Genomic DNA, 57,671 nt, shown 5'->3' with positions numbered 1-57,671 from the left:
CCGCCGGGTGGCGAGCGACGTCGGCCAGGCTGACTTGGGTGTTGCTGGCCAGCGGGTGCTCCGGGGCGGCGACGAAGTCCAGCGCGTCATCCCATACCGGGAACGCTTTGATCAGGTGATGAGGCTCGGGTGCCAGGGTGATAACGGCAATTTCGGCACGGCCATGGAGTATTTCGTCGTAGGCCGCTTCTGAGTCGAGGAACTGAATATCCAACGCCACCGCCGGGTACTGACGGGTGAATGCCCGCAACAGCGGGGGCAGGCGGTGCAGGCCGATGTGGTGGCTGGTGGCGAGGGTCAGGCGACCACTCACCTCACCGGTCAAATTGGTCAACGCACGTCGGGTATCATCGAGCACATTGAGTATCTGGTAGGCACGCGGTAGCAGGGCCCGTCCGGCTTCAGTCAAGGTCACCTCGCGCCCCAGGCGGTCGAACAGGCGCACATCCAGTTGCTGTTCGAGCCCGGCAATACGCTTGCTGATGGCCGGTTGGGTCAGGTGCAGGCGTTCGCCGGCCCCGGAAAAGCTGCCGGTCTCGGCAATGGCAATGAAGGCGCTAAGGTTGGCCATGTCCATTGTTCGAATTCCTGATGGTTATGCAAAGCATGAAAATTATGAATTTGAGTTATTCAATCTATCGCCATAGCATCGTCCATACAAGCCAAGGGGTTTTTGGCATAGAAAGACGCTGATGAGGAACAGTCTGATGGCTGGTAAAACGCTCTACGACAAACTCTGGGAAGCCCATGAGGTCAAGCGCCGTGATGACGGCTCGTCCTTGATCTACATCGACCGCCATATCATTCATGAAGTGACGTCGCCCCAGGCCTTCGAAGGCCTGCGCCTGGCCAGCCGCAAGCCATGGCGCATCGATGCCAACATCGCCACCCCCGACCACAACGTGCCGACCACGCCAGAGCGCAAGGGCGGTATCGAAGCCATCGTCGACCAGGTGTCGCGCCTTCAGGTGCAGACCCTCGATGAGAACTGTGACGAATATGGCATCGTCGAATTCAAGATGAATGACGTGCGCCAGGGCATCGTCCACGTCATCAGCCCGGAGCAGGGTGCCACCTTGCCGGGCATGACTGTGGTCTGCGGCGACTCGCACACCTCCACCCACGGCGCATTCGGGGCCCTGGCCCATGGCATCGGCACCTCCGAGGTCGAGCACGTGCTCGCCACCCAGTGCCTGGTCGCCAAGAAGATGAAGAACATGCTGGTGCGCGTCGAAGGCACATTGCCTGCTGGCGTCACTGCCAAGGACATCGTACTGGCGGTGATCGGCAAGATCGGTACCGCAGGTGGCAACGGCCATGCCATGGAATTCGCCGGCAGCGCCATCCGCGAGCTTTCCATGGAAGGCCGCATGACCATCTGCAACATGTCCATCGAAGCAGGCGCGCGGGTTGGCCTGGTCGCCACCGATGCCACTACGGTCGCTTATGTCGAAGGCCGCCCTTACGCGCCGAAAGGCGAGCAGTGGGAGCGTGCGGTCGAGTCCTGGAAAGACCTGGTTTCCGATGACGATGCGGTGTTCGACACCGTGGTCGAGCTCGACGCGGCCGACATCAAGCCGCAGGTCAGTTGGGGCACTTCGCCCGAGATGGTGCTGGCCGTCGATCAGCGCGTGCCGGACCCGGCAGCAGAAACCGACCTGGTCAAGCGCGGCTCCATCGAGCGCGCGTTGAAGTACATGGGTTTGAGCGCCAACCAGGCGATCACCGATATCCACCTGGACCGCGTGTTCATCGGTTCCTGCACCAACTCGCGCATCGAAGACTTGCGCGCCGCGGCAGAAATCGCCAAGGGCCGCAAGGTGGCCGCTACCGTCAAGCAGGCGATCGTCGTGCCGGGCTCCGGCCTGGTCAAGGCGCAGGCCGAGCGTGAAGGCCTGGACAAGATCTTCCTCGAGGCGGGTTTCGAATGGCGTGAGCCGGGCTGCTCGATGTGCCTGGCGATGAACCCGGACCGCCTGGAAAGCGGCGAGCACTGCGCGTCCACGTCCAACCGCAACTTCGAAGGCCGTCAGGGCGCCGGTGGCCGTACCCACCTGGTCAGCCCGGCCATGGCCGCCGCTGCCGCGGTGACCGGCCACTTCATCGATGTCCGCGAGTTGATCCAAGGGAGCGCAGCATGAAAGCCTTTACCCAGCACACTGGCCTCGTCGCACCGTTGGACCGTGCCAACGTCGACACCGACCAGATCATCCCCAAGCAGTTTCTCAAGTCGATCAAGCGCACCGGCTTCGGCCCTAACCTGTTTGACGAGTGGCGTTACCTGGACGTCGGCCAGCCCTATCAGGACAACAGCAAGCGCCCGTTGAACCAGGAATTCGTGCTCAACCATGAACGCTACCAGGGTGCCAGCGTGTTGCTGGCGCGGGAGAACTTCGGTTGCGGCTCGAGCCGTGAGCACGCCCCGTGGGCGTTGGACGAGTACGGCTTTCGCAGCGTGATCGCGCCAAGCTTCGCCGACATCTTCTTCAACAACAGCTTCAAGAACGGCCTGCTGCCGATCATCTTGAGCGACGAGGAAGTCGATGAGTTGTTCAAGCAGGTTGAAGCCAACCCGGGCTACCAGTTGACCATCGACCTGCAGGCACAGGCGGTGACCCGGCCGGACGGCAAGGTGCTGCACTTCGAAATCGATGCCTTCCGCAAGCATTGCCTGCTCAACGGCCTCGACGACATCGGCCTGACGCTGCAGGACGCCGATGCGATCAAAGCATTCGAGGGCAAGCACCGCGCGTCGCAGCCTTGGCTGTTCCGTGATGCCTGAATGATGTAACCGGGTTTGCTGGCCTCATCGCCGGCTTCCACAAGTACTGAACAGGTCTTGGCACTTGTGGGGTCTCTGTAGGAGCCGGCTTGCCGGCGATAGCGGCCGTAGAGACAACCCAAAATCAAAAGGAATGCGCCCATGACCAGCACCACCCACACCGATGTGGTCCAACGCCAGTTCGGCGAACAGGCCAGCGCCTACCTCAGCAGCGCCGTGCACGCCCAGGGCAGTGAGTTCGCCCTGCTGCAGGCCGAGCTGGCGGGGCAGGGGGCCGCTCGGGTGCTGGACCTGGGGTGCGGAGCCGGCCATGTCAGCTTTCACGTCGCGCCGCTGGTGGCAGAAGTGGTGGCCTACGACCTGTCGCAGTCGATGCTCGACGTGGTCGCCAGCGCCGCTGCCGAGCGTGGCATGGGCAACATCACCACCGCGCGCGGTGCCGCCGAGCGCTTGCCGTTCGCTGACGCTTCGTTCGACTTCGTCTTCAGCCGTTATTCGGCGCACCACTGGAGCGACCTGGGCGTGGCCCTGCGCGAAGTGCGTCGGGTGCTGAAGCCGGGTGGGGTGGCGGCGTTCATCGACGTGATGTCGCCGGGCAGCCCGCTGCTCGATACTTATCTGCAAACGGTAGAAGTGCTGCGCGACACCAGCCACGTGCGCGATTATTCTGCTGCCGAGTGGCAGCGCCAGGTCAGCGAAGCAGGCCTGCATACCCGCAGCCATACCCGTCAGCGCTTGCGCCTGGAGTGGCACTCGTGGGTCGAGCGCATGCGCACGCCTGAGCCGCTGTGCGTAGCCATACGCCAGTTGCAGCAAGCCATGGGTGAAGAAGTGCGGCAGTATTACCAGATTGAAGCCGATGGCTCGTTCAGCACCGATGTCATCGTGCTGTGGGCTGAGCGCTGAGTTTTTTACGGTGCGGCCGAGCTGGCCGCACCGCTTGAATGGATAGAGGAAAGCATGAGCAAGCAGATTCTGATTCTCCCAGGTGATGGCATCGGTCCGGAAATCATGGCCGAAGCGGTCAAGGTGCTGGAGCTGGCCAACGACAAGTTTCAGCTCGGCTTCAGCCTTGAGCACGACGTGATCGGCGGCGCTGCCATAGACAAGCACGGCGTGCCACTGGCCGACGAAACCCTGGAGCGCGCGCGCCAGGCCGATGCCGTGCTGCTGGGCGCCGTAGGCGGCCCGAAGTGGGACAAGATCGAGCGTGACATCCGCCCTGAGCGCGGCCTGCTTAAAATCCGTTCGCAATTGGGCCTGTTCGCCAACCTGCGCCCGGCCATCCTCTACCCGCAGCTGGCCGATGCTTCGTCGCTCAAGCCGGAAATCGTCTCGGGCCTGGATATTCTCATCGTCCGTGAGCTGACGGGGGGCATCTACTTCGGCGCGCCGCGTGGCCAGCGCGAGCTGGAAGGCGGCGAGCGCCAGGCTTACGACACCCTGCCGTACAGCGAAAGCGAAGTGCGCCGCATTGCCCGCGTCGGCTTCGACATGGCCCGCGTGCGTGGCAAGAAACTGTGCTCGGTCGACAAAGCCAACGTCTTGGCCTCCAGCCAGCTGTGGCGTGAAGTGGTCGAAGAGGTCGCCAAGGACTACCCGGACGTCGAACTGAGCCACATGTACGTCGACAACGCGGCTATGCAGCTGGTACGCGCGCCGAAGCAGTTCGACGTGGTGGTCACCGATAACATGTTCGGTGACATCCTGTCGGATGAAGCTTCCATGCTGACCGGTTCCATCGGCATGCTGCCCTCGGCATCGCTGGATGCTGACAACAAGGGCATGTACGAGCCTTGCCACGGCTCGGCGCCGGACATCGCAGGGCAGGGCATTGCCAACCCGCTGGCGACCATCCTGTCGGTGTCGATGATGCTGCGTTACAGCTTCAACCAGCAGGCTGCAGCCGCGGCCATCGAGCAAGCGGTCAGCCAGGTGCTGGACCAGGGCCTGCGTACCGGGGACATCTGGTCGGCCGGTTGCACCAAGGTAGGCACGCAGGAAATGGGCGACGCAGTAGTCGCAGCGCTGCGGAATCTGTAATCTCTCTGGCCCGCCACCGTTTTTGGTCGGTGGCGGCCCACTTTTAGCAAAGGTGTAGTTGCGATGAAACGTGTAGGTCTGATCGGTTGGCGCGGCATGGTCGGTTCCGTGCTCATGCAGCGGATGCTGGAGGAGCAGGATTTCGACCTTATCGAGCCGGTGTTCTTCACCACCTCGAATGTCGGTGGCCAGGGGCCGAGTGTGGGCAAGGATATTGCTCCGCTCAAGGACGCTTATTCGATTGAAGAACTCAAGACCCTCGACGTGATCCTGACCTGTCAGGGCGGCGACTACACCAACGAGGTCTTCCCCAAGCTGCGCGAAGCCGGCTGGCAGGGTTACTGGATCGATGCCGCCTCGTCGCTGCGTATGCAGGACGATGCAGTGATCGTGCTCGACCCGGTCAACCGCAAGGTGATCGACCAGCAGCTCGATGCCGGTACCAAGAACTACATCGGCGGCAACTGCACCGTCAGTCTGATGCTGATGGGCCTGGGTGGCCTGTTCGAAGCCGGCCTGGTCGAGTGGATGAGCGCCATGACCTACCAGGCAGCCTCCGGTGCCGGCGCGCAGAACATGCGCGAGCTGATCAAGCAGATGGGTGCCACCCACGCGGCCGTCGCCGATGACCTGGCCAACCCGGCTGCCGCCATCCTCGACATCGACCGCAAGGTCGCCGAGGCCATGCGCAGCGAAGCCTACCCGACCGAGAACTTCGGCGTGCCGCTGGCCGGCAGCCTGATCCCGTGGATCGACAAGGAACTGCCGAACGGGCAGAGCCGTGAAGAGTGGAAGGCCCAGGCCGAAACCAACAAGATCCTCGGCCGCTTCAAGAGCCCGATCCCGGTCGATGGCATCTGCGTGCGCATCGGCGCCATGCGCTGCCACAGCCAGGCGCTGACCATCAAGCTGAACAAGGATGTGCCGCTGGCCGACATCGAAGGCATGATCAGCCAACACAACCCGTGGGTGAAGCTGGTGCCGAACCAGCGCGAAATCAGCATGCAGGAGCTGAGCCCGACCAATGTCACCGGCACCCTGAACATTCCGGTCGGCCGCCTGCGCAAGCTGAACATGGGTTCCCAGTACCTGGGCGCGTTCACCGTCGGCGACCAGCTGCTGTGGGGCGCTGCTGAACCGCTGCGTCGCATGCTGCGGATTCTGCTGGAGCGTTGAGCCGGGGTTGACCGCTCGAAGCCCTGCAAGGTGTTGGCCTTGCAGGGCTTTTTAGTTCGCACAGCGTTGGCGATGAGCAGAGTGTCCTGGATCAGGCGGTTTGTCATCTGCAATCATTCTATCGTAAGTACGTAGTCAAAGACCTGAGCGTCACCTGCCAACGGTTTAAGTGAAACCGTACCGTCCTGCCCTACCTCAAGAAATTGACCGGTCTTCTTGTTCTGAAGTCGAGTCTTGAAGGGCGTCCCGGTCAAGTCCTTTCGAGTCAACCAGGTGAGTTTGTCCGCACGCGGTTGCGCGCACACCTGAAGCTGCAACTCGTCGTTCAAGCATTGGCCAGCGTCGTTCATTAGCGTGAACTCGGTACTTCCATCTGGCAGCGGATTGGCAGGCGTGTTGATCATGTACCATCTATCCACGTGTCTGCCCCCGCCGCTCGAAAATGCGACCGTTCCGCCCGAAGTTATCAGGTATCGATGGTTATGCATCACGAAAAGCTTCGGTAGCCCCCATTTCTGGAAACGTTGCTCTTCGCCGGGGCTCAGCGGGGCAAGCGCAGGCGTATCGCTGCCGTGGGTTGTGGTGATGAAGCGTCCGGTGAACAGCTCCTGTAGATAGATCTCAGAAGGGGTCTGGGTCAGGTCTTGGCGTGTCCACCAGGCGGTATCTTTGCGCGGGAAATGGCACTCGCCGGTTGCTAAGCTGGCGTTGATGCACCGGCCCGAGATGTCGAGTGGTTCGTAAGCGTCGAGCAGATGGGGGTGCACCTTCTTGTAGGGGAGGCGCCAAATTGCGTCCGCATTGCAGGCCGCCAGTTTCAAACCTTGATCGGTGGCTGTGAGGCAGGCGTCCTGTTCTTTTGAGTAGAGCCATTGCGGCTCCCAGGCCCGGTTTATTTGCTCTCCGTGCTCAGCCCCCATGCTGATGGCCGGGGGGAGTCGGTTAGCTTCAAGCTGTCGCTCATGGGTCACGGCGTCATCCACTTTGAGCACTGCCTTGACAGGTCTACGCGCGGAGCTGACATTGAAAACGGCTGTTTTCAACGTGTCTATGGCGATGGGGCCGGCATAGACTAGGTGTGTTTCGATGGCTCCGCTGGCGTAATGGATATCGACCTGATAAGTATGCGTGCTGCGATCGTCGCCTGGCTTGAAATCACTCAATTCGTTATCGCTGCTATTGGCAAGCAAGGCAAGATCGCGGTTGCCAATGGGGGTGATGAACTTGCCTGTTCTGCTTTCCTGCAGCTTCAGCAGGCGAGAATTATTCGTTAGGTCTATGCGGCCACGCCAGCGAACTTGTGGTTCGGCGTTGACACAACTGCGAAAGTTAAAATCGAAATCCAGGCACTTGCCGGCACTGTCACGCACGATGACAATCGGCGCGAGTGGCGCTTCCGCTGCGTTTTCGGGGGGTACGGTTTGAATTTCTAGTTGAGCCGATTGGTCATCGCAAGCTTTCGATACCAGTTTGTCGTTTTCCGAGGCGAGGCATTGCAAGGTCAATGTCATCAATGCGTGGTACCGCGCGCTGCGCTGTGGGCTGGTTGCAGAGCGGGCGGATAACTGTGCAGGGCTGAAAACATTCCCATAATTGCTCAAGATGGCGGGATAGATTTGGTTGATGCCGTCTTTGTTGTGGGAGGGGTCTGAGAAGGTCACCACCAAGGTATGTACCGGTACTCCAGTTTCAACTGGGACTTGATTTGCTTCAGGGGAAAGCAGCGGCAGCAGGGGCGCAGGTTGCTGGATGCCTGAGTCAAGGAAGCCAGATGAGGCCTCCTCCTCAAAGCCTTTGCCTTCCTCGGCGGCCACCGCCGTCACGGCAATGGCCGGCGGGCGGTGGTCGTCACCCGGTTCGGCGTACTTTGCGCCGTCGGGCAGCCGTCCGAAGCGCTGCTGTACTAGTAGCGTCTGCTGGTGGGTATAGGGCGCAATGTAATGTTTCCAGCTGGCACGTTCTGTTGATATCAGGCCGAGCTTTTCGAACTCGTCGATCAAGGGCGCGGAAGCGGTGCTGGGGTGCCAAGGAAGGGCGGAAAGTGATCCAACAACATGACCGAAGTAGTGCAAACCCAAATAGTCCACTGGCAATCCGTAACGGCCTGGGTCAGGGTGTGTGTTGGGCAGGAAGACATTATCATACGCCCGATACGACCAGTCTTCGTAGCGAGCGGGTGTATCGTGGGCAAGGCCAAATGCGTGGCCTGTTTCATGCCAGAAGCCATTCGGCTCATAAGGGTAATTGCAGCTGTTACCTCCACAGCTGGCGCCTACGCCTGGCGGCAATGGAGGCATGCTTTCGGGCGTGTCAAGCAATTGCCCGGTAATGGCTACGGGGTAGCCAGATTTCTTGTCGCCCAGTTTCGAGGCTGCGCGCCAGTAATCGCCCATGCCCACTTTGGCCGGTAACGTTTTGTCGCCGAACTCAGCCCATTCCATGCCATTGGTCTGGTCGTAAACATGCGGCTTTTGATCCGGTCCCATGGCAATGATGCGTGGCCAGTAAGCTTTGCCGGTGCCAAGGTGAAGGCGTTGGGTGGGCAGTTCGGAGAGCATTTCCCGTGCTGCAATGCGCGCGGCAGTGGGGTTGGACTCACCGTCGAACTGATCGACGGTGTCCCTGCACGTCAACTCATCCTTAAAGATGCAGCCCTTGATGTTCATCAGTACCAGCCCCTCGCTTTCAGGGGTCATGAATACGAATTTGTCAGCGGGTAGCGAGCCTTGATTGCTCGGATTGCCAGCTTGCTGAAAGCTGATGCGTGCATCGGCGCTGAACAGGTTCCAGGGGACCTGATAGCTGAACGTGTTTTCCCTGAACTTCGGGTAGCTGCCTTCAATGATCTTTCCGGAGAAGGTGTTCTCCTGGTCATATACCGCGGTGCCGGGCAGTGCTTCCGGGCGCTCCATGCGTACAGTGGTGGTGCGGCCATTCAACGTTATGGTCATGTCCACGTCGGTGACTGGCTTGATCGGCCTGAAAAGGACCAGGGCCGCTTTGTCCGGCACCAGAAAAGGGTCGAAGACTCTCCGAGTCGCCGCTACTACATGCGTCTGGGCAAAATCGACCTGCCCCTCCAGAGCGCCCTGCAGATCATTTCTCGGTGCATCCGCGGCGTTAGTCTGGGGTACCCAGGCGGTGGTGGCCAGGCATGACAGAAGCGTTGTTATCAGTAGCGGGCGCATAACGAGTGCCTTGATCAAGAGTCGTCATGCAAGATTGAGGGCGATTGAGAAAGCCCGATACTGGCAAAAATGTCAGGTAGCGCCTGTCGTTCCAACCGGCCTGATGTTCGACTGTCGGTCGCAGAGGGGCTGGCGCATTGAGGGTGTTCGTTGATCCATAATCCGAGTAAAGTGCCGCCCCCCGCCGTTTCAGCAAAAGGATCCCCTCCATGACCCAACCCCTGGACATCGCCGTCGTCGGCGCCACCGGTAGCGTCGGTGAAACCCTCGTACAGATCCTCGAAGAGCTGGATTTTCCGGTTGCGACCCTGCACCTGCTGGCCAGCATGGAGTCGGCGGGCAGCAGCGTGATGTTCGCTGGCAAGAAGATCAAGGTGCATGAAGTCGACAGTTTCGATTTCGCCCAGGTCAAACTGGCCTTCTTCGCCGCCAGCCCTGCCGTCAGCCGCAGCTTCGCCAGCAAGGCCCAGCAGGCAGGCTGCACGGTCATCGACCTGTCCGGCGGCCTCGATGACGCCATTGCCGTGGTGCCCGAAGCCAATGCCGAGCGTATCGCCAGCCTGGAGCTGCCTGCACGCCTTGCCAGCCCTGGCTCTGCAGCCGTCGCCCTGGCGGTCGCGCTGGCACCGCTGAAGGGGCTGCTGGACATCGAGCGGGTGCAGGTCATGGCCGCCCTGGCGGTGTCTGCTCAGGGCCGCGAAGCGGTCAGCGAACTGGCACGGCAAACTGCCGAGCTGCTCAATGCCCGTCCGTTGGAGCCGCGCTTCTTCGACCGCCAGGTGGCGTTCAACCTGCTGGCTCAGGTCGGTGCGGTGGACGAGCAGGGGCATGCCGGGCTTGAGCGGCGCCTGGTCAGCGAGCTGCGCGAGCTGCTGGGGCAGCCCGAACTGAAGATTTCCGTGACCTGCATTCAAGTCCCGGTGTTTTTCGGCGATAGCTTCAGTGTGGCGGTGCAAAGCCGTAAACCGGTAGATCTGGCGGCCGTCAATGCTGCGCTGGAGAGCGCCGGCAGCATCGAACTGGTGGCGCGCGACGATTATCCGACGCCGGTAGGTGACGCAGTAGGGCAAGACGTGGTCTATGTTGGTCGTGTACGCCATGGTGTTGATGAAGACCAGCAACTCAACCTGTGGCTGACCACCGACAACCTGCGCAAGGGCGCCGCACTCAACGCCGTGCAGGTGGCGCAATTGTTGATTAAACACATGGCGTAAAAGATACTGCCAGGCACTTTTTGTCCTACACCGCATGCGGGTTTTCAGGACGATTCATACAAGGGAAGAGGTCATGCTTCGAATTCGCAAACTGGTTCTGGCCATGGCGGCAGCGTCGGCGCTGTCGTCTGGCATGGCGAATGCCCTGGGGTTGGGTGAGCTGACGCTCAAGTCGGCGCAGAACCAGCCGCTGGACGCCGAAATCGAATTGCTCGATGTGCGCGACCTCACCGCTGCCGAAGTGGCGCCAAGCCTGGCGCCGCCGGAAGAGTTCAGCAAGGCCGGGGTGGATTATCCAACCTACCTCGAGGACCTCACCTTTACACCTGTGATCAACCCCAACGGCAAGAGCGTGTTGCGGGTTACCTCCAGCCAGCCGCTGCCTGGTTCGGTGGTCAAATTTCTGGTCCAGGTGATGTGGCCCCAGGGCCGCCTGCTGCGCGATTACAACGTCCTGCTCGACCAGGCCAAGGCCCAGGGCGAGCAGCCTGCCGCAGCCAATGTAAACCCTGCGACCAGCAGTGCTGGCAGTTACACCACCAAACGCCGCGATACCTTGTGGCAGATTGCTGCGCGCAACACCCAGGGTGGCGGCTCGGTGCAGCAGACCATGATCGCCATCCAGGCGCTGAACCCTGATGCCTTCATCGGCAACAACATCAACCAGTTGAAGGTTGGCCAGGTGCTGCGCTTGCCCGATCAGCAGCAGGTACAGAACATTCCCCAGGGCGAGGCGAATCGCGAAGTGGCCGAGCAGTACGCGGCCTGGCGTGAAGGTCGGCGCCTGGGCCCGCGTGCCCGTCAGCTCGATGCTACCCGCCGCGGCGCTGCCGATGCGGCGCCCGAGCGTATCGCCCAGGGCGACAACCTGCGCCTGGTCAGCCCGGGCAACCAGGCCGGTGCGGATGCCAAGGCGATCAACGACAAGCTGGCGGTGGCCCAGGAAAGCCTCGACACCAGCCGTCGTGACAATGATGAACTCAAAAGCCGGATGACCGACCTGCAGAGCCAGCTGGACAAGCTGCAGAAGTTGATCCAGCTGAAGAATGACCAGCTGGCTCGCCTGCAAGCACAGGGTGCCACTGACCCCGTAGCGCCTGCCGCAACTGCCCCGGATGCCCAGCCCACCGCCGCCGAACCCGTGGTGCAGCCAGCCCCCGCGGCCGTGGATACGGCGCCTGCTCCTGCGCCCGCCACCGAGCCTGCACCTGCCGCCGAGCAGCAGGGTGCTTTCGACGAGATGCTGGGCAACCCGGTGGTGCTTGGCCTGATCGCAGGCTCCGCATTCCTCGTGCTGTTGCTGCTGCTGTTGCTGCTGGCACGCAAGCGCAAGGCCCAGCAGGAAGCCGAAAAGCACCTGCGCATGGCGCGAGCGCTGGCCGAGGAGGAGCGCAACCCCGACCTTGACCTGCCTGCAGGCAGCTTCGACGAACTGGATACGCCGGCGCCTGGCGACACGTTGTCGCCGGCCGTGGTAGCCGCTTCGGCTGCAGCAGCGGTTGCCGCCGAAAAATCGGCCACGCCAGACGCCGCGGAGGCAGTGCCAGTCGTTGCCCAAGACCCGAACGCCGAGCTGCTGGCTGAAGTCGATCACTGCCTGGCCAATGGCCGGCTGAACCACGCCGCCGACCTGCTGGAAACCGCAGTCGCGGCGCAGCCTGAGCAGGACAGCCTGCGCCTGAAACTGATGGAAGTTTATGCGCGCCAGGGTGATCACAGCGCTTTCGTGGAGCAGGAGCGCAAGCTCCCCGGCAACGAAGCGAACACCGCGCAGGTCGACGGGCTCAAGGCGCGTTACCCAGCCATGCTTGGCGTCGCTGCGGCGGGCCTTGGGGCTGCTGCGCTGGCCGCCGAACTGGACGAGCAGTACGTACAGGATTTGCTGGACGATCAGCCTGAAGCGTCGGCGCAGTTCGCAGCTGAGTCCGAGCCCGAGGCTGAGCCACAGCCAGAGGAGGCCGTCACCGGGGCCGAGCCTGTCATGGCACCTGAGCTTGACGAAGTGCCTGCCGAGGCCGTCGTGGAAACGCCGGCCCTCGACGACAGCGACCTGGACAGTGCCTTCGACCTGAGCCTTGGCGACGAGGAGCCGATGAGCGCTACCGAGCCGCCTGTGCTGGATGACGCCGATCTGATGGAGCTGCAGGCGGGTATCGAGCCGGTTGCCCCGGCAAGCGCCGTGGAGTCCGACGCCGATGCCGATTTCGAGGCCTTGCTGGCGCAGGCTCAGGCCGAGCCGCAGAGCGTGGGCGACCTGGCAGACTTCGATCTGGACATCGGCGAGCCCAGCGTCACCGAGGCTGTTGACGAAACGCCAGTAGACGTTGCCGCCGAATTGGCAGCATTCGATTCCATTCCGGAGTTCGATCCGATTTCCGAACTGGAAATGCCGGAAGACTTCGACCTGTCGTTGTCGCTGGATGACCAGTCGCCGGCCGCCCAGAACTTTGCTTCGGAACTGAACGACGTCAACGCCGAGCTGGACAAGCTGTCGCAGAGCCTGGAGTCGCCGTCGCTGGAGCCGCACTTCAGCGCCGAAGACGCAGCGCAGGAGCCAGAACCTCTGGACGACCTGGACTTCGACTTTTTCTCCGGTAGCGATGAAGTGGCCACCAAGCTCGACCTGGCGCGTGCCTACATCGACATGGGTGACCACCAGGGTGCGCGCGATATCCTCGACGAAGTGGTCAAGGATGGCGACGACACCCAGCGCCAGGAAGCCGAGGACATGCTCTCGCGGCTGGTCTGAGGCTGACAGCGCAATAACCAACGGCAGCCCAACAAGGCTGCCGTTGTCGTTATAATCCCCGCCAATCCGTATTCCCCACAGGTTTCATGCTCTTGGACATCATCGACACCGCTGCCTCCGAATCGGCCGCCGCAGGCTTCACTCGCATTGCCCTGGGGGTGGAATACAAAGGCTCGCGCTATCGCGGCTGGCAACGCCAGGCCAGTGGCGTGCCGAGTGTCCAGCAGGCGCTGGAGCAGGCCCTGTCGAAAGTCGCCAACGAGCCCATCTCCGTACTCTGCGCGGGGCGTACCGATGCGGGTGTGCACGGCTGCGGGCAGGTGGTGCATTTCGATACCCGCGCCGTTCGCGACGAGCGTGCCTGGACCCTCGGTACCAACTTCAACCTGCCCCACGACATCAGTGTGGTCTGGTCGCGGCCGATGCCGGCGGACTTCCATGCCCGCTTCAAGGCCACCGCCCGGCGCTACCGCTATGTCATCTACAACGACCCGATCCGCCCGGCGCACCTGGCCGAGGAGGTGACCTGGAACCACCGCCCGCTGGATGTCGAGCGCATGGCGCAGGCTGCGCAGTACCTGCTCGGTACCCATGACTTCAGTGCCTTCCGCGCCAGCCAGTGCCAGGCCAAGTCGCCGGTCAAGCATATCCATCACCTGCGCGTTACCCGCCACGGCCAGATGATCGTACTGGACGTGCGCGCCACGGCGTTCCTGCACCATATGGTGCGCAACATTGCCGGGGTGCTGATGACCATCGGTGCCGGCGAACGCCCGGCGTCCTGGGCCCGTGAGGTGCTGGAAGGGCGCAACCGCCGCGAAGGCGGTGTGACGGCGCACCCGTACGGCCTGTACCTGGTGCAGGTGGAATACCCGGAGGAGTTCCAACTGCCCCGGCGTTATATTGGGCCACACTTTCTGACCGGCTATGAGGCGTTGGCCGACTGACGGGCCAAAAGGCTTTTGCTACCATCGGGCACTTTCACGGTCTCTCAAGGTTTGCAGTCCATGAGCAACGTTCGCAGCAAGATCTGCGGGATTACCCGCATCGAAGACGCACTGGCCGCCGCCGAGGCGGGTGCCGATGCCATCGGCTTCGTTTTCTATGCCAAGAGCCCGCGTGCCGTTGACGTGCGCCAGGCGCGGGCGATCATCGCCGAGCTGCCACCGTTCGTGACCACTGTAGGCCTGTTCGTCAACGCCTCGCGTTGCGAGCTCAACGAGATCCTCGAGGTGGTGCCGCTGGACCTGCTACAGTTCCACGGCGATGAAACCCCGGCCGATTGCGAGGGCTATCACCGGCCCTGGATCAAAGCGCTGCGGGTGCGCCCGGGCGACGACCTCGAGGCCGCTTGCCAGCTTTATTCCGGTGCCCGGGGCATCCTGCTCGACACCTATGTCGCCGGCGTGCCTGGTGGTACCGGCGAGGCGTTCGACTGGTCGTTGGTGCCGGCACGGCTGAGCAAGCCGATCATTCTTGCCGGCGGGTTGTCGGCTGACAACGTCGGCCAGGCCATCGCCCAGGTGCGGCCGTACGCGGTGGATGTCAGTGGTGGTGTCGAGCAGGCAAAAGGCATCAAGAGCGCAGCGAAGATCGAAGCGTTCATGCAAGCGGTAAAACAGGCGTGATGCCAGATGTGACGGCTGGCTGCGCGCCATCGTCCATAGCTATCGCAGCCCTGCGGGGTGGCTGCCGGCATGCCGGGCAGCCGACGCACACATTGAAGGCCGCGCGGTACACAGGCAGCCCCTGTGGCCGAGCCGTCATCGTTTCATAGAAGAATTTGAGCTCAAAGGGCAGGGCATGGCCGGCCAGACCGGTCCCCGCCCGTCAATACTGGAGAAATAGAGCATGAGCAACTGGTTAGTCGACAAACTGATCCCTTCGATCATGCGTTCCGAGGTGAAGAAGAGCTCGGTGCCAGAAGGCCTGTGGCACAAGTGCCCAGCCTGCGAGGCCGTGCTGTATCGTCCGGAGCTGGAAAAGACCCTGGATGTCTGCCCCAAGTGCAACCACCACATGCGCATTGGCGCACGTGCGCGTATCGACATCTTCCTCGACGCCGAAGGCCGTGCCGAACTGGGCGCCGAGCTGGAGCCGGTCGACCGCTTGAAGTTCCGTGACGGCAAGAAGTACAAGGACCGCCTGACCGGCGCCCAGAAGCAGACCGGCGAAAAAGACGCCCTGATCTCCATGAGCGGCACCCTGATGGGCATGCCGATCGTGGTCAGCGCCTTCGAATTCTCGTTCATGGGTGGCTCGATGGGCGCCATCGTCGGTGAGCGTTTCGTTCGCGCCGCCAACTACGCCCTGGAAAACCGCTGCCCGATGATCTGCTTCTCGGCTTCCGGTGGTGCGCGTATGCAGGAAGCACTGATTTCGCTGATGCAGATGGCCAAGACTTCGGCGGTGCTGGCGCGCCTGCGTGAAGAAGGCATCCCGTTCATCTCCGTGCTGACCGACCCGGTCTACGGTGGTGTTTCTGCCAGCCTGGCAATGCTCGGCGACGTGATCGTGGGTGAGCCGAAGGCGCTGATCGGCTTTGCCGGCCCGCGTGTGATCGAGCAAACCGTTCGCGAAAAACTGCCGGAAGGTTTCCAGCGCAGCGAATTCCTGCTGGAGCACGGTGCCATCGACCTGATCATCTCGCGTGGTGAACTGCGTCCGCGTCTGGCCCGCCTGCTGGCGCAGATGACTGGCCAGGAAACGCCAGAGCAGGCACGTGAGGCCGCTGCGGTCGCGTGATGAAAGGAAGAACCTTGGGCGAATGGCTCGCCTACCTCGAACAACTGCACCCGTCGGCCATCGACATGGGGCTGGAACGTTCGCAAAAGGTGCTTGCCCAGCTGGCGCTGGGCAAGCTGGCGCCGCGCGTGGTCACGGTTACTGGCACCAACGGCAAAGGTTCGACCTGCGCCTTCGTGGCGTCGATGCTGCGCGCCCAGGGCCTGAAGGTTGGCGTGTACAGCTCGCCACACCTGCTGCGCTATAACGAACGGGTGCTGATCGACGGCCAAGAGGCTAGCGATGCGCAGCTGTGCGAAGCCTTCGCCGCGGTCGAGGCGGCGCGGGGCGACATTTCCCTGACCTACTTCGAAATGGGCACCCTGGCGGCCTTCTGGCTGTTCCATCGCTCCGGGCTCGATGCCGTGGTGCTTGAAGTGGGCCTCGGTGGTCGTCTGGATACCGTGAACGTAGTCGATGCCGACCTGGCGCTGGTCACCAGCATCGGCGTCGACCATGTCGATTACCTGGGTGATACCCGTGAGTTGGTGGCTTTCGAGAAGGCTGGCATCTTCCGCCAGGGCAAGCCGGCGCTGTGCGGTGACCTGGATCCGCCGCAACCGCTGCTGGACAAGGCGCTCGAGCTGGCGGCGCCGCTGTTTTTGCGGGGTCGCGATTTCGACCTGACCAACGCCGAAAGCGTCTGGCACTGGCGTGGAACCACCGCCGAGGGTGTGCAGGTAGAGCTTCGCGATCTGCCGTTGCTCGACCTGCCGATGGAAAACGCCACCCTGGCCCTGCAGGCTTACCTGTTGATGGGCCTGCCTTGGGATGCCGGGCAAATTCGCCAGGCGTTGCTCGATACCCGCATCACCGGGCGTCTGGACCGCCGTATGGTCAACTGGCAAGGCAAGCGTGTAGAACTGCTGCTGGATGTGGGGCATAACCCACACGCCGCAGAATACCTTGCCCGTCGCCTGTCGGCGCGGCCGCTCAAGGGTCGCCGCCTGGCGGTGTTCGGCCTGCTCGCCGACAAGGACCTGAGTGGCGTTCTTGAGCCCCTGCAGGGGCTGGTGGATGAGTGGGCGGTAGCGCCTCTGCAAACACCTCGCAGCCGTCCGGCCGCCGAGCTTGCCGGCGCCTTGACGAACCTCGGCGTTGCGGTGAAGTCTTATGCCAGTGTCGACGCAGCCCTTGAGGGGCAATGCGCGCAGGCAACGGCAGGTGACCAGATCTTGCTGTTCGGTTCGTTTTTCTGTGTCGCCGAGGCCCTGGAATGGCTGGGGCGGCAGGCCCTGGAGGGGTGAGTAGATGGCAGTGCTGGACAAAGGGATGAAACAGCGCATGGTGGGTGCGTTGGTGCTGGTGGCGCTGGCGGTGATCTTCCTGCCCATGCTGTTCACCCGCGAGGACGAGATGCGCCAGGTGCGCGTCGAAGCCCCGCAGGCGCCGGCAATGCCGACGCTGCCTGAGGTCAAGGTGGACCCGGTTGCCGTGCCCGAGCCGCAAACACTGCCGCAAGAGCCGCAGCAGCCCGAACAACCGCCCGTGGTAGTCAACGAGTCCACCGCGCCGGTCACCACGCCAAGCCAGCCAATCGCGCCTTCCCCGCAGACCCAGGCGCAGGTTCAGCCCAAGCCGCAAACGCCTGTGGCAACCCCGGCGCCGAGGGTCGAAACCCAGCCCGCTGCGAAGCCCGCGGCTACCGCAGGTACGCCGTCGAAGATCGACGCCAACGGCTTGCCGGTCAGCTGGTCGATCCAGCTGGCCAGCCTGTCCAATCGTGCCGGTGCCGAAAGTCTGCAGAATACGCTGCGTAGCCAGGGCTACAACGCTTACATCCGTTCGGCCGGTGGCATGAACCGGGTCTATGTCGGGCCGTTGATCGAGCGCGCCGAGGCCGAGCGCGTGCGCGATGCGATCAACCGCAAGCAGAACCTCAAGGGGTTCGTGGTGCGCTTTCAGCCGGAGCGCGGCTGAGGCTTGAGGCGAGTCGCCGCTGCGTTGCTGCCACGGGTTTTCCTGACTTCAGAGTCCACGAAAAGCCCGTGGGAGTGGGCTTGCGGCGCAAACAAGGCACTGCCAAACGACCTGACATTCTGCTTACCCACAGCCTTGCGCTCTGGTAAAATGCGCCGCCTCAAACGTCTGCAGGCAGCACCGTGGCATTTACCTGGGTTGATTGGGCGATCATCGCGATCATCGCCGTTTCCACACTGATCAGTCTCAAGCGCGGCTTCGTCAAGGAAGCCTTGTCTCTGCTCATCTGGATCATTGCCGGCGCAGTCGCCTGGATGTTCGGCGGGTCGCTCTCGGTGTACCTTGAAAGCTATATCCAGACCCCGTCGATGCGCATCATCGCCGGCTGCACCATTCTTTTCGTCGCCACCCTGCTGGTGGGGGCAATGGTCAACTTCCTCGTCGGCGAGCTGATCCGTGTGACCGGGCTGTCTGGCACCGACCGTTTTCTCGGCATGGCCTTCGGCGCTGCGCGCGGGGCCATGCTGGTGGTGGTGGCCATCGGCTTGCTCAGCCTGGGGCCGGTGCAACAGGATACCTGGTGGCAGGAATCTCGCCTGATACCACAATTTCTATTGGTCGCTGACTGGTCCAAAAACCTGATTCTGGGTTTCTCCAGCCAGTGGATGTCCAGTGGGATGATCAGCACTCCGGCTGATCTTCCGTTCAAGGAACAGTTGCTTGGGCCTGCAAAGCCTTGAGCGCTATTCACTCAAGTTTCATCAAAGTAGGGGTTGCGTCGCATGTGTGGCATCGTCGGTATCGTCGGTAAGTCGAACGTCAATCAGGCGCTGTATGACGCGCTTACGGTCCTCCAGCACCGCGGCCAGGACGCTGCCGGTATCGTGACCAGCCACGACGGCCGGTTGTTCCTGCGCAAGGATAATGGCCTGGTGCGCGATGTCTTCCAGCAGCGCCACATGCAGCGCCTGGTAGGCCACATGGGTATCGGCCACGTCCGCTACCCGACTGCAGGCAGCTCGACCTCGGCCGAAGCCCAGCCGTTCTACGTCAACTCGCCATATGGCATCACCCTGGCGCACAACGGCAACCTGACCAACGTCGAGCAGCTGGCCAAGGAGATCTACGAGTCCGACCTGCGTCACGTCAACACCAATTCCGACTCGGAAGTGCTGCTGAACGTGTTCGCCCATGAACTGGCGGTGCGCGGCAAACTGCAGCCGACCGAAGAAGACGTGTTCGCCGCGGTTTCCCACGTGCACAGCCGCTGCGTCGGCGGCTACGCGGTGGTCGCGATGGTCACCGGCTACGGTATCGTCGGTTTCCGCGACCCCAACGGCATTCGCCCGGTGGTGTTCGGCCAGCGTCACACCGACGAAGGCGTCGAGTACATGATCGCCTCGGAAAGCGTTGCCCTGGACGTGCTCGGTTTCACCCTGATTCGCGACCTGGCGCCGGGCGAAGCGGTGTACATCACCGAAGAAGGCCAGCTGTACACCAAGCAGTGTGCGCAGAGCCCGAAACTGCAGCCGTGCATCTTCGAACATGTCTACCTGGCGCGCCCGGACTCGATCATCGACGGTATCTCGGTGTACAAGGCACGTCTGCGCATGGGTGAGAAGCTCGCCGACAAGATCATGCGCGAGCGCCCGGAGCACGACATCGACGTGGTCATCCCGATCCCGGATACTAGCCGTACCGCTGCGCTGGAGCTGGCCAACCGCCTGGGCGTCAAGTTCCGCGAAGGTTTCGTCAAGAACCGCTACATCGGCCGTACCTTCATCATGCCGGGCCAGGCTGCACGCAAGAAATCGGTCCGCCAGAAGCTCAACGCCATCGAGCTGGAATTCCGCGGCAAGAACGTGATGCTGGTGGACGACTCGATCGTGCGCGGCACCACCTGCAAACAGATCATCCAGATGGCCCGTGAAGCCGGCGCCAAAAACGTCTACTTCTGCTCCGCGGCCCCTGCGGTGCGTTACCCCAACGTCTACGGCATCGACATGCCGAGCGCTCACGAACTGATCGCCCACAACCGTACCACCGAGCAGGTGGCCGAGTTGATCGGCGCCGACTGGCTGATCTATCAGGACCTGCCGGACCTGATCGACTCGGTCGGTGGCGGCAAGATCAAGATCGAGCACTTCGATTGCGCGGTGTTCAATGGTGAATATGTCACCGGTGACATCGACGAAGCCTACCTCGACCGTATCGAGCAGGCCCGTAATGACCTGGCCAAGGTGAAGACCCAGGCGGTCAGCGCGATCATCGACCTTTACAACAACTGATTCAGGGAGTGACGGCATGACGGATCAATGGGATGCCGGGCGACTGGACAGTGACCTCGAGGGTGTCGGTTTCGACACCCTGGCGGTGCGCGCCGGTCAGAACCGTACACCGGAAGCAGAGCACAGCGAAGCGCTGTTTCTGACCTCCAGCTATGTCTTCCGCACGGCTGCCGATGCGGCCGCGCGTTTTGCTGGCGAAACCCCGGGCAACGTCTACTCGCGTTACACCAACCCGACCGTGCGCGCCTTCGAAGAGCGCCTGGCGGCCATGGAAGGTGCCGAGCAGGCTGTGGCCACCTCCACCGGCATGGCGGCGATCCTCGCCGTGGTCATGTCGCTGTGCAGCGCCGGTGACCATGTGCTGGTCTCGCAGAGCGTGTTCGGTTCGACCATCAGCCTGTTCGAGAAGTATTTCAAGCGCTTTGGTGTCGAGGTGGACTACGTGCCGCTGGTCGCCCTGGCGGGTTGGGAGAAGGCCATCAAGGCCAATACCAAGCTGCTGATCGTCGAGTCGCCATCCAACCCGCTGGCCGAACTGGTCGACATCACCGCCCTCAGCGAAGTGGCCCACGCCCGTGGCGCCATGCTGGTGGTGGACAACTGCTTCAGCACCCCGGCGCTGCAGCAGCCGCTCAAGCTGGGTGCCGACATCGTGTTCCATTCGGCAACCAAGTTCATCGACGGCCAGGGCCGTTGCATGGGCGGCGTGGTGGCCGGGCGCAGTGAGCAGATGAAAGAAGTGGTGGGTTTCCTGCGTACCGCTGGCCCCACCCTCAGCCCGTTCAATGCGTGGATCTTCACCAAGGGCCTGGAAACGCTCAAGCTGCGCATGCGTGCGCATTGCGAAAGCGCGCAGCAGCTGGCTGCGTGGCTGGAGCAGCAGGACGGAATCGAGAAGGTGCATTACGCCGGCTTGCCAAGCCACCCGCAGCACGAGCTGGCCAAGCGCCAGATGAGTGGCTTTGGGGCGGTGGTCAGCTTTGAGGTCAAGGGTGGCAAAGAGGGCGCCTGGCGCTTTATCGATGCCACGCGCGTGATCTCGATCACCACCAACCTGGGTGACAGCAAGACCACCATCGCGCACCCGGCGACCACCTCCCACGGCCGTCTGTCGCCGCAGGAGCGTGAAGCTGCGGGTATTCGCGACAGCCTGGTCCGCGTGGCGGTTGGCCTGGAAGACGTGGCCGACCTGCAGGCGGACCTTGCGCGTGGGCTGGCTGCATTGTGATCGACTGGAAAGGTGGCGGGCCGGGCCATAACGGCCGGGTAGCCCTGGTAACCGGTGCCGCGCGCGGCATTGGCCTGGGTATCGCTGCCTGGTTGATCTGCGAAGGCTGGCAGGTGGTGCTCAGCGACCTCGACCGCCCGCGCGGCGCCAAGGTCGCCAAGGCACTGGGCGACAACGCGTGGTTCATCACCATGGACGTCGCTGACGAAGCCCAGGTCAGCGCCGGGGTTTCCGAAGTGCTTGGGCAGTTCGGGCGGTTGGATGCGCTGGTGTGCAATGCGGCCATCGCCAACCCGCACAACCAGACCCTCGAGAGCCTGAGCCTGGCGCAATGGAACCGGGTGCTGGCGGTCAATCTCAACGGCCCGATGTTATTGGCCAAGCACTGTGCGCCGTACCTACGGGCGCACAATGGCGCGATCGTCAACCTGACCTCGACCCGTGCCCGCCAGTCCGAGCCAGACACCGAGGCCTACGCGGCCAGCAAGGGTGGCCTGGTGGCGTTGACTCATGCCCTGGCCATGAGCCTGGGCCCGGAGATCCGCGTCAATGCGGTAAGCCCAGGCTGGATCGATGCGCGTGACCCTTCCCAGCGCCGTGCCGAACCGTTGACCGAAGCCGACCATGCCCAGCATCCGACGGGCAGGGTAGGGACCGTGGAAGACGTTGCGGCCATGGTGTCATGGTTGCTGTCGCGCCAGGCAGCGTTCGTCACCGGCCAGGAGTTTGTGGTCGATGGCGGCATGACCCGCAAGATGATCTACACCTGAGCATGATCCTGTAAGGGAAAGGGACCGAAAGGTCCCTTTTCTGTTTTTGCTTTTTTTGAAAAAAATTCAATGGGGGTATTGACTTAGCATCGGTACCTGCGTAAATTTCGCGGCCTCAGCGAAGCAAACGCAACAAGCAACATCGCGGGGGTGATTAGCTCAGCCGGGAGAGCATCTGCCTTACAAGCAGAGGGTCGGCGGTTCGATCCCGTCATCACCCACCACTTCCTGAGCGTTCCTGGTGCAGCAAGCTTCGTAAGAAGCTGACAGCCAGAGAGGAACAAGGCCTGATAAGCCACACTGCGCAGCGGTAGTTCAGTCGGTTAGAATACCGGCCTGTCACGCCGGGGGTCGCGGGTTCGAGTCCCGTCCGCTGCGCCATTTTCAGTAACAGAGGGGTGCTTTGCACCAATCTGCAGCCGAAGGCAAACATGCCTGAGGCGATCCCAGTTTCAATCGGGCGCAAGCCTGAACGATACGCAGCGGTAGTTCAGTCGGTTAGAATACCGGCCTGTCACGCCGGGGGTCGCGGGTTCGAGTCCCGTCCGCTGCGCCATCTTCGTTTCGAGGCCCCTTGAACGCCTCGAAGCAACAAAAACAGCGATCATCGTGTCGCTTTTTTTGTGCCTGCCCTGAGGCTTCCATGCCGGAAGGGAAGGTCCCAGTTTCAACCGGGCGCAAGCCCGAGCGATACGCAGCGGTAGTTCAGTCGGTTAGAATACCGGCCTGTCACGCCGGGGGTCGCGGGTTCGAGTCCCGTCCGCTGCGCCATCTTCGCCTCGAGGCCCCATGAACGCCTCGAAGCAAAACGAGAAAGCGACCTTCGGGTCGCTTTTTTCGTTTCTGCGCCTGCGCATCCAGGATTTACACGATGCTGACAGACTCTTCACTGATGAACGGTTCCAGTGCAAGGGCGCTGTGATGCACAATAGACGCCTCTCGACTTACCCGGAATCCGCAATGACCAGATCATCCGTCTTTGGTGCGCTCGGGCTGGCCCTGGTGCTGGCGGGCGTGTCCGGTTGCTCCTCGAAAAAAGCCGCCATCTATGAACATGAGAATTTCGACGATTCGGGCACTTATTCGCGCAGCTTCCCGGTCAGCGAGGCAGGTTCGTGTGAGGCCGCCCGGCGCGCGCTGCTGAGCCAGGGTTACATCATTACCAGCAGCGGCTCCAGCCAGGTCGCGGGTAACAAAAGCTTCCAGCAGAACAGCGATAACCACCTGCAGATCAGCTTCAGCGTCACCTGCGCACCCGACAGCGGCGACGAGCAGCGCTCGACCATGTTCGCCAACGCGCTGCAGGACCGCTACGCACTCAAGAAGTCCAACACGTCCGCCAGCCTTGGTGTCGGCATATTGGGGTCGGTGTCGATGCCGATCGGCTCCAGCGACGATTCGATGGTCAAAGTTGCCAGCGAAACGGTCACCGCGCCGCAGTTCTATGAACGCTATTTTGCCTTGGTTGAAAGTTACTTGCCCAAGCCGAAGAAGGTCAGCAAGGCCAAGGTCGAGGCCCCTGCACCCAAGTCGGAAAAGCCGGCGCCTGATCTTGGGTTGCCGGAGCAGGTATCGGCGGCGCCTGTGAGCGCACCTGTAGCGCAAACGGCCCCCGCTGCACCTGCCCCTGCCCCTGCGGCGATAGTACCGGCCAGTGAAGCCGCAGCTGCGCCGGTGGTGGATGACAGCCAGGGTTCACAGCCTGTGGCGCCGCCTTCGGAATCGGCACCGATCGAGGTGCAGCAGGATGCGCAGCCAACCGAGGCAGCACCTGCGCCGCTTTGAGGGGCGTCAGCGTGTACAGACACTGTTACAGATAAGCGGGGATAACTTCCAAGGCACCTGCTACGTTTATCACTCATGAGCTTGTCATCATTTCTTCATCCAGCCTGCTTAGGTTGAAGGCATGACCAACGAAGATAAATGAGTGAAGAGGACGCAGGGCGATGGATGACTATCAGGAAGAGCTGCTCGAGTTTCAGGCCTACGAGCTGGACCCGCCAGAACCGGCCGACGACGCCACCGAGCTTTAACCCACCTGCCGCTGGCTGCGGCGGAACTCCCCCGGTGTGAGGCCCGTCCAGCGTTTGAATGCGCGCTGGAAGGCCTCGGCCGAAGCGAACCCCAACAAGTAGGCTATCTCGCCAAAGGCCAATTCCGTGTCGCGGATGTAGGCCTCGGCCAGGTCGCGCCGTGTGTCATTGAGCAAGTCTCGAAACCGCGTACCTTCTTCTGCCAGTTTGCGCCGCAGGGTCCAGGTGGGCAGTTGCAGGCGTAGCGCCACTTCTTCGAGGTCGGGGTCCCGGCCACCATTGAGCAGCGGGCCAAGCAAGTGGGTGATGCGCTCACCCAGGCTACGTACCCGTGTACGTTGCAACATTTCCGCTTCACACAGCTGCAGCAGGTGCTGCCACGTGCTTGGGCAGTGCTGCGGGTTGGCCTGGTCCAGCGTGGCGCGGCTCAGGCGCAGTCGGTTGCTGTTTGCGCCAAACTGTACTGTGCCGCTGCACAAGGGCTGGTATTGGGCGGCGTAGTCCGGGGCTTCGAATTCGATTTCCAGGCGTTCAGCCTGTAAAGGTGCGGTGGACAGGGCTGCAAGCTGGGCGAGCCAGCCGGCCAGCAGTGAGTCGACGACGAAACGGTTGTACGCGTTGTAAGGGCTGATCGAATAGAAGCGCAGCCACGCCCCGTGGGCATCTTCCTCAAAGCGTGAATGGCCACGGTAGTTGGCGGCATACAGCGGCTCGAACCGCAGCAATGTACGTGCGGCTTCGCCAAGCGTTGGGGCCTGGGCCGCCGTAACGCCTGCCAGGCCGGCCTGGGCCAGCCGGCTGAGGCGCCCCATGTGCAGGCCAAGCGCGGGCTCGCCACACTGTGCGATGGCGGCATGCCCAAGGTGCATATAGCGGGGGATCGACAAGCGCGCGCCAGCTTCGGCCAGGCGCGTGGCGTCAAGCCCGTAGCGGTGCAGCAGTGGCTGTGGGTCGTGGCCCAGGCCGAGCAAGGCCTCGGCCAAGGGCTGGACGAAGCCTACCGACAGGTCGCCCAGGCGCACACGTGGGCGTGGCATGCGCTTATAGCCACACGTTCAGCAAGCGGGCGCCGGGGCTGGGCGGCCCCGCAAGCAGTTCGCCTGCCTGATGGGCAAAACCCTGGCCGTCGCTGGCCTGCTCCCAGAACTGCCCACGCATGAATACGCTCATGCTGCTGACGCCGTTGCCAGCAGCTTGGGTCAGGCGTTGCCAGGCGGTCTGTTCGCTGACTTCGCCGCGTTGCAGGGCAAGCTCGGCGGCGGCGTCCTGATGTCGGTTGCCGCGCCAGGGAGCTTCCCAGCTGCCTTTGCCGCTGAGAAACACCGGGTTGGCGATCAGTTGTACCTGTTGTTGTTCCAGTTGGCGTTGGTTTTCCGGGTACCAACTGTCGCTGCCGATCAGCACGCCAAGGCGGCCGGCTGGGGTCTGCAAGACCTGAAGCGGGAAATGCCTGCCATGGTGGATGTAACGCCGCACCTCGCTGTCGGGATACTGCTGGCGCTGTGGTTGGCCGAGCAGTGAGCCATCGCTGGCAAATACCATACTGCTGTTGAACAGCGGGCCGCTGCCTGCGTGCAGCACACCTTTTTCCACGTACGGGGCAGGCAGCACGATCGAGCCGGCCACCAGGGTCACGCCGAACTCTTTGGCCAGGCCGCCGAACAGCTGCTGGTAATCGCTGGCCATCTGCTGGGCCTTCATGCGCAGGTGCGCGTCGGCCCGGCGGTCATCGCCGCTGGCCCGTAACATGGCCAGGCCATAGCGCAGCGGGTTGCTCAGCTCCAGCCATTGCTCGGCCTCCCGGCTGTGGGTGACCTGATACAGCTCGTTCTTCTCGCCACGCGCCCATAGCCAGGTGCCGATGTGTTCGGGCAACACCACCACGGTGCGCGGGCCGACCAGGCCCTGGGCACGGGCTTGTTGCAGGTATGCCGAGAGCTTGCGATGCAGGTGCTGCAGGTTCTGGTAGTCATTGGGGTAGAGCAGTGGCTCGACGCCCAGCAGGTTGCCCCGTTCGCCGGGCACGCCATGGTTGAGCGCCAGTTCCACACGCAGGTCGGACAGGTAATGGCCTTCTGGGCGCTGTTGGGTCCAGAAGCCGTAGCCGCACAGGGCGGCAATCATTGCCAGCGCCAGGGCGCTTGCCAGGAGTTTTCGCATGAGGCTTTGGTTTTTATCTAAAGCTGAGGCCTGAACTTAGCATACATGCGGTAGTGAAAAAAGGGCGGCGTCTGATCTCCTGGCTTGATTTGAAAGCAGGGGTTGAAATATATGTTTATATGGTGGCGACGTGAATTTCTATGGGCGCCTGTATAGTATGCCTCTTATGCTAGCGGATCCATCATTCGGGTCTAGCGCTCGTGTTACTAATCTTTCACTGCTGGCTATAATGTAAGCGTTGGTATGCTGCGCGGCCTGAATTAATGCGTCGGGAGAAGGAGTGCGATAGCCTCCGCTTAAGCGACCATTGCTTTCAAGATTTTTTACCACGGCCTGTGCATGCTCGTCAGTCAGGGTTTTTTGGCCGTGGGGTGTTTCTTTTATTTTCTTCGATAAAGTGATGAAGTCTAGGTTATGTTTAAATTCGGGATATTTATGTTCCACGACCGGTACGAGCCTATTTCCAGATTTATCTGTATTAACGTTGAATACCACAACGTTTTGTATTTTTCTGGTGATTACAGGTTCTTCTTGTCCAGGGGGTGGTACGGAAAACTTGGTCTTTACGGTTTTTACGTAGACAGCGGAATGAATATTGGGTATTTGGGTGTGGCCGGTCGGGTCAGTATAATTAATGGGGTCGCCTGAGCAGAACGTGTAAGGATTCAGGCCACCTTTCAGAAAAGGACTTAGGTCATCAGGTGAGTGAAACCGCATCAATCGGGAATCGTAAATACGATAGCTGTGGGGCAGATAGCCACCCAGCACCCTGTCAAAGTACTCACCATTGAAGCCGAGCAGTGAATAGAGTTCTGCGCAGAAACCATAAGGCGTGTAGGCATGGCTATGGTTTGCATTGGCCTGCTCGGTGCCGAAGGTGGAGCCCTTAATATCGGATGTAAGCAGGGTAGAGGCCGTACCTTTGACGGTGCGCTCTGCCAGCGTAATGTCACCCATGCGCAACAGGCTGCAAGGCTCGTCACCCTGCAGCCTGGTAACGAGCTTGTCATCTTTGTAGAAAAAGAGAGAGTGCTTTGGCGATCTATTCATGTCTGGTGCTCGTAGACTGAGGGAGACATTTATTCGTCTTGATTATGAAGACGCCGGCCAATTCATCAACTGGCAAAAATGGTAGGGCGCCGCGTGCACTAGGATCAGTAACTTGTCAGTTTCGATCATTGAGCCGATTCAAACGGCTGTTTAATGTCGCAGACAGACAAACGACGGGGCCCGTTGAGGCACCCGCATTCCGTGATCACGCCACATGGGGAACCGTTCCATGGCTGCCGACCGCTATCGACACTTGCTGGCCCCGCTCGACCTGGGCTTCACCACCCTGCGCAATCGCACCTTGATGGGTTCGATGCACACCGGCCTCGAGGAGCGCCCCGGCGGTTTCGAGCGCATGGCGGCGTACTTTGCCGAGCGGGCCCGTGGAGGCGTCGGCCTGATGGTCACAGGGGGTATCGCGCCTAACGACGAAGGCGGCGTGTATTCCGGTGCGGCCAAGCTGAGCACCGAGGAGGAGGCCGACAAGCACCGCATCGTCACCGAGGCCGTGCATGCTGCCGGCGGCAAGATCTGCCTGCAGATTCTGCATGCCGGGCGCTACGCCTACAGCCCGCGCCAAGTGGCGCCCAGCGCCATCCAGGCGCCGATCAACCCGTTCAAACCCAAGGAACTGGACGAAGCGGGCATCGAGAAGCAGATCGCCGATTTCGTCAATTGCGCCGTGCTGGCTCAGCGCGCCGGCTATGACGGCGTCGAGATCATGGGTTCGGAAGGCTACTTCATCAACCAGTTCCTCGCCGCCCACACCAACCACCGTACCGACCGCTGGGGTGGTAGCTACGAAAATCGTATGCGCCTGGCCGTGGACATCGTCAGCCGGGTGCGCGACGCCGTAGGCCCGAATTTCATCATCATCTTCCGCCTGTCGATGCTCGACCTGGTCGAGGGCGGCAGCAGCTGGGACGAAATCGAACAGCTGGCCAAGGCCATCGAGCGGGCGGGTGCCACGCTCATCAACACCGGCATCGGCTGGCACGAGGCGCGCATCCCGACCATCGCCACCAAGGTGCCCCGCGCGGCGTTCAGCAAAGTCACCGCCAAGCTGCGGGGTGCGGTGAGCATTCCGCTGATCACCACCAACCGCATCAACACCCCGGAAGTGGCCGAAGCGGTACTGGCCGAGGGCGATGCCGACATGGTCTCGATGGCCCGGCCGTTCCTGGCCGACCCGGACTTCGTCAATAAGGCGGCTGAAGGGCGCAGCGACCAGATCAATACCTGCATCGGCTGCAACCAGGCCTGCCTGGACCACACCTTCGGCGGGAAGCTCACTAGCTGCCTGGTCAACCCGCGCGCCTGTCACGAGACCGAACTCAATTACCTGCCAGTGCGCACGGTGAAGCGCATTGCCGTAGTCGGTGCCGGCCCGGCCGGCTTGGCGGCGGCCACAGTGGCTGCCGAGCGTGGCCACGCGGTAACCCTGTTCGACAGTGCGAGCGAGATCGGCGGGCAGTTCAACGTGGCCAAACGGGTGCCGGGCAAGGAGGAATTCTTCGAGACCCTGCGTTACTTCGGCAACAAGGTGAAGAGTACCGGCGTCGACCTGCGCCTGAACACCCGCGTGGACGTGCAGGCGTTGTTGGCAGGTGCTTTCGACGAGGTCATCCTGGCCACCGGCATCGCGCCGCGCACCCCGGCGATTCCGGGTGTGGAGCACGCCAAGGTGCTCAGCTACCTGGACGTGCTGCTGCAGCGCAAAGCGGTAGGTGAAGCGGTTGCAGTGATCGGCGCGGGCGGGATCGGCTTCGATGTCTGCGAATACCTGGTGCATCAAGGCGTGGCCAGCAGCCAGGACCGCGAGGCGTTCTGGAAGGAGTGGGGCATCGATATTGATCTTGAAGCGCGTGGCGGTGTGGCGGGCATCAAGGCCGCACCGCATGCGCCGGCCCGGCAGGTGTACCTGCTGCAGCGCAAGGCGTCCAAGGTCGGCGACGGCTTGGGCAAGACCACCGGCTGGATCCACCGCACCGGGTTGAAGAACAAGCAGGTGCAGATGCTCAACAGCGTCGAGTATCTGGCGATCGATGATGCTGGCTTGCACATCCGTGTAGGCGATGGCGAGCCGCAAGTGCTGGCGGTGGACAATGTGGTGATCTGCGCCGGGCAGGAGCCGCTGCGTGAGCTGCACGACGGCCTGGTGGCGGCGGGGCAGTCGGTGCACCTGATCGGCGGTGCCGATGTGGCGGCGGAGCTGGATGCCAAGCGGGCGATCAATCAGGGCTCGCGGTTGGCTGCCGAGCTTTGACATAGAAGACCCGGGCCGCTCTGCGGCCCCGGGTTTTCACTGATAGACTGATGCCCTCGCATCAGGCGCCGATCCATGTCCAGCTGTTTCCTCGACCTTCCCCATGCCCCACTTCAGCCTATGCGCCTGCCATGGCTGGAAAGCGCCAACATTGAAGCTGCCATCCTGCGCCTGGACCTGGTTGACCCACTCATCAGTGGCAACAAGTGGTTCAAGCTGCGCCACCACCTGCTGCAAGCCCGTGAAGCACGCGCGCCGGGGCTGATCAGCCTGGGTGGCAACCACTCCAACCACCTGCATGCCCTGGCCGCTGCCGGCAAGCGCTTCGGTTTCGCAACCGCAGGACTGTTGCGCGGCCATGCCCAGGACACACCCACCGTGCGTGACCTGCAGGCGCTGGGCATGGAGCTGCACTGGCTCGGCCATGGCGGCTACCGTGCCCGTCACCAGCCCGGTTTCTGGTCGCCTTGGCAGGCGCGGTACCCCGGCTGGCACTGCATCCCCGAAGGCGGGGGTGGGCTGCAGGGGGCACTGGGCTGCGCGCTGATCGTCGAGCAAGCCAGGTTGCAACTGGCCGCGCTGGGTTGGCCGGATTATCACGCCTGGTGGCTGCCCGCCGGTACCGGTACGACCTTGGCTGGCCTGGTGCTGGCCGAAGCGGGGCGGCATGTGGTGCATGGCGCCCTGGCCGTGCCATTGGGTCATGGTGTGCCGGAAGTGGTGGCGGAGCTGGCCGGTACGCGCGGTTACCAGCTCCATGATGCTAGCCGCGGCGGTTTTGCCAGGTTAGATGATGAGTTGCTGGCATTCATCGATGAAACCGAGCGCCACACAGGCATTCCCCTGGAGGCGCTTTACACCGGCAAGGCCCTGCTGGCACTGCGTGAGCAGGCCCAGGCCGGGCTGTTTGCTGCTGGCACCCGGCTGATCTTCCTTCACACCGGCGGCCTGCAGGGCCGCCGTGGTTATTTGTAGGGCAGCATGCGCAGCAGCGTGTTGTCACGTTGCACGTAGTGGTGGTAGAGCCCTGCCAGCGCATGCAGGCCGATCAGCCAGTAACCCCAGGTGGCCACCCGCTCATGCCAGCCCTTGATGAACTTCGCAAGGTCCGGGTCCGCGCCGATCAGGTGCGGCAGTTCCAGGCCATAGAAGGGCACCGGCTTGTCGGCGGCACTGAGGATCAGCCAGCCGGCCAGCGGCAAGCCGATCATCAGCAGGTACAGCGCCAGGTGCATCAGGTGCGCGAGGCCGGTCTGCCAGGCCGGTGGCTTGGGCAGGATGGGCGGGGTGGGGCGGCTCAGGCGCACGGCCAGGCGCAGCCAGACCAGCACGAATACCGTCAGGCCAAGCATGAAGTGCAGGTCTTTCATCAGGTTACGTTCGGCGCTGTCCTTGGGGAACAGGCCACGAAATTCGATGCAGGCGTACACGGCCGCCAGCAGCACCAGCATCAGCCAGTGCAGGGCGATGGAAAGGCGCGCGTAACGGGGCGCGGGGGTGGTTGAAACCATGGTGGGTCCTCGTCATCAGGTCGATGGTAGCGCTCTTGGCGGCGCTCACTGCTAACTCTAACGGCTGATCGAGCGGACGCATTGCGCTAGGTCGGTATCGGCCACTGATCGGCGACCAGAAACACTCGCTCCGCTTCGTGCCAGGCGCCGTCATCTTCGGCTTCCAGCCTGACCAGCATCTGCGCCGGTGCTTGTGGCTCTAGCGATTGCAACCAGGTGGCGAACTGCTGTGGCGCCCAGCACACATCCGCTTCAACCCGTGCCGGTGCCAGCCAGGCGTGGCGGGGCAGCGGCTGCCAGCGTTCGCCGGCGGCCACCGGCCAATCCCGCCGCCGTACCCAGCGCCCGCGCAGGTGCAGCGGATTTGCCCCTTCGGGCGGGTCGGCATGCCCCGGCGACGGGTAGAACAGGTAACCCCCCAGCCACACGTGCGCCTGAAGCTCATGAATGCCAAGCCCGGCCAGCGCCTCGCGGCTCTGCGCATCACTCGACATGGGCAACTGATGCCCGGCCAAGTGCGCAAGCTTGGTGCCCAGCCGGTCATGGCAACCCGGCCCGAGCCATTGGCCGGGATCATGGCCTTGACCTTTGACTGGCCCCAAGTACAGCTTGATGGCAAGCTCCAGGTGATGGGTGCCGTCGGCATCGCGCAGCAGGATGTCCAACTCGCCCAGCGTTCGCCCGCCCGTGCGGATTGCCAGGTTGGCCGACAGCAGCTCGACACCGGGCGCCTGGCCCAGGGCGAACTGCCACAGACCTTCGTAGTACAGCCCCAGGCGTCGGCTGGTGAGGGTTGCCAGCCGCTCACGCAGGGGTTGGTCGTCGTTATCAAGGTGCAGTAACCAGGCCTTCAACCGTTGTGGGTCCGCCGCCCAGGCGCTCCCCGCCAGCGGATGGCGCTGGGGGCAGGGCGGTGTGCTGAGCAGCGGTGGCGACAGCAGGGTCCAGGCCAGGTCGCGCACGGCAGGGCGGCGCAACTGGCGGGGCAGGTCGTGGAGTTCGGCAAAAGGCATCATGCTGCGAGCATAGCCGGTTTGCCGCTGCCCGGTCGTTTCGCCATAATCGGCGCATAGTCACCCGCCGCAGAGCCTCGCAGGAGCCCCATGGAGCAATTTCGCAATATCGGTATCATCGGCCGCCTTGGCAGCTCGCAGGTGCTCGACACCATTCGCAGACTGAAAAAATTCCTCCTCGAGCGCCACCTGCACGTGATCCTCGAGGACACCATCGCCGAAGTCCTGCCTGGCCACGGCCTGCAGACCTCCACCCGCAAGCTGCTGGGCGAAGTCTGCGACCTGGTCATCGTCGTCGGCGGTGACGGCAGCCTGCTCGGCGCCGCCCGCGCCCTGGCCCGGCACAACATTCCGGTGCTGGGGATCAACCGCGGCAACCTGGGTTTCCTCACCGATATCCGCCCCGACGAGCTGGAAGAGAAGGTCGCCGAGGTGCTCGACGGCCACTACCTGGTGGAAAACCGCTTCCTGCTGCAGGCTGAGGTGCGTCGCCACCACGAGGCCATCGGCCAGGGTGATGCGCTCAACGATGTGGTGCTGCACCCGGGCAAATCGACGCGGATGATCGAGTTCGAGATCTACATCGATGGCCAGTTCGTCTGCAGCCAGAAGGCCGACGGCCTGATCGTCGCCACCCCGACCGGTTCGACCGCCTACGCGCTGTCGGCCGGTGGCCCGATCATGCACCCCAAGCTCGACGCCATCGTCATCGTGCCGATGTACCCGCATACCTTGTCGGGCCGGCCGATCGTGGTGGACGGCAACAGCGAGCTGAAAATCGTGGTGTCCAAGGACCTGCAGATCTACCCGCAAGTGTCCTGTGACGGCCAGAACCACTTCACCTGCGCGCCCGGCGACACCATCACCGTGAGCAAAAAACCGCAAAAGCTGCGCCTGATCCACCCACTGGACCACAATTACTACGAGGTCTGCCGCACCAAACTCGGCTGGGGCAGCCGCCTGGGAGGCAGGGACGACTGATGCTCGATCCGGCGCGAAGTTTCGACATCATCGGTGACGTGCACGGCTGTGCACTGACCCTGGAACGCCTGCTCGACGCCCTCGGTTACACGCGTATCGGCGGCGTCTGGCGCCACCCACGGCGCCAGGCCCTGTTCCTCGGCGACATCGTCGACCGCGGCCCGCGCATCCGTGAGGCGCTGCACATCGTCCACGACATGGTCGAGGCCGGCCAGGCGTTCTGCATCATGGGCAACCACGAGTACAATGCGCTCGGTTGGGTAACCCCGGCGCTGCCTGGCAGTGGCAAGGCCTACGTGCGCGAGCACACGCCGCGCCATGCCCGCCTGATCGACGAAACCCTGACCCAGTTCGCCCACCACCCTGGCGACTGGCACGATTTCCTGCAGTGGTTCTACGACATGCCACTGTTTGTCGACGCCGGGCGGTTCCGCCTGGTGCACGCTTGCTGGGACCCGCGGCTGATCGACCCGCTGCGCCAGCAGTACCCCGACGGGCGCATCGATGAACATTTCATCCAGGCATCGGCTGTGCCCGGCAGTTTTGCCTCCACGGTCTGCAACCGCCTGTTGCGCGGCACCGACATGCGCTTGCCGGACGGCCTGACGCTGACCGGTGGCGATGGCCTGACCCGCGCCTTCTTCCGCACCAAGTTTTGGGAAGAAGACCCGAAAACCTACGGCGACATCGTCTTCCAGCCCGACGCGCTGCCTGACGAGGTGGCCCGCACGCCGCTCAGCCACACCGAAAAGAACGCGTTGCTACGCTACGCCGAGGATGAGCCACTGCTGTTCGTTGGCCATTACTGGCGCAGCGGCCGCCCGGCGCCAATCCGCGGCAACCTGGCCTGCCTGGACTACAGCGCGGTGCTGTACGGCAAGATGGTGGCCTATCGGCTGGATGATGAAACCCGGTTAGACCCGCACAAATTCGTGTGGGTCGACGTCGACCGACCGCAGGGCAATCAATGAATATCGTCGAAGTGATGCGCTTGCCGCTTGCGGTCGATCTCAGTGGCTTCGTGCACCTGCTGCAGCGCCTGCACGTGCCGCACCGGGTCAGCGAGGAGGGCGAAGTCCAGGTGCTGTGGGCCCCGGAAACCATGGCCGCGGATGTCCTTCAACTCTACCAGCGCTACCCCGACGGCAACGCCGACATCGAAGCGGTCAGCGACCCTGTGACAGAGGGCTTGCCCGCGAAAGGGCCGACGCTGGGCGAGCAGGCCCGCGCCTGCAAGGTTACCGCCGCCATTCTGTTCCTCTGTTTGATCGTCGCCGGCCTCACCCGCCTGGGCGACAACCTCACCACCATCAGCTGGTTCACCTTCCTCGACTACCGCGTGCAGGGCGAATACCTGCACTTCACCCCGCTAGCCCAGGGCCTTGCCGAAGGCCAGTGGTGGCGCCTGGTGTCGCCCATGCTGCTGCACTTCGGCGTGCTGCACCTGGCCATGAACGGCATGTGGTACTGGGAGCTGGGCAAGCGCATCGAACTGCGCCAGGGCCCGTGGCTGCTGGCCGGCCTGACCCTGCTGTTCAGCCTGGTGTCCAACCTCGCCCAGCACTACACCAGCGGCCCGAGCCTGTTCGGCGGCTTGTCCGGTGTGCTGTACGGCCTGCTCGGCCATGTGTGGCTGTACCAGTGGCTGGCGCCCAACCCGCACTTCAACCTGCCCAAGGGTGTGCTGGTGATGATGCTCATCTGGCTGGTCATCTGCCTGACCGGCGTGGTCGGCCAGCTCGGTTTCGGCCAGATCGCCAATGCCGCCCATGTCGGCGGGCTGCTCATCGGATGCCTGACGGGCCTCTTGGGTGGAATGGTGGCCCGGCGTAAACTGTCCGCTTGATTTAGGAGACGCTATGTCCACGTTCGCGCAAATGATCGAAAACATCACCCCGGAAATCTACCAAAGCCTGAAAACGGCCGTGGAAATCGGCAAATGGTCCGACGGCCGCAAGCTCACCCCCGAGCAGAAGGAGCTGTCGTTGCAGGCGGTGATCGCCTGGGAGATGCAGAACCTGCCCGAAGACCAGCGCACCGGTTACATGGGCCCGCAGGAATGCGCGTCGAAGTCTGCGCCGATCGCCAACATTCTGTTCAAGTCGGACTCGGTACATTGATCGAACTCGCTCGTGGCTCTTTGAGCAAGATGGCGGTAAGCCTGGAAGCACCGCTGGTGCAGTACAGCTTTCGCCTGGATGACACGCAGGTGCCGGTCAACCCGTTGATCGGCCAGCGCCTGCGCCTTGAGTACCTCGGTGCCATCCACTGCAGCCATTGCGGCAAGCGCACCAAGACCAGCTTCAGCCAGGGCTACTGCTACCCATGCATGACCAAGCTGGCCCAGTGCGACGTGTGCATCATGGCCCCCGAACGCTGCCACTACGAGGCCGGCACCTGCCGTGAGCCGTCGTGGGGCGAGCAGTTCTGCATGACTGACCATGTGGTGTACCTGGCCAACTCGTCGGGCATCAAGGTCGGCATTACCCGCGCCACCCAGCTGCCCACCCGCTGGCTCGACCAGGGCGCCAGCCAGGCGCTGCCGATCATGCGCGTGGCCACCCGGCAACAGTCCGGCCTGGTCGAAGACCTGCTGCGCAGTCAGGTGCCAGACCGCACCAACTGGCGTGCGCTGCTCAAGGGTGACGCCGAGGTGCTCGACCTGGTTGCCATTCGCGAACAGATTTTCGACGCCTGCGCCGACGGCTTGCGTGAACTGCAGGCGCGTTTCGGCCTGCAGGCGATCCAGCCGCTGCCCGACGCTGAAGTGGTGCAGATGAAGTACCCGGTCGAGGCCTACCCGACCAAGATCGTCAGCTTCAACCTCGACAAGAACCCGGTGGTTGAAGGCACGCTGCTGGGCATCAAGGGCCAGTACCTGATCTTCGACACCGGCGTGATCAATATTCGCAAGTACACGGCCTACCAGTTGGCCGTGCTCCAGTAAAAAGGACCTGCACATGCGTACCGAACAACCGCAAGTGATCTACCTCAAGGACTACCAGGCGCCCGAGTACCTGATCGACGAAACGCACCTGACCTTCGAGCTGTTCGAGGACCACACGCTGGTTCATGCGCAACTGGTCATGCGTCGCAACCCGGCACGCGGTGCCGGCCTGCCGCCACTGGTGCTCGACGGCCAGCAGCTTGAACTGCTGCGCGCCTCGCTGGACGACGAAGACCTGCAGGCGAGCGACTATCAGCTCGAAGCCGACAGCCTGACCCTGCACCCCAAGGCCGAGCGCTTCACCCTCGACACCAGCGTCAGGATCCACCCCGAGAGCAACACCGCGCTGGAAGGCCTGTACAAGTCTGGCAAGATGTTCTGCACCCAGTGCGAAGCCGAGGGCTTTCGCAAGATCACCTATTACCTCGACCGCCCGGACGTGATGAGCACCTTCACCACCACGGTGATCGCCGAGCAGCATCGCTACCCGGTGCTGCTGTCCAACGGCAACCCGACCGGCAGCGGGCCGGCCGAAGATGGCCGCCACTGGGCAACCTGGGAAGACCCGTTCAAGAAGCCGGCCTACCTGTTCGCGCTGGTAGCAGGTGACTTGTGGTGCGTGGAAGACAACTTCACGCGCCAGTCCGGCCGCGATGTGATGCTGCGCATCTATGTCGAGCCCGAGAACCTCGACAAGTGCGACCACGCCATGGTCAGCCTGAAAAAGTCCATGCGCTGGGACGAAGAAGTCTACGGCCGTGAGTACGACCTCGACATCTTCATGATCGTCGCGGTCAACGACTTCAACATGGGCGCCATGGAAAACAAGGGCCTCAACATCTTCAACTCCAGCTGCGTGCTGGCCCGCGCCGAAACCGCGACCGACGCCGCCCACCAGCGTGTCGAAGGCGTGGTCGCCCACGAGTACTTCCACAACTGGTCGGGCAACCGCGTGACCTGCCGCGACTGGTTCCAGCTGTCGCTCAAGGAAGGCTTCACGGTGTTCCGCGACGCCGAGTTCAGCGCCGACATGAACTCGCGCACGGTCAAGCGCATCGAGGACGTCGCCTACCTGCGTACCCATCAGTTCGCCGAGGACGCTGGCCCCATGGCCCACCCGGTGCGCCCGGACAGCTTCATCGAGATCTCCAACTTCTACACCCTGACCGTGTACGAAAAGGGTGCCGAGGTGGTGCGCATGGTCCGCACCCTGCTGGGCGCCGAGGGCTTCCGCAAGGGCAGCGACCTGTACTTCGAGCGCCACGATGGCCAGGCGGTGACCACCGACGACTTCATCAAGGCCATGGAAGACGCCAACGGTGTAGACCTGACCCAGTTCAAGCGCTGGTACAGCCAGGCCGGCACGCCGCGCCTGGACGTCAGCGAAACCTACGACGCCGGCGCCCAGACCTACAGCCTGACCTTCCGCCAGCACTGCCCGCAGACCCCGGACAAAGCCGAGAAGCTGCCGTTCGTGATCCCGGTCGAGCTGGGCCTGCTGGATGCCGACGGCAACGACCTGCCGCTGCGCCTGGCCGGTGAGGCCGCTGCTGGCGGCCGCAGCCGTGTACTGTCGGTGACCGAGGCAGAGCAGACGTTCACCTTCGAAGGTATCCAGGCCAAGCCGCTGCCCTCGCTGCTGCGCGGCTTCAGCGCGCCGGTGAAGCTCAGCTTCCCGTACGACCGCGACCAGCTGATGTTCCTCATGCAGCACGACAGCGACGGCTTCAACCGCTGGGAAGCCGGCCAGCAGCTGTCGGTACAAGTGCTGCAGGAACTGATCGGCCAGCACCAGCGTGGCGAAGCGCTGCAACTCGATCAGCGCCTGATCACCGCCCTGGGCACCGTTCTGGCCAACGAGTCACTGGACGCCGCCATGGTTGCCGAGATGCTGTCGCTGCCGGGCGAGGCTTACCTCACCGAGATCAGCCAGGTGGCCGATGTCGACGCCATCCACGCCGCCCGCGAGTTCGCCCGCCAGCAGATCGCCGCGCAGCTGTTCGAGGGCCTGTGGGCGCGCTACCAGGCGCACCGCGAGGTGTCGCGCAACACCCCCTACGTCGCCGCGGCCGAGCACTTCGCCCGTCGCAGCCTGCAGAACATTGCCCTGTCGTACCTGATGCAGAGCGGCAAGCCGCAGGTGCTGGAAGCGACCCTGGAGCAGTTCGACCAGTGCGACAACATGACCGAACGCCTGACCGCCCTGGCGGTGCTGGTCAATTCGCCGTTCGAGGCCGAACGCGCCAAGGCCCTGGAAACCTTCGCCGAGCACTTCAAGGATAACCCGCTGGTCATGGACCAGTGGTTCAGCGTGCAGGCGGCCAGCGCCTTGCCGGGCGGGCTGGCGCGGGTCAAGGCACTGATGCAGCACCCGGCCTTCACCCTTAAGAACCCGAACAAGGTGCGGGCGCTGATCGGTGCCTTCGCCGGGCAGAACCTGGTCAACTTCCATGCGGCCGATGGTTCCGGCTATCGCTTCCTGGCGGACCTGGTGATCGAGCTGAATGCGCTGAACCCGCAAATTGCCTCGCGCCAGCTGGCGCCGCTGACCCGCTGGCGCAAGTATGACGACGCGCGCCAGGCGCTGATGAAGGGTGAGCTGGAGCGGATTCTGGCTTCCGGGGCGCTGTCCAGTGATGTGTATGAGGTGGTGAGCAAGAGCCTGGTGTAAGCCTGGCAAACCCCGTAGCTGCTGCAGCCCATCGCAGCGGTTCGGCATCCCGACAAGCCAGCTCCCACAGGTAAAGCGCACAGTTCAAGGGCGGCGCTGTACCTGTAGGAGCTGGCTTGCCGGCGATGGGCCGCAAAGCGGCCCCAGCTTTTTGGCGTTAACAAAACATAACGTCCCATTCGTTGTAATGTTTCAGCCTTCCCCGATACGATCCCACCAAGCCTCTAACACAGGCTTTTCAACGCACAGACCCACCAAGAAGAACACAACAGGGGATGGTCATGAGGGAGCGGGTGATGACGCAGGCCAGGCGTGGTGCCTGGCCGTTGGCGGCTGGCGCGGTGCTGGCGCTGGCATTGGGCATGTGGGCAGACAGCGCGCAAGCCGCTGCAGCCGACGAATACTCGACCGAATCGGCCAAGGCCAGCCAAAGCCTGCTGATCGATGCCACCCATGCCGGCAAACGCCTGGTGGTGGTAGGCGATCGCGGCCACATTCTGTTCTCCGATGACCAGGGCAACACCTGGACCCAGGCCCGGGTGCCCACCCGGCAACTGCTCACCGCGGTGTTCTTCCTCGACGAAAAACGCGGCTGGGCGGTCGGCCACGATGCACAGATCCTCGCCAGCAACGATGGCGGCGCGACCTGGAGCAAGCAGTTTGAAGACCTTTCCCGCGAAGCCCCGCTGCTCGACGTCACCTTCCTCGATGCCCAGCACGGTTTTGCCGTGGGTGCCTATGGCGCTCTGCTGGAAACCCGCGATGGCGGTCAGCACTGGCAAGACAGCGCCGAACGCCTGGACAACGCCGACCAGTTGCACCTCAACGGCATTGCCGTGATCAAGGAGGCGGGCCTGTTCATTGTCGGCGAGCAGGGCAGCATGTTCCGCTCCAGCGACAACGGCCAAAGCTGGGCCAAGGTCGAAGGCCCCTACGAGGGCTCGCTGTTCGGCGTGATCGGCACCGCCAAGCCACACACGCTCTTGGCCTATGGCCTGCGCGGCAACCTGTTCCGTTCCACCGACTTCGGTGGCAGCTGGCAACCGATCGAGCTCAAGGCTGCGCGCGGTAACCTCGAATTCGGCCTGGCAAGCGCTACGCTTCTCGATGATGGCAGCCTGGCATTGGTCGGCAATGGCGGCAGTGTGCTGCGCAGCGTCGATGACGGGCAGACCTTCAGCGTCTACAACCGTGCCGACCGCATTGCCCTGGCCGGTGTCAGTGGCCTGGCCAACGGTGGCCTGCTGCTGGTGGGGCAGGGTGGTGTGCACCTGGCCACCGCCGAGGGTGCTGACCAGACTGCCGAAGGGGCGCGCCCATGACCAGCCGAGAGAGCATTACCATGCACCCGCATCACCAGGACAAGGCCACGCTGCTGGAACGCCTGATCTTCAACAATCGCCCGGTGGTCATCGCCATCTGCGTGCTGGTGAGCATCTTCCTGTTCTGGCAGGCCACGCAGATCCGCCCCTCGACCAGTTTCGAGAAGATGATCCCGCTGGAGCATCCGTTCATCGAGCAGATGATGGAGCACCGCAACGACCTGGCCAACCTCGGCAACACCGTGCGCATTTCGGTCGAGGCGGTCAACGGCGACATCTTCGACAAGGACTACATGGAGACCTTGCGGCAGGTCCATGACGAGGTGTTCTACATTCCCGGCGTCGATCGCGCTGGCCTCAAGTCACTGTGGAGCCCCAGCGTGCGCTGGAGCGAGGTCACCGAGGAGGGCTTCTCTGGCGGCGAGGTGATCCCCAACACCTACAACGGCTCGCAGGACAGCCTCGACACCCTGCGCGACAACGTGCTCAAGTCCGGCCAGGTCGGGCGCCTGGTGGGCAATAACTTCAAGTCCAGCATCGTCGATGTTCCACTGCTGGAAAGCTACCCCGACCCGAACGACCCCGGCAAACAGGTCAAACTCGACTACCAGCAGTTCTCGCACCTGCTGGAAGAAAAGATCCGCGACAAGTTCCAGGCACAGAACCCCAATGTGAAGGTGCACATCGTCGGCTTCGCCAAGAAGGTCGGTGACCTGATCGACGGCCTGGTAATGGTGGCGATGTTCTTCGGCGTGGCGCTGGTCATCACCTGGATCCTCTTGTACTGGTTCACCTGGTGCATCCGCAGCACCATCGCCGTGCTCATCACCACCCTGGTGGCGGTGGTCTGGCAGCTGGGCCTGATGCACGCGGTAGGCTTCGGGCTGGACCCGTACTCGATGCTGGTGCCGTTCCTGATCTTCGCCATCGGTATTTCCCATGGGGTACAGAAGATCAACGGTATCGCCCTGCAGTCGAGCGACGCCGACAACGCCCTGACCGCTGCCCGGCGCACCTTCCGTCAGCTGTTCCTGCCGGGGATGATCGCCATCCTGGCCGATGCGGTGGGGTTCATCACCCTGCTGATCATCGACATCGGTGTGATTCGCGAACTGGCCATCGGGGCCTCGATCGGCGTGGCGGTGATCGTCTTCACCAACCTGATTCTGCTACCAGTGGCGATTTCCTACGTTGGGATCAGCAAGAAGGCCATCGAGCGCAGCAAGAAGGACGCAACCCGCGAGCACCCGTTCTGGCGCCTGCTGTCCAACTTCGCCAGCGCCAAGGTGGCGCCGGTTTCCATTGCCTTGGCGCTGATCGCCTTCGCCGGTGGCCTGTGGTACAGCCAGAACCTGAAGATCGGCGACCTTGACCAGGGCGCGCCGGAGCTGCGCCCGGACTCACGCTACAACCAGGACAACAACTTCATCATCAGCAACTATTCCACCAGCTCGGACGTGCTGGTGATCATGGTCAAGACGCCGGCAGAGAGCTGCTCGATCCACTCGACCATGGCGCCGATCGACGAGCTGATGTGGACCATGCAGAACACCCCGGGCGTGCAGTCGGCGATCTCCCTGGTGACCGTGTCCAAGCAGGTGATCAAGGGCATGAACGAGGGGAGCCTGAAATGGGAAACCCTCTCGCGCAACCCGGACATCCTCAACAACTCCATCGCCCGTGCCGATGGGCTGTACAACGCGGACTGCTCGCTGGCGCCGGTGCTGGTGTTCCTCAACGACCACAAGGCCGAAACCCTGGAGCGCGTCACCAGCGCCGCCAAGGCGTTTGCCGACAGCCACAACAAGGAGGGCCTGCAGTTTTTGCTGGCGGCGGGTAACGCCGGGATCGAGGCGGCCACCAACGAGGTGATCAAGTCGGCCGAACTGACCATCCTGGTGCTGGTGTACTTGTGCGTGGCGGTGATGTGCATGATCACCTTCCGCTCGTTTGCCGCCACCCTGTGTATCGTCCTGCCGCTGGTGCTGACATCGGTGCTGGGCAATGCGCTGATGGCGTTCATGGGCATCGGCGTCAAGGTCGCCACCTTGCCGGTGGTGGCCCTGGGCGTGGGCATCGGCGTGGATTACGGCATCTACATCTACAGCCGCCTGGAAAGCTTCCTGCGCGCCGGCCTGCCGTTGCAGGAGGCCTATTACCAGACCCTGCGCTCGACCGGTAAAGCAGTGCTGTTCACCGGCCTGTGCCTGGCGATCGGTGTGTGCACCTGGATCTTCTCGGCAATCAAGTTCCAGGCCGACATGGGCCTGATGCTGACCTTCATGCTGTTGTGGAACATGTTCGGGGCGCTGTGGTTGCTGCCGGCGCTGGCGCGGTTCCTGATCAAACCCGAGAAGATGGTGGGCAAGGAGGGCGGGTCGATATTTGCCCATTGATGGGTTGGGGCCGCTTTGCGGCCCATCGCCGGCAAGCCAGCTCCTACAGGTACGGCGCAAGCATTGGGATTTGTAGGCGCTGGCTTGCCGGTGATGGGCTGCAAAGCAGCCCCAGGGCTATAATGCCGGCTCATTTCCAATTGGTACCCCCATGTCCTCCCTCGCCACCGCCCTTGCATCCTGCGACATGCTGCTGATCGATGGCCTGCACGCCTTCGATTTCACCTTCGACGACACCGGCCTCACGGTCGAATGCATGGACGGCCGCCAGCTGCGCCGCTGGGCCTTTACCACCGACCAGGTCGCCGCCGCCACCGCCGCAGGTGATGAATGGCAACTGGATGATGCCCAGGGCCAGCATCGTCTAGTCTGTATGAGTGCCTTTCGCGCCCCGGATGAAGACAACGATGAACCGGACCTGGACGAGCCTGCTGACCGCTAGCCTCATGACGCTAACCCTCAATACCCAGGCTGCCACCCTTTTGGTGGGCAGTTACACCGATGGCGCGAGCCAAGGCATCTACCGCTACGCGTTCGACAGCGAGGCCGGCCGTATCAACCCTGCGCCGCAGCAGGTGGTCAAGACCGTCAGCCCTTCGTGGCTGGTACTCTCGGCCGACCAGCGGCAGTTGTTCGTGGTCAACGAAACGCCGCAGGGCCATGCCAGCAGTTTCAGCGTGAGCAGCAAAAGCGAGATCACCCCGCTCAACCAGGTGGCCACCCGCGGCGACGAGCCGACCCACGCCAGCCTGAGCCGCGACCAGCGTTACCTGTTCGTCGCCAACTACGCCGTCGCCCCCGACCCGGGCGGCAGCCTGGTTGTGATCCCGGTGGGCAAGGACGGCAAGCTCAAGGATGCGGTGCAGCAAGTGCGGCACAAGCCCAGTGGCGTCAACCCCGAGCGCCAGGCTGGTGCCCATGTGCATTCAGTGGTGCTGTCGCCCGATGGCAGCCACCTGTATGCCAGCGATCTGGGCGCCGACAAGGTGTTCATCTACCGCTACGACGGCGCCAGCGTCGACCGCCCCCTCAGCGCGGCGATACCAGCGTCCGTCGAGCTGCCGCCGGGCAGCGGCCCGCGTCACCTGTTGTTCGATGCCAAGGGGCAGCATGCCTACCTGACGCTGGAAATGAGCGCCGAAGTGGTCATGTTCGATGTCAAGGACGATGCGTTGCACGAACGCCAGCGCCTGCCGCTGACCGAGCAGAATGATGCCGCAGCGAAGGCGGCGGGCGCATTGCACTTGTCGGCGGACGGGCGCTTCCTGTATGTCAGCAATCGTGGCACGGCCAACGAGATCGTGGTGTTCAGCGTGGGCAAGGACGACGGCCAGCTGACGTTCCTGCAGCGGCGTTCGGTGGAGGGTGACCATCCACGGGAGTTCGCCCTCGACCCCAGCGACAAGTTCCTGCTGGTGGCCAACCAGAAGAGCAACCAGATCGTGGTCATGCGCCGTGACCCGCGCACGGGCAAGCTGGGGGAAACCGTGCAGACCTTGCCGCAGGACGCGCCTTCGGACCTGAAGTTTATCGAGTGACTATCGATAGGCGTGATAATCCCTACCACCGCAATGAATTTCTGTGGCTGACCTCAGCGGCGTAAGTTTGACCCAAGGCCCACGCGGGCCACCGTCAAACCACCGCAGTCGAGGTCAGCCCACATGAACTTCAATCTCTTCCCGGTCATCGCCGCATCCGCCATTTCCGCCTCGGTCGTGCTGCCGACGCATGCCCATGCCGACACCAGCAGCAAGGCATCCGCCACCCACAGCTATACCGAGCAGTACCTGCGCCAGAGTGCCCATTTTCATGCCGCGTTGAGTGGCAAGAACAGCCACTGATCCAGATGTGAGCACTGAACCTGTGGGGTCGCCGCACCGTCGCTCCCACTGGGCCACAGTTACCGCGCCGAAGTTGATAGCTATTTTGCCATAACGGCTTTGAACAGCTCAGACGCCAACCACCCCTCCAGCCAGCTCCGCACACGCGGATAAGCCGCCTCGGCGAACCACTGCGGTTCGACCCCGGCAAACTGGCGCATCAGGGGCAGCAGCGCGGCGTCGGCCAGGCTCGGGTGATCGGCCAGCAGGTACGGCCGGCCCTCAAGCAGCTGTTCGAGCTCCGCCAGCCAGGCTTCTGCCTGCTGGCGGTAATGCTCGCGCGAATAGTCAGGGTAACGCTCGGCATACTTGTACAGGTTGACCTGCGCCTTGAACTCGCTGTCGTTGCGGGCAATCAACTGCTCGGCCTGTTGCGCGGCAGCGGGGTCCGCCTGCAGGCGCCAGTCCTGTGGGTCGTTGCGCGTCAGCGCCCAGCGCATGATGTCCAGGCTTTCTTCCAGCACACCGTTACCGGTATCCAGCACCGGTACCGTGCCCTTGGGCGACAAGGCCAGCAACTCGGCCGGCTTGTGTTTCATCGCCACCTCGCACACCTGCACTTCGCACCCGGCATAACGCAGGGCCAGGCGCGCGCGCATGGCCCAAGGGCAACGGCGGAACGAGTAAAGGATCACCCGCACACCTCCACATCACTCAGGCCATTGCCCTGGCGCCGTACCTGGATCTGCACCGGAATGCGCTCGTGCATCTCCTGCACGTGGGAAATCACCGCCACCTTGCGGCCCTGCGCCTGAAGCCCGTCGAGCGCATCCATGGCCAGCTGCAGCGACTCGGGGTCGAGGCTGCCGAAGCCTTCATCGATGAACAGCGACTCGATGCGCAGGGTGCTCGAGGCCATCGAGGCCAAGCCCAGGGCCAGGGCCAGCGACACCAGGAAGGTTTCACCGCCCGACAGCGAGTGCACCGAGCGCAGTTCGTCGCCCATTTCGGTGTCCAGCACCAGCAGGCCTAACGCGCTGCCACCGCGCTTGAGGCGGTACCGCCGCGCCAGTTGGCGCAACTGGGCGTTGGCGTGGTGCAGCAGCAGGTCGAGGTTGTAGCCCTGGGCGATCTTGCGGAACACATCGCCGGAGGCCGAGCCGATCAACGTGCTCAGGCGCGCCCAGCGCTGCCACTGCTCGCGGGCCTGTTCGATTTCGGCGGCCAGGGCCTGGTGCGCCTGCTGGCGGCGTTGGTCATCGGCCTGTTGCGCGCGCAGTTCGGCGCACTGTTGTTCCTGAACGTTGAGGTGCTGCTGGAGTTCGGCCAGGGTTTGCTCCAGATCGTCGGCGGGCAGCTCGCCCTGTGCCTGGGCGTTATGCTGCTGAAGACGCTGTTCACGCTCCTGCAGCAGCACGCGGCCTTGCTCGATGGCTTTCTCTGCGTGCTGCAGCTGCTGGCGCAGGGCGCCAAGTTGCGCATCGTCGATGGCCAGCAGGCGGTCGAGGCCGCTGTCATCCAGCTCGGGGTGCTCGCCGCGCCACTGGGCGATCGCGCCCTGCAACTGCTGACACTCCTGCTCCAGTGCCTGCTGCCGTTGGACGTTGGCGTCAAGCTCGGCGGCCAGTTTCACGCCCTGGGTGCGCAAGTCCTGCAGGCGCTGCGCGGTGTCGGCATCGGCCGCACGAGCTTGCTCCAGTTGTGCCTCCAGGTGGTGTTGCCAGGCTTCTGCACTGGCATGTTCGCCTAGCAGTTCGGCGAGTTTTGCCTGCGCCTGCTGGCGCTGCTCGTCCAGGCTGGCCAGTGTCTGCTGCCACTGCTGCTGCGCCTGCAGGCGTGTCTGCTGCTGGTCGCGCAGCTTGTCCAGCTGGACCTGGCGGGCTTGCTGTTCTTCCTGCTCGTCCTTGCGTTGCTCCAGCTGTTGCAACCGCTGCGCGATTTGCTGATCGAGGCCGAGAAAAGCATTGGCCGGGTCGTCGCTCAAGGCCTTCAGGACATCATCCGGCAGCACACTGGCCAGGTCATTCAGGCCTTGCTGCAACTGCTGTTCGTCGCTGGCCAGCGCCTGGTGCTGGTGGTCCAGGTGGCGCTGGGCTTGCTGTTGCGCTTCTTGCGCTGCCTGCAGTTGCTGGTTGAGGCGGGCGGCATCCTTTTGCAAGGCGAGCAGGGCGCTCTGGCGTTTCTCGTCCTTGCCGATTTCATCGTCCAGGCGCTGCAGCTGGTTGGCCAGCCAGGCTTTCCGGGCCTTGTCGTCCTGGGGGGCGAGGGCGGGCCACAGGCTGTGTGCCTGCACCTGCGCAACCAATGGCTGCAGTTGCTCGCCCAGTTGCACCTGTTGCTGCTGGTAGTCCTTGAGCTGGGCGTTGACCACGCCAAGCTGGGTGCGCAGCTCCACCAGCTTGCCGTTGAGGGTTTCGACCTGCTTCTGCGCGGTGTCCTCTTCGGCCTGGTCATGCCGGCCCAGGCTTTGCAGCAGCGCCTCAGGCTGGTGGAATGGGTGTTCGGCGCTGCCACACACCGGGCAGGGCTCGCCGTCGCGCAACTGGCCGCGCAGCTCTTCGACGCTGGTGTGGCGCGCCAGGCGCTGGCGTTCCAGTAGCTGGCGGGTGAGGGTGAGCGCCTGCTCCGCGGCCTCAAGCTCGGCCTTGGCTGCAGTGCCTTCGCCGATCAGTTGCTGGCGTTGCTGCATGGCCTGCTGCTGGCGCTCACGGATGGCTTCAAGGTGCTGACGCACTTCCAGCTCGCGGCCATGCAGGTGCGACAGTGCTTCGACGGCGCGCTGCTGTTTGCGATTGTCCTGAAGCATGCCGCCGAGCAGGTCGATCTGTTCGGCCAGCGCGTGCGGTTCGGCCTTGGCTTCGCGGAACAGCAGCTCGTAATGCTCGCGCTGGGCCTGCAGCTGCGCATTGGCCTGGCTGGCCTGGGCCTGCAGGCCCGGCAGCTCTTCGCGGCCCTTGCTCAGCCGCCCGCCGATCAGCATCACTTGCTTGAGTTGCGGCAGGTAGGCCTGCCAGGCGTTGGCCAACCCGGCGAGGTGTTGGCTACCGGCCAGTGCCTCATCGATCTGCGCCAGTTGTTGCACGCTGCGCTGCTGGTTTTCTTCCAGCTGCTGCAGTTGCTGCTGCCCTTCGACGACGTGCTGGTCGGCCTGCTGGCTGGCCGAGCGTTGCGCTGTCAGCTCATTGTCCAGCCGTGCCAGGCTGTCCTGCGCGGCAAACGCCTGGCGTAGGCGAGGGGTATTTTCGCTGTGCCGGGCCTGGTTGTCCGCGAGTGACTGGCGGGCTGCGACCAGCGCCTGTTGCAGTTCTGCTGTACGCGTCTGCAGCTCACCCTGCTGGCGCTGTTGCTCGGCGGTCTGCGCCGCCAGGGGCGCCAGTTGCGCGGTCAGTACCTGCTGGCGGTGAAACTGATGACGCTGGGGCGCCAGGCGCTCCAGGCGTTGCAGGTCGAGGCGTTGCTCGGCTAGCGCTTGCCAGCCGTGCTCGGCAGCCTGCAAGGCCGCGCCGGCTTGGCTGTGCTGGGCCTGCAGTTGCCGTTGTTCGTCGAGCCAGGTGCGCTGCTGCTCCAGTTGGCGCAGGCGCGCCTGGTCGGCCTTGAACTGTTGCTGCGCCTGCTCCAGGCGCTGGTCGAGTTCGGCGCGGGCCTCGGCGACCATCGGCAGCAGGTGGCTGGCACGGTCTTTCAGGGCGTTGTGCGCTTCGCCGGTTTCCCGCGCTTTGCTGAAGGCGCGCTGGCCTAAGCGGGTGTAAATGGCGGTGTTGGTGAGCTTTTCCAGTAGCTCGCTGCGTTCTCTGTCGTCGGCCTTGAGGAAGGCACTGAACTCGCTCTGGGCCAGCATCACCGCGCGGGTGAACTGTTCGAAGTTCAGGCCCAGGCGGGCTTCGATCAGCTGCTTGTATTCGTTCTTGCCGCTGCCCAGCACCTGCTCGCTGTCCAGGTCGTAGAGGCTCTGGCGGCTGAGCTGCAACTTGCCGTTGGCTTTGTCGCGGGCACGGTTGGCTTCCCAGCGCGCGCGGTAGCGGTGGCCGTCGATGCCGATGAAGTCGACCTCGGCAAAGCCACTGCCGGTACCGCGGCGCAGCAGGTTGCGCGGGTCGGATGTGGGAATGTCGCCATCGGCGTCCGGCACCTTGGCTTCGCGGCCGATGGCGTTGAGCCGCGGCACGGTGCCGAACAGGGCCAGGCACAGCGCATCAAGCAGGGTGCTCTTGCCGGCACCGGTCGGCCCGGTGATGGCGAACAGCCCAGCACTTGCCAGGGGTTCGGCGGTGAAGTCGATGTCGACCGGGCCGGCCAGGGATGCCAGGTTCTTCAGGCGAATGGCGAGAATTTTCATGGCTGCTCCTCTTCCAGCTGAACGTCCTGCAGCAACAGGGCGAAGTCGGCCAGGGCCTGCTCGTCGACGGGGTTGCCGTAGGCCTGTTCCCAGGCGCGGCTGAACAAGTCCTGCGGGGTCATCTGCGACAGTTCGACGAACGCCAGCTCGCTTTCTTCGTCGTTACCACGGCCAGCATATTCGGCGCCGATGCGGATCAGCCGCACCGCTTTGCCGTCCAGGGCGCTTTCGATTTGCTGGCGCAGGTCGGGTTGCGGCTCGTCCAACAGCACGCGCACTTCGAGCCAGGGCTGGCGGTTGGGGTCATCGAGCAGGTCGATTACCGGCAGCTCGGCAAGTTGCTCCAGCAGTTCGCCCAACGGCGCCGGGCCGATGCGCTGCAGGGCCACGGCGCGCGGCACCGGGCGCGCTTCGACGCTGACCAGCTCGGCACCGTCCAGCTCGACTTCCAGCACTTGATGCGGGTAGTTGATTTCGGCGAACGACAGCGGGATCGGCGAGCCGCTGTAACGGATGCGGGTTTCGCGGTTGACCTTTTGCGGCTTGTGCAGGTGGCCCAGGGCCACGTAGCTGATGGCCTTGTCGAACAGCTTGGCCGGCAGCGCTTCGGCATTACCGATGATCAGGCTGCGCTCGGAGTCTTCGGACACCGAACCACCGGCCATGTGCGCGTGGCTGATGGCGACCAGGGCCTGGTCCTTCTTGCGCTTGTTCTGCGCGGCGGCGATCAGTTGCTGGTGCACCTGGGTGATGCCCTGCAGGTAGTCGTCCCCCAGCTGCGGGCCGGTCACCTCGGCCGGGCGCAGGAAGGGCAGGGCCAGGCACCAGGCCGCAACCTTGCCGCGGCCGTTGGTCAGCGGTATCAGCAGGCGCTCGGCGTCCAGCTGGCCCTCATCCAGCCAATGCACGCGCCCTAGCGCATGGGTGCGCAGGCGGCGCATCAGCGCCGCGGGCAACTCGATGCGCGAGCCGGAGTCGTGGTTGCCGGCAATCATCACGATGTCCAGTTTCGGCTGTTGCTCGTGGGCCTTCACGATGAAGTCGTAGAGCCGCTCCTGGGCTTTGACCGGCGGGTTGACCGTGTCGAAGATATCGCCAGCGATCAGCAACGCGTCGGGCTGGCGAAGCTGCAGCTGGCCGAGCAGCCACTCAAGGAAGCAGGCATGTTCGAAGTCGCGTTCCTGGCCGTGCAGGCTTTGGCCCAGGTGCCAGTCGGAGGTGTGAAACAGACGCATGGATGACCTGTTGGTGTCGAGTCGGCAAGCCGGGGCTTGGCGTGGATGATGGGTGTTGCGCAGCCGGGTATGTTAACCCAAGCCAGGGCGCTAGGGCAGGTAAGCGCATGCGCCGGTAATTGGCGTTGCTGGGCTCGAACGGCGTTGGGCATGTGGTGGTTCGGGTCCTGCAAATGTGCCTTTGCATTGAATATTTCGGATATTGACGGTCTATGCCCGATGCCCTATTTTCCGATGCTCGAACAAAATTTTTAGGCCCATGGAAGGGCGTACCGTACTTTGCACTGGCGCCGCCCTAAGCTGACTTGGTGTGTGCTACCAGTAACCGGAGTTTTTTTCAATGGACCTGACCTTCGGCACCCCGCTCTCGCAAAGCGGCCGCCTGCTGCAGCTAACCACCCCGCTGGGGGGCGACGCGCTTCAGGCCCTGCGCGCCCACGGCGTCGAGCGCATCGGCCGCACCCCTCGCTACACCCTCGACGTGCTGGTGCAGGACACCGAGTACGACCCAGAGAAACTCATCGGCCAACCCGTCAGCCTCGCCCTGCTCTGCGACGACGGCTCCCAGGCCCCGCGCCATGGCCTGGTCGAGAGCGTGCGCTACCTGGGCAGCGACGGCGGCCTGCATGACTGGCAGTTGGTGTTCGCGCCGTGGTTCAGCCTGCTCGAATACCGCAGCGACTGCCGCATCTGGCAGGACAAGCACCTGCCGGCCATCCTCGAATCCGTGTTCGCCCAGTACGAACAGGCCAAGGGCAACTACCGCCTCGACCTGCGCCGCGAGTACGCCCCGCTGTCCTATGTCACCCAGTTCAACGAAACCGACGCCAACTTCGTCCAGCGCTGGTGTGAGCTGGAGGGCATCTTCTGGTACGTCGAGCACAAAGCCGACAGCCACTCCATCGTCTTCACCGACAGCGTCGACACCCTGCCCGCCCTCACCCCGCAGAGCGTGCCGTTCCACACCCAGAGCGTGACCCAGAAGCAGGACGGCATCACCCAGTGGAGCACCGGCTCGCAGTTGCTCAGCGGTAAGCTCAACTGGCGCAGCGTCGACTACCTCGCACACAGCCAACCGCGCGAAAGCGTGATGCCGGCGCTTGAAGCCGCTTCCGCCCCCGCCGCCCTGGAACGCTACGAGTACCAGGGCCAGTACACCTGGCAGAAGCAGGAGCGCGGCGACTGGCTGAGCCGCGTGCAGATCGAGCAGCGTGAATCCCAGGCCCGCCGTGTGCACGGCCAGGGCGGTGTGCGCCAGTTGCAGGCCGGGCGCTGGTTCGAATTGACCCAGCACCCGCTGTACGAACGCAAGGCCGCCGAGGCCCGGCAATTCATGCTGATCGAGGTGCAGTTCTTCGCCGAAAGCAACCTGCCCATGGCCCAGCAGCGCCGTGATGCGCCCGGCAGCCTGGCACCGTTGTTAAAATCGGTACGCCCGGCACCGGACGATGCGCTGCTCGGCTCGAAGCTGAGCGAAGCCTCCTACGGTTTCTTCCTCAACACCTTCGAGGGCCAGCTGCACAGCGCGCCCTACCGCAGCCCGTTCGAGCACGCCAAGCCGACATCGCCCGGCCCACAAACCGCCGTGGTGGTCACCCCCAGCGGCCATGAAGTCTTCACCGACAGCCTCAACCGCCTGTGCGTGCGCTTCCATTGGGACCGCCTGAGCCAGGACGGCGAACTCTCTTCCTGCTGGCTGCGCATGCTGCAACCGAGCAGCGGCCCCGACTGGGGCAGCGTGCACGTGCCGCGGGCCGGCGAAGAAGTGGTGGTCACCTTCCTCGACAACGACATCGACCGCCCACTGGTCATGGGCCAAGTCTATGGCGGCCACAAACCCGCCTGGCACTCCAGCGGCCTGATGAGCGGCTACAAGAGCAAGGAAGTCGGCGGCGGCGGCTTCAACCAGTGGGTGATGGACGACTCCACCGGCCAGGTACGCACCCAGCTGCACAGCAGCCACGGCCACACCCAGCTCAACCTCGGCTACCTGATCGACCAGCGCGGCAACAACCGCGGTGGACTGCGCGGCACCGGCTTCGAACTGCGCACCGATGCCTACGGCGCCCTGCGCGCCCAGCAAGGCCTGTACCTGAGCACCTGGAAACGCAGCAACGCCGAAGGCGCCCAGCTCGATGTGAGCGAAGCCCAGCAGCAGCTGCAGAACAGCGAGCAGCGCCTCAAAACCCTCTCCGACACCGCCAAACAGCACAACGCCGACGCCCTGCAGGCTGGCCTCGACAGCCTGACCCAGCTCAACGCCGACACCGACGTCACCTACGGCAACGACAGCAGCAGCCCGAGCCAAGGCCCGAGCGAGCAACAGCGCAACGGCGGCGACACCGCCTGGGCGATTCGCAACGGTGGCCGGGGCAAGACTCCGGGTTATCAGAAGCCGCTGCTGATCGCCTCCTCCCCGGCCGACATCGCCACCGCAACCCCGCAGAACACCCACCTGCACAGCGGCAAGCACCTGACCGTGAGTACCGGGGAGGACGTCAGCATTGCCAGCGGCAAATCGCTGCTGGCCAGCGTGGTGCAGAGTATCAGCCTGTTTGCGCAGAACGCCGGGGCCAAGTTGTTTGCGGCCAAGGGCAAGGTGGAGCTACAAGCGCAGAGCGATGCAATGGAGCTGACTGCCAAGCAAGGCATGAAGATCACTTCCACCGCCGCAGGAATCGAGATCGCTGCGCAGGAAGGCATCCTGCTCACCAGCGGTGGCGGGTACATCCGGATCAAGGGAGGCAACATCGAGATTCATGCGCCTGGGACGATCGATGTGAAAGGGGCAAAGAAGATGTTCAGCGGGCCGGCGCAGCTAAATCGGGAGAACCCGGCCTGGCCTGAGTCGTCGGTGGCCCAAACCCTGTCATTTTTTGCCGGGAATACAAATGCGGGAAGCTCTGGCGCTTGGGCTGGCATGCCTTACAAACTTTATGCGGGCGGCTCAATGGTCGGGCAGGGTGTAATGGACAAGACCGGAATGATCAATGTCGACCACCATCCGACGACAACTGACTATACCGTAGAACTGGCAAACGGCATCCGCTATGACATACCCGTAGGCGGCCAGTACAAGGGGAAAGAGAAAAATGCCGAACTGGCCAACAGCGGGTTCCATCGTCACGAAAGCAAAACTCATCCGGATGTCAATCAGCCCAGAACGCGTAGCTTTTTCAGAGACAGCTATGCATCGCTCAATAATCCAGATGCAGAGGAGAATTAAATGACATCCTCCAACTCAATTACTTCTCCGATCGCCACCGGTAAGACAACGTCAGCTACGCTGAATCTTCCATGGTTTTTGCAAAAAACAGAGTATCACCCCGTCCCTGCAACATTTCAGCCCTTAGTGAACGGCGAGCGCGCGTTTGGCGCGCTGTATGATGCGATCATGGCCGCTACAACCAGTATCGATTACATTTGCTGGGGTTTTCAGCCTTCGATGTACTTCAAGCGTAATGGCAATGCGGGTGATCTGTGCATAGGGGATTTGCTGGTAAAAAAGGGGGGCGAAGGCGTAAAGGTCAGAATTCTATGCTGGTATTTACGGGCAGCGCAAGTTATGGAAAACCCCACGCCCGGTAACAATATAATAAGTTATCTTACAAGAGGTAAGCAGAATCGTAACGACGCACAAGAGGAGTATGATAGGCAGTGGTATGAACAAGCCCGGCTCACTGGTGTGGCTGATCAGAACTCCATATTGAAAGATTCACCCTACTACCTGAAAAATGTTGAGTTTGCGACGCGAGGCTTTGGGTTCATTGAGCGCGTAGAAGTCGCGTGGCAATTGCTAGTAAATGGTGAGGATAAGAACGGTACAAAGACCAATAAGTTCATGAGCACATTGGTAATGTCTGGCGCTCCCACCCACCATCAAAAAATGGTCCTCATTGATTATGAGAAGCCTGACCGCGCCATCGGTTTTGTCATGGGGCACAACACGCTAGACGCTTATTGGGATAAAGACGATCACAGCTATGCAAGAATGCACGCTCGGTTTGGCAGAAATGGTGCCACTCCCCGGCAGGATATCTCCAGTAAAGTAACAGGGCCGATTCTTGAACACCTCAATCACAATTTTTGTCAAGCCTGGAAGCGTCAAACCGGTGTTGATCTGTTGTCGCAACGAAAAAATAATGCAGCGAAGCTAAAGGCTCGACCCGAAGCAGGAACGCCTGTCATGGCGCAGCTACTTCGTACGCAGCAGCAAGAAGGTGTGCATGATATCAAGGCGCTATATCTGAAAGCGACCAATAATGTTACGAATTATATATACATTGAGAATCAGTATTTCAGATGGGAGCCTGTTGCAACGGCGATAAAAAAATCCGCGCAAAAGCAGTTGGAGTGGGGCAGAAACGCTGGAAAGCACGGAGCTATTCACCTGTTTGTCGTGACAAACTCAGACGATGAGGGCATTGGTCCCGGCTCAATGAACACCTACAGAATGTTGAATAGTTTGGGCCGTAAAGATGTTTTGCCTACAGTTTCAAAGCTTGAGCGCAATGAAAGGTTAGATGAACAGCTAAGGCAGGCGCGCTTGGAAACGATAAATGCCAGGCAGTCCTTAATATCATTGAATTATATTGCACAACCCCTGATGGATCCCAAGCTGCTGCAAAAAATGAAAGAAGAGCGTGAAGCCAAAGTCAAAGCGGCAGAAGCCCGGTTGATGGAGCTAGAGGCGTCAACTCCGCTCAAGAAAGAAGCCGCCATTCTTCCAGTAGAGATTCCGGGGCTCAAGGTTCACATATGTACATTGGTCGCGCCTGATTCACCGCCTGACAACTGGATGCCCGTCTACATTCATAGCAAGCTAGCGATAATCGATGATGTATTCACGACGTTAGGCTCTGCCAATATTAATATCCGCAGCATGGAGGTCGACAGCGAGCTCAATATATGTCATGAGAGCCCATCCTTGTCAAAGCCTCTTCGCAAGCAGCTCTGGGATATACACACAAAGGGCATGGGTGCGCAAGACGATGCAGCGGAAGCCTTTAGTAAATGGCAAGATATTATTGATGAAAATAAACGGCGGAAAGAGATAAATGCTAAACCTTCATTAATAGAAAAAAGGTCCCCTTGCGCCTCGCTAATAGAATTCTATCGCGACAGCCCAGCACGTGTAAACCTGGACTAAAATGTTTAAATATTTCTATGTTGCGTGTGTTGTTTTCATTGGCTTAATTGTTGCTTTAGAGGAGCGTCCAGTGCCAGCTCAGGTCGATGTGTCACAAATCTATAACAACTTGGAATTTGAATGCCGTCGTGAGGCAGATGTGCTTCCTTCATTGAATCGAGACGCAGATGAACTCTATAATTACGGGCTTTTTCTAGAGCAGCATGAAGGTCCAAAGAATTTCAATCAAGTTGCAAGATACTATCGTATTGCCGCGTCTCATGGTCACTTTAAAGCTTCTGCCAATTTGCAGGCGCTTATTTCTCAGGGCTTAGCTAGCTCTCCCGAGCCACAAAGAGAAACAATTGATCTCGTGGAAGCCTCTATCGCTCAAGGCATACCTGGCGCCTATTATGATATGGGGCATTACCTTGAGATGGGTTATGGCGTTGAGCAGGATCGTGATAAAGCGAACGCTTATTTCCGTAAGGCGGCAGACCTAGGAAACCCAGATGCGCAGTTCTACGTTGCTAATTTGCTAGGTCGTGTTACGGGAGCATATGAAGTGATGGTAGCGATGCGTCGTTGCGCTGCGTCTCAAGGGCACAGGCGAGCTGCGGCAGATTTGGCAGGCCTTCTACGTGTAGGGGGTGAGTACAAAGAAGCGGTGCAGGCTTATCAGCAAGGCGTAAAAGCAGGGGATGCGGCTTCCGCCAGAAGGCTTGGAAACGCTTTTGATGGTCCACTCTCAGATGACAACCTTTACTATATGGCCTTGCAGCCCGATAAAGAGCGCTCGGTGAGATATCACAAAATAAGCAAATTCTTCGAGGATAATGAGCAGCTAGGACCAAAATTGCCAGATATAGACGCTATCGTACCTCTTCCGCCTGCTGAGCTACCCACTTGGGACGGTTCGTTTCAATGGCAGAAAGAACGTGCGTCAAAAACAGGTCCGGTGAAGCCCAGTCAGGATCTGGTTAAGCGTTTAAGTGAAGAGAAGCATCTTGATCCAGAAACTGGTCTTCCTCAGAAAGCTTGAGTAATAGAAATCAGGTTCGCTGCATAAACATGAATTTAAATGACGGAGAGCAAATGCCAGATTTCTTACTGTATATATTTATTGTAGTAATTTTGGCGGTCCTGCTTTCCGCGGCCTGTTACGTTCCTTTCAAGGCAATCGTATTCTTACTCAGCGGGAAACGACCTTTGATTCTCATTCCTAAGTATCAATTTCTTATTTCATTTATTCTGTCGCTTCCAGCGGCGTATTGTTCGTGGGTTGTCTTTTACGTCAGTAGGGGCGAATATGAATCCTGTTTTTATTTGTCTATCTATCTAATCATGCAGGCCTGCCTGATGCTTGTATTCACTTTTAAAGCAAACGCATCGCGATAATGCGCCTTTGCACCGCGCGATAATGTGCTCTGCACCAGATGGGTTGCGGGTAAATGCAAAAGGACGTATTGGCACAAATGAATCGCCTTATCGGCTAACTGAGGTGGGAAAACTTACTACGCATTTCAGTTCGAATATGAAGGCACTAATGACTCCACCGCTGAGCCCTATATCGCCCTGGAGAAGGATGCTGAGATGTCAGAGGCCGTTCTTGATATCAATGGTATCCCTATCCAAATCACATCGGGGTTCCGCGAAGCCGATGGCTGAAAGAGCGCGCGTCGAAAACAGACCCGGTAAAGCCCAGTCAGGATTTGATCAAGCGGTTGTGTGAGGGAAAACGTCTTAATCCAGATACGGGGCTGCGAAGCTTGCCCCTTGACCAACTGTGACGTACCCTTCTGAACCGGCCACAATCATGGCTATTCGACATCCACGGACGATATAACGGAGCTCCCCATGGAAGGTATCCCACAAACCCAATCCACCTATGGCAACCTCAAGCCGAAATGGCAGGAGCGTTTCGCCTTCTTCGATCAGTACGGCGCGCCGACCTCCGAGTCTTACAAGGCCGCTTTCCGTGCCTTGCCTTTTCGCAAGAAGCTGCTGATCAACAATAACTTCATCGGCTTTTTCTTCGGCCCGATCTACTGGTTCGTGCTGGGCCTGTGGAAGAAGAACCTGGTCATGCTGGCGATTATGATTGCGCTTGGGTTGCTGCTGGGCGTTGTCGAGGCGGTGACGGGGAGCGAGATTCCACGGCCGGTGGACAACGGGCTCAGTATGGCGTTTGCGTTTCTCTACAGCTTTTTGAGCAACCGGGCTTATTACCTGAAGCAGACCAAAGGGCTCAATGGCTGGAACCCGTTTGAGGGGCAGCGGTTTATTTGAGCGCTTGATGAGGGCTGGCAGGGCCAGGCGGGCGGCGCATCGCGAAGCGCTTGCCTCGGGTTTTTTAGTGCCCTTGAGATCGAGCGCCGCCCGCGCGGCGCTTCGCTAAGCGCTTGCCTTGGGTTTTTTAGTGCTCTTGAGATCGAGCGCCGCCCGCGCGGCGCTTCGCGAAGCGCTTGCCTTGGGTTTTTTAGTGCTCTTGAGATCGAGCGCCGCCCGCGCGGCGCTTCGCGGGGCAAGCCCGCTCCCACATTTGTTGCAACGCGCCGTTCCAGCCAGGCCATGGTTGTCCGCCTTGGCGCATGGCTGAAGACAGGTGAGGCGGCAGCAGTGCCAGCCGAAAAACCTCGTCGAGCCACCAAGGCTAACAA

45 protein-coding genes and 4 tRNA genes (1 of these 49 running past the window's edge) are annotated in these 57,671 nt (G+C 62.1%); 38 read left to right on the top strand and 11 right to left on the bottom strand.

Annotation, left to right across the window (positions count from 1 at the left end; genetic code table 11):
- Window positions 1–577 carry the 5' portion of a LysR family transcriptional regulator gene (locus ACFY68_RS12055; protein WP_387527268.1) on the bottom strand. Its footprint begins 302 nt before the window's first position, so 577 of the gene's 879 nt are visible here — the first part of the coding sequence; the start codon lies at window positions 575–577; its stop codon lies beyond the left edge, outside the window.
- 130 nt (window positions 578–707) lie between these two features.
- On the opposite strand from ACFY68_RS12055, the gene leuC reads away from it, so the two are divergent.
- The 5 genes from leuC to asd all read left to right on the top strand — a co-directional run bounded on the left by leuC (window position 708) and on the right by asd (window position 6,001).
- Window positions 708–2,141 carry a 3-isopropylmalate dehydratase large subunit gene (gene leuC / locus ACFY68_RS12050; protein ID WP_387527265.1) on the top strand — a complete coding sequence of 478 codons (1,434 nt, stop codon included), beginning with the start codon at window positions 708–710 and terminating at the stop codon, window positions 2,139–2,141.
- Window positions 2,138–2,782: a 3-isopropylmalate dehydratase small subunit gene (gene leuD, locus ACFY68_RS12045; protein WP_346613749.1), complete on the top strand. Its 645-nt coding sequence runs from the start codon at window positions 2,138–2,140 to the stop codon at window positions 2,780–2,782. Before leuC ends, leuD begins: the two co-directional genes overlap by 4 nt.
- Before the next feature lie 141 nt (window positions 2,783–2,923).
- The gene (locus ACFY68_RS12040; RefSeq protein WP_387527262.1) at window positions 2,924–3,688 is read left to right on the top strand and encodes a class I SAM-dependent methyltransferase; all 765 of its coding nucleotides are present in this window, start codon (window positions 2,924–2,926) and stop codon (window positions 3,686–3,688) included.
- A 54-nt stretch (window positions 3,689–3,742) separates the two neighbouring features.
- The gene (gene leuB, locus ACFY68_RS12035) at window positions 3,743–4,825 is read left to right on the top strand and encodes a 3-isopropylmalate dehydrogenase (RefSeq protein ID WP_387527259.1); all 1,083 of its coding nucleotides are present in this window, start codon (window positions 3,743–3,745) and stop codon (window positions 4,823–4,825) included.
- Window positions 4,826–4,888: 63 nt separating this feature from the next.
- The gene (asd, locus tag ACFY68_RS12030) at window positions 4,889–6,001 is read left to right on the top strand and encodes an aspartate-semialdehyde dehydrogenase (protein WP_346613752.1); all 1,113 of its coding nucleotides are present in this window, start codon (window positions 4,889–4,891) and stop codon (window positions 5,999–6,001) included.
- Window positions 6,002–6,114: 113 nt separating this feature from the next.
- Here the strand turns inward: asd and ACFY68_RS12025 are convergent, their stop codons facing one another.
- Window positions 6,115–9,189, bottom strand: coding sequence for a TagA domain-containing protein (locus ACFY68_RS12025; RefSeq protein WP_387527255.1), 3,075 nt, complete (start codon window positions 9,187–9,189; stop codon window positions 6,115–6,117).
- 209 nt (window positions 9,190–9,398) lie between these two features.
- Here ACFY68_RS12025 and ACFY68_RS12020 point away from each other — a divergent pair, with 209 nt between their 5' ends.
- The 16 genes from ACFY68_RS12020 (at window position 9,399) to ACFY68_RS11945 (ending at window position 23,927) form a co-directional block, all read left to right on the top strand.
- The gene (locus ACFY68_RS12020; RefSeq protein ID WP_387527252.1) at window positions 9,399–10,403 is read left to right on the top strand and encodes an aspartate-semialdehyde dehydrogenase; all 1,005 of its coding nucleotides are present in this window, start codon (window positions 9,399–9,401) and stop codon (window positions 10,401–10,403) included.
- A gap of 73 nt (window positions 10,404–10,476) precedes the next feature.
- Window positions 10,477–13,152 (top strand): FimV/HubP family polar landmark protein, encoded by a 2,676-nt coding sequence (locus ACFY68_RS12015; protein ID WP_387527249.1) that lies wholly within the window; start codon window positions 10,477–10,479, stop codon window positions 13,150–13,152.
- Between the two features lie 86 nt (window positions 13,153–13,238).
- Window positions 13,239–14,099, top strand: coding sequence for a tRNA pseudouridine(38-40) synthase TruA (truA, locus tag ACFY68_RS12010; RefSeq protein ID WP_387527246.1), 861 nt, complete (start codon window positions 13,239–13,241; stop codon window positions 14,097–14,099).
- Window positions 14,100–14,159: 60 nt separating this feature from the next.
- Window positions 14,160–14,780, top strand: a complete 621-nt coding sequence (locus tag ACFY68_RS12005; protein WP_346613756.1) for a phosphoribosylanthranilate isomerase — start codon at window positions 14,160–14,162, stop codon at window positions 14,778–14,780.
- Between the two features lie 223 nt (window positions 14,781–15,003).
- Window positions 15,004–15,897, top strand: a complete 894-nt coding sequence (gene accD / locus ACFY68_RS12000) for an acetyl-CoA carboxylase, carboxyltransferase subunit beta (RefSeq protein WP_346613757.1) — start codon at window positions 15,004–15,006, stop codon at window positions 15,895–15,897.
- Window positions 15,897–17,183: a bifunctional tetrahydrofolate synthase/dihydrofolate synthase gene (folC, locus tag ACFY68_RS11995; RefSeq protein WP_387527242.1), complete on the top strand. Its 1,287-nt coding sequence runs from the start codon at window positions 15,897–15,899 to the stop codon at window positions 17,181–17,183. The genes accD and folC overlap by 1 nt, the downstream gene beginning before the upstream one ends.
- Before the next feature lie 4 nt (window positions 17,184–17,187).
- On the top strand, window positions 17,188–17,856 hold the full coding sequence (locus ACFY68_RS11990; RefSeq protein ID WP_387527239.1) for an SPOR domain-containing protein: 669 nt from the start codon (window positions 17,188–17,190) through the stop codon (window positions 17,854–17,856).
- 182 nt (window positions 17,857–18,038) lie between these two features.
- On the top strand, window positions 18,039–18,596 hold the full coding sequence (locus tag ACFY68_RS11985; protein WP_346613760.1) for a CvpA family protein: 558 nt from the start codon (window positions 18,039–18,041) through the stop codon (window positions 18,594–18,596).
- Between the two features lie 42 nt (window positions 18,597–18,638).
- Window positions 18,639–20,144: an amidophosphoribosyltransferase gene (purF, locus tag ACFY68_RS11980; RefSeq protein ID WP_346613761.1), complete on the top strand. Its 1,506-nt coding sequence runs from the start codon at window positions 18,639–18,641 to the stop codon at window positions 20,142–20,144.
- 16 nt (window positions 20,145–20,160) lie between these two features.
- Window positions 20,161–21,372 carry an O-succinylhomoserine sulfhydrylase gene (locus ACFY68_RS11975; RefSeq protein WP_387527235.1) on the top strand — a complete coding sequence of 404 codons (1,212 nt, stop codon included), beginning with the start codon at window positions 20,161–20,163 and terminating at the stop codon, window positions 21,370–21,372.
- Entirely contained in the window at window positions 21,369–22,142 is a 774-nt protein-coding gene (locus ACFY68_RS11970; protein WP_346613763.1) for an SDR family oxidoreductase, read from the top strand. Before ACFY68_RS11975 ends, ACFY68_RS11970 begins: the two co-directional genes overlap by 4 nt.
- Before the next feature lie 148 nt (window positions 22,143–22,290).
- Window positions 22,291–22,366 (top strand) — tRNA-Val (locus ACFY68_RS11965).
- An 80-nt stretch (window positions 22,367–22,446) separates the two neighbouring features.
- A tRNA-Asp gene (locus tag ACFY68_RS11960) sits at window positions 22,447–22,523 on the top strand.
- Window positions 22,524–22,621: 98 nt separating this feature from the next.
- Window positions 22,622–22,698, top strand: a tRNA-Asp gene (locus tag ACFY68_RS11955).
- Window positions 22,699–22,836: 138 nt separating this feature from the next.
- Window positions 22,837–22,913, top strand: a tRNA-Asp gene (locus ACFY68_RS11950).
- Between the two features lie 189 nt (window positions 22,914–23,102).
- Window positions 23,103–23,927 carry a DUF2242 domain-containing protein gene (locus ACFY68_RS11945; protein ID WP_387527230.1) on the top strand — a complete coding sequence of 275 codons (825 nt, stop codon included), beginning with the start codon at window positions 23,103–23,105 and terminating at the stop codon, window positions 23,925–23,927.
- Window positions 23,928–24,171: 244 nt separating this feature from the next.
- Here ACFY68_RS11945 and ACFY68_RS11940 read toward each other — a convergent pair whose 3' ends face one another.
- The 3 genes from ACFY68_RS11940 to ACFY68_RS11930 all read right to left on the bottom strand — a co-directional run bounded on the left by ACFY68_RS11940 (window position 24,172) and on the right by ACFY68_RS11930 (window position 27,385).
- Window positions 24,172–25,212, bottom strand: a complete 1,041-nt coding sequence (locus tag ACFY68_RS11940; protein ID WP_387527227.1) for an AraC family transcriptional regulator — start codon at window positions 25,210–25,212, stop codon at window positions 24,172–24,174.
- A gap of 4 nt (window positions 25,213–25,216) precedes the next feature.
- A complete protein-coding gene (locus ACFY68_RS11935; RefSeq protein ID WP_387527224.1) occupies window positions 25,217–26,335 on the bottom strand; it encodes a nitrilase-related carbon-nitrogen hydrolase in 1,119 nt (372 codons plus the stop codon).
- Window positions 26,336–26,473: 138 nt separating this feature from the next.
- On the bottom strand, window positions 26,474–27,385 hold the full coding sequence (locus ACFY68_RS11930) for an RHS repeat-associated core domain-containing protein (protein WP_387527221.1): 912 nt from the start codon (window positions 27,383–27,385) through the stop codon (window positions 26,474–26,476).
- Between the two features lie 229 nt (window positions 27,386–27,614).
- Here ACFY68_RS11930 and ACFY68_RS11925 point away from each other — a divergent pair, with 229 nt between their 5' ends.
- Window positions 27,615–29,651 (top strand): FAD-dependent oxidoreductase, encoded by a 2,037-nt coding sequence (locus ACFY68_RS11925; protein WP_387527219.1) that lies wholly within the window; start codon window positions 27,615–27,617, stop codon window positions 29,649–29,651.
- 75 nt (window positions 29,652–29,726) lie between these two features.
- On the top strand, window positions 29,727–30,626 hold the full coding sequence (locus ACFY68_RS11920) for a 1-aminocyclopropane-1-carboxylate deaminase/D-cysteine desulfhydrase (RefSeq protein ID WP_387527216.1): 900 nt from the start codon (window positions 29,727–29,729) through the stop codon (window positions 30,624–30,626).
- Here the strand turns inward: ACFY68_RS11920 and cybB are convergent.
- Complete coding sequence (gene cybB, locus ACFY68_RS11915; protein WP_387527213.1) at window positions 30,617–31,162, bottom strand: cytochrome b561; 546 nt, start codon at window positions 31,160–31,162, stop codon at window positions 30,617–30,619. The two genes, ACFY68_RS11920 and cybB, sit on opposite strands and share 10 nt — an antisense overlap.
- Window positions 31,163–31,248: 86 nt before the next feature.
- A complete protein-coding gene (locus tag ACFY68_RS11910) occupies window positions 31,249–32,178 on the bottom strand; it encodes a DUF1853 family protein (protein WP_387527210.1) in 930 nt (309 codons plus the stop codon).
- Between the two features lie 87 nt (window positions 32,179–32,265).
- Here ACFY68_RS11910 and ACFY68_RS11905 point away from each other — a divergent pair, with 87 nt between their 5' ends.
- The 11 genes from ACFY68_RS11905 to ACFY68_RS11855 all read left to right on the top strand — a co-directional run bounded on the left by ACFY68_RS11905 (window position 32,266) and on the right by ACFY68_RS11855 (window position 44,333).
- A complete protein-coding gene (locus tag ACFY68_RS11905; protein ID WP_023632574.1) occupies window positions 32,266–33,156 on the top strand; it encodes an NAD(+) kinase in 891 nt (296 codons plus the stop codon).
- Window positions 33,156–34,127: a metallophosphoesterase gene (locus tag ACFY68_RS11900; protein WP_387527205.1), complete on the top strand. Its 972-nt coding sequence runs from the start codon at window positions 33,156–33,158 to the stop codon at window positions 34,125–34,127. Before ACFY68_RS11905 ends, ACFY68_RS11900 begins: the two co-directional genes overlap by 1 nt.
- Window positions 34,124–35,002 (top strand): rhomboid family intramembrane serine protease, encoded by an 879-nt coding sequence (locus tag ACFY68_RS11895; protein WP_387527202.1) that lies wholly within the window; start codon window positions 34,124–34,126, stop codon window positions 35,000–35,002. Before ACFY68_RS11900 ends, ACFY68_RS11895 begins: the two co-directional genes overlap by 4 nt.
- A 13-nt stretch (window positions 35,003–35,015) precedes the next feature.
- A complete protein-coding gene (locus ACFY68_RS11890) occupies window positions 35,016–35,276 on the top strand; it encodes a YeaC family protein (protein ID WP_016393000.1) in 261 nt (86 codons plus the stop codon).
- Window positions 35,273–36,103 (top strand): DUF2797 domain-containing protein, encoded by an 831-nt coding sequence (locus ACFY68_RS11885; protein WP_387527199.1) that lies wholly within the window; start codon window positions 35,273–35,275, stop codon window positions 36,101–36,103. The genes ACFY68_RS11890 and ACFY68_RS11885 overlap by 4 nt, the downstream gene beginning before the upstream one ends.
- A 13-nt stretch (window positions 36,104–36,116) precedes the next feature.
- Window positions 36,117–38,774, top strand: coding sequence for an aminopeptidase N (pepN, locus tag ACFY68_RS11880; RefSeq protein ID WP_387527196.1), 2,658 nt, complete (start codon window positions 36,117–36,119; stop codon window positions 38,772–38,774).
- A 281-nt stretch (window positions 38,775–39,055) separates the two neighbouring features.
- Entirely contained in the window at window positions 39,056–40,096 is a 1,041-nt protein-coding gene (locus tag ACFY68_RS11875) for a YCF48-related protein (RefSeq protein WP_387527193.1), read from the top strand.
- 20 nt (window positions 40,097–40,116) lie between these two features.
- Window positions 40,117–42,492, top strand: coding sequence for an RND family transporter (locus ACFY68_RS11870; RefSeq protein WP_346613867.1), 2,376 nt, complete (start codon window positions 40,117–40,119; stop codon window positions 42,490–42,492).
- Between the two features lie 151 nt (window positions 42,493–42,643).
- On the top strand, window positions 42,644–42,934 hold the full coding sequence (locus tag ACFY68_RS11865) for a DUF5629 family protein (protein WP_387527190.1): 291 nt from the start codon (window positions 42,644–42,646) through the stop codon (window positions 42,932–42,934).
- Window positions 42,900–44,030, top strand: a complete 1,131-nt coding sequence (locus tag ACFY68_RS11860; RefSeq protein WP_387527188.1) for a lactonase family protein — start codon at window positions 42,900–42,902, stop codon at window positions 44,028–44,030. The genes ACFY68_RS11865 and ACFY68_RS11860 overlap by 35 nt, the downstream gene beginning before the upstream one ends.
- Window positions 44,031–44,153: 123 nt before the next feature.
- Window positions 44,154–44,333 carry a hypothetical protein gene (locus tag ACFY68_RS11855; protein ID WP_387527185.1) on the top strand — a complete coding sequence of 60 codons (180 nt, stop codon included), beginning with the start codon at window positions 44,154–44,156 and terminating at the stop codon, window positions 44,331–44,333.
- Window positions 44,334–44,413: 80 nt separating this feature from the next.
- Here the strand turns inward: ACFY68_RS11855 and ACFY68_RS11850 are convergent, their stop codons facing one another.
- The 3 genes from ACFY68_RS11850 to ACFY68_RS11840 are packed head-to-tail and all read right to left on the bottom strand — an operon-like array spanning window position 44,414 to window position 49,883.
- The gene (locus ACFY68_RS11850; RefSeq protein WP_387527182.1) at window positions 44,414–45,007 is read right to left on the bottom strand and encodes a glutathione S-transferase; all 594 of its coding nucleotides are present in this window, start codon (window positions 45,005–45,007) and stop codon (window positions 44,414–44,416) included.
- Window positions 45,004–48,648: an AAA family ATPase gene (locus ACFY68_RS11845; RefSeq protein ID WP_387527179.1), complete on the bottom strand. Its 3,645-nt coding sequence runs from the start codon at window positions 48,646–48,648 to the stop codon at window positions 45,004–45,006. The genes ACFY68_RS11850 and ACFY68_RS11845 overlap by 4 nt, the downstream gene beginning before the upstream one ends.
- Window positions 48,645–49,883 (bottom strand): exonuclease SbcCD subunit D C-terminal domain-containing protein, encoded by a 1,239-nt coding sequence (locus tag ACFY68_RS11840; protein ID WP_387527176.1) that lies wholly within the window; start codon window positions 49,881–49,883, stop codon window positions 48,645–48,647. Before ACFY68_RS11840 ends, ACFY68_RS11845 begins: the two co-directional genes overlap by 4 nt.
- A gap of 340 nt (window positions 49,884–50,223) precedes the next feature.
- Between ACFY68_RS11840 and ACFY68_RS11835 the strand changes: the two genes are divergently transcribed.
- The 4 genes from ACFY68_RS11835 to ACFY68_RS11820 all read left to right on the top strand — a co-directional run bounded on the left by ACFY68_RS11835 (window position 50,224) and on the right by ACFY68_RS11820 (window position 57,300).
- Entirely contained in the window at window positions 50,224–53,109 is a 2,886-nt protein-coding gene (locus ACFY68_RS11835; RefSeq protein ID WP_387527173.1) for a type VI secretion system Vgr family protein, read from the top strand.
- The gene (locus tag ACFY68_RS11830; protein WP_387527170.1) at window positions 53,110–55,032 is read left to right on the top strand and encodes a phospholipase D-like domain-containing protein; all 1,923 of its coding nucleotides are present in this window, start codon (window positions 53,110–53,112) and stop codon (window positions 55,030–55,032) included.
- A 1-nt stretch (window position 55,033) separates the two neighbouring features.
- A complete protein-coding gene (locus ACFY68_RS11825; protein ID WP_387527167.1) occupies window positions 55,034–56,053 on the top strand; it encodes a DUF6396 domain-containing protein in 1,020 nt (339 codons plus the stop codon).
- Window positions 56,054–56,868: 815 nt separating this feature from the next.
- Complete coding sequence (locus tag ACFY68_RS11820) at window positions 56,869–57,300, top strand: DUF2628 domain-containing protein (protein WP_387527164.1); 432 nt, start codon at window positions 56,869–56,871, stop codon at window positions 57,298–57,300.
- A gap of 105 nt (window positions 57,301–57,405) precedes the next feature.
- On the opposite strand, the gene ACFY68_RS11815 is transcribed toward ACFY68_RS11820, so the two are convergent.
- Window positions 57,406–57,671, bottom strand: a 266-nt coding sequence (locus ACFY68_RS11815) for a hypothetical protein (protein ID WP_387527161.1), incomplete at its 5' end; no start/stop codon positions are given.

Origin of the sequence: Pseudomonas sp. NPDC012596, from assembly GCF_042902325.1 — a bacterium.
GTDB lineage: Bacteria > Pseudomonadota > Gammaproteobacteria > Pseudomonadales > Pseudomonadaceae > Aquipseudomonas.
The sequence above is the reverse complement of the archived record's forward strand: the minus strand, read 5'-3'. Positions and strand labels throughout refer to the sequence as shown.

Excerpts from the sequence above, each read along its gene's own strand:
- ACFY68_RS12025 (WP_387527255.1), bottom strand. The coding sequence starts at position 9,189 with ATGCGCCCGCTACTGATAACAACGCTTCTGTCATGCCTGGCCACCACC.
- ACFY68_RS11845 (WP_387527179.1), bottom strand. The coding sequence starts at position 48,648 with ATGAAAATTCTCGCCATTCGCCTGAAGAACCTGGCATCCCTGGCCGGC.
- ACFY68_RS11825 (WP_387527167.1), top strand. The coding sequence starts at position 55,034 with ATGTTTAAATATTTCTATGTTGCGTGTGTTGTTTTCATTGGCTTAATT.
- ACFY68_RS12015 (WP_387527249.1), top strand. The coding sequence starts at position 10,477 with ATGCTTCGAATTCGCAAACTGGTTCTGGCCATGGCGGCAGCGTCGGCG.
- ACFY68_RS11855 (WP_387527185.1), top strand. The coding sequence starts at position 44,154 with ATGAACTTCAATCTCTTCCCGGTCATCGCCGCATCCGCCATTTCCGCC.
- pepN (WP_387527196.1), top strand. The coding sequence starts at position 36,117 with ATGCGTACCGAACAACCGCAAGTGATCTACCTCAAGGACTACCAGGCG.
- ACFY68_RS12020 (WP_387527252.1), top strand. The coding sequence starts at position 9,399 with ATGACCCAACCCCTGGACATCGCCGTCGTCGGCGCCACCGGTAGCGTC.
- ACFY68_RS11865 (WP_387527190.1), top strand. The coding sequence starts at position 42,644 with ATGTCCTCCCTCGCCACCGCCCTTGCATCCTGCGACATGCTGCTGATC.
- ACFY68_RS11870 (WP_346613867.1), top strand. The coding sequence starts at position 40,117 with ATGCACCCGCATCACCAGGACAAGGCCACGCTGCTGGAACGCCTGATC.
- ACFY68_RS11860 (WP_387527188.1), top strand. The coding sequence starts at position 42,900 with ATGAACCGGACCTGGACGAGCCTGCTGACCGCTAGCCTCATGACGCTA.
- asd (WP_346613752.1), top strand. The coding sequence starts at position 4,889 with ATGAAACGTGTAGGTCTGATCGGTTGGCGCGGCATGGTCGGTTCCGTG.
- cybB (WP_387527213.1), bottom strand. The coding sequence starts at position 31,162 with ATGGTTTCAACCACCCCCGCGCCCCGTTACGCGCGCCTTTCCATCGCC.
- ACFY68_RS12005 (WP_346613756.1), top strand. The coding sequence starts at position 14,160 with ATGAGCAACGTTCGCAGCAAGATCTGCGGGATTACCCGCATCGAAGAC.
- leuD (WP_346613749.1), top strand. The coding sequence starts at position 2,138 with ATGAAAGCCTTTACCCAGCACACTGGCCTCGTCGCACCGTTGGACCGT.
- ACFY68_RS11835 (WP_387527173.1), top strand. The coding sequence starts at position 50,224 with ATGGACCTGACCTTCGGCACCCCGCTCTCGCAAAGCGGCCGCCTGCTG.
- ACFY68_RS11890 (WP_016393000.1), top strand. The coding sequence starts at position 35,016 with ATGTCCACGTTCGCGCAAATGATCGAAAACATCACCCCGGAAATCTAC.
- ACFY68_RS11910 (WP_387527210.1), bottom strand. The coding sequence starts at position 32,178 with ATGATGCCTTTTGCCGAACTCCACGACCTGCCCCGCCAGTTGCGCCGC.
- ACFY68_RS11925 (WP_387527219.1), top strand. The coding sequence starts at position 27,615 with ATGGCTGCCGACCGCTATCGACACTTGCTGGCCCCGCTCGACCTGGGC.
- ACFY68_RS11935 (WP_387527224.1), bottom strand. The coding sequence starts at position 26,335 with ATGCGAAAACTCCTGGCAAGCGCCCTGGCGCTGGCAATGATTGCCGCC.
- folC (WP_387527242.1), top strand. The coding sequence starts at position 15,897 with ATGAAAGGAAGAACCTTGGGCGAATGGCTCGCCTACCTCGAACAACTG.
- ACFY68_RS11820 (WP_387527164.1), top strand. The coding sequence starts at position 56,869 with ATGGAAGGTATCCCACAAACCCAATCCACCTATGGCAACCTCAAGCCG.
- ACFY68_RS11945 (WP_387527230.1), top strand. The coding sequence starts at position 23,103 with ATGACCAGATCATCCGTCTTTGGTGCGCTCGGGCTGGCCCTGGTGCTG.
- ACFY68_RS11895 (WP_387527202.1), top strand. The coding sequence starts at position 34,124 with ATGAATATCGTCGAAGTGATGCGCTTGCCGCTTGCGGTCGATCTCAGT.
- leuB (WP_387527259.1), top strand. The coding sequence starts at position 3,743 with ATGAGCAAGCAGATTCTGATTCTCCCAGGTGATGGCATCGGTCCGGAA.
- ACFY68_RS11940 (WP_387527227.1), bottom strand. The coding sequence starts at position 25,212 with ATGCCACGCCCACGTGTGCGCCTGGGCGACCTGTCGGTAGGCTTCGTC.
- ACFY68_RS11840 (WP_387527176.1), bottom strand. The coding sequence starts at position 49,883 with ATGCGTCTGTTTCACACCTCCGACTGGCACCTGGGCCAAAGCCTGCAC.
- ACFY68_RS11990 (WP_387527239.1), top strand. The coding sequence starts at position 17,188 with ATGGCAGTGCTGGACAAAGGGATGAAACAGCGCATGGTGGGTGCGTTG.
- accD (WP_346613757.1), top strand. The coding sequence starts at position 15,004 with ATGAGCAACTGGTTAGTCGACAAACTGATCCCTTCGATCATGCGTTCC.
- leuC (WP_387527265.1), top strand. The coding sequence starts at position 708 with ATGGCTGGTAAAACGCTCTACGACAAACTCTGGGAAGCCCATGAGGTC.
- ACFY68_RS12040 (WP_387527262.1), top strand. The coding sequence starts at position 2,924 with ATGACCAGCACCACCCACACCGATGTGGTCCAACGCCAGTTCGGCGAA.
- ACFY68_RS11975 (WP_387527235.1), top strand. The coding sequence starts at position 20,161 with ATGACGGATCAATGGGATGCCGGGCGACTGGACAGTGACCTCGAGGGT.
- truA (WP_387527246.1), top strand. The coding sequence starts at position 13,239 with ATGCTCTTGGACATCATCGACACCGCTGCCTCCGAATCGGCCGCCGCA.
- ACFY68_RS11905 (WP_023632574.1), top strand. The coding sequence starts at position 32,266 with ATGGAGCAATTTCGCAATATCGGTATCATCGGCCGCCTTGGCAGCTCG.
- ACFY68_RS11930 (WP_387527221.1), bottom strand. The coding sequence starts at position 27,385 with ATGAATAGATCGCCAAAGCACTCTCTCTTTTTCTACAAAGATGACAAG.
- purF (WP_346613761.1), top strand. The coding sequence starts at position 18,639 with ATGTGTGGCATCGTCGGTATCGTCGGTAAGTCGAACGTCAATCAGGCG.
- ACFY68_RS11900 (WP_387527205.1), top strand. The coding sequence starts at position 33,156 with ATGCTCGATCCGGCGCGAAGTTTCGACATCATCGGTGACGTGCACGGC.
- ACFY68_RS11875 (WP_387527193.1), top strand. The coding sequence starts at position 39,056 with ATGAGGGAGCGGGTGATGACGCAGGCCAGGCGTGGTGCCTGGCCGTTG.
- ACFY68_RS11830 (WP_387527170.1), top strand. The coding sequence starts at position 53,110 with ATGACATCCTCCAACTCAATTACTTCTCCGATCGCCACCGGTAAGACA.
- ACFY68_RS11920 (WP_387527216.1), top strand. The coding sequence starts at position 29,727 with ATGTCCAGCTGTTTCCTCGACCTTCCCCATGCCCCACTTCAGCCTATG.